At 51.9% G+C, this 57,671-nt stretch carries 47 protein-coding genes (1 of these 47 running past the window's edge); 10 read left to right on the top strand and 37 right to left on the bottom strand.

What is annotated here, in order from left to right; genetic code table 11:
• From PKO01S_RS00240 to PKO01S_RS00210, 7 genes are all read right to left on the bottom strand, one after another.
• A protein-coding gene (locus PKO01S_RS00240; protein WP_127529275.1) for a xylulokinase crosses the window boundary here: on the bottom strand, window positions 1-1,002 show its 5' portion. It extends 612 nt beyond the left edge of the window; the window shows 1,002 of its 1,614 coding nt (coding positions 1-1,002); it begins with the start codon at window positions 1,000-1,002; the stop codon falls past the left edge of the window.
• 288 nt (window positions 1,003-1,290) lie between these two features.
• Window positions 1,291-1,614 (bottom strand): hypothetical protein, encoded by a 324-nt coding sequence (locus PKO01S_RS00235; RefSeq protein WP_127529274.1) that lies wholly within the window; start codon window positions 1,612-1,614, stop codon window positions 1,291-1,293.
• Between the two features lie 50 nt (window positions 1,615-1,664).
• Window positions 1,665-2,012 (bottom strand): hypothetical protein, encoded by a 348-nt coding sequence (locus PKO01S_RS00230; RefSeq protein ID WP_127529273.1) that lies wholly within the window; start codon window positions 2,010-2,012, stop codon window positions 1,665-1,667.
• Between the two features lie 104 nt (window positions 2,013-2,116).
• Window positions 2,117-2,662 (bottom strand): hypothetical protein, encoded by a 546-nt coding sequence (locus PKO01S_RS00225; protein ID WP_127529272.1) that lies wholly within the window; start codon window positions 2,660-2,662, stop codon window positions 2,117-2,119.
• Between the two features lie 265 nt (window positions 2,663-2,927).
• Entirely contained in the window at window positions 2,928-5,429 is a 2,502-nt protein-coding gene (locus PKO01S_RS00220) for a glycoside hydrolase family 9 protein (protein WP_218031438.1), read from the bottom strand.
• Between the two features lie 216 nt (window positions 5,430-5,645).
• Complete coding sequence (locus PKO01S_RS00215) at window positions 5,646-6,197, bottom strand: VanZ family protein (protein WP_127529271.1); 552 nt, start codon at window positions 6,195-6,197, stop codon at window positions 5,646-5,648.
• 157 nt (window positions 6,198-6,354) lie between these two features.
• Complete coding sequence (locus PKO01S_RS00210; protein WP_127529270.1) at window positions 6,355-7,620, bottom strand: erythromycin esterase family protein; 1,266 nt, start codon at window positions 7,618-7,620, stop codon at window positions 6,355-6,357.
• A 160-nt stretch (window positions 7,621-7,780) separates the two neighbouring features.
• On the opposite strand from PKO01S_RS00210, the gene PKO01S_RS00205 reads away from it, so the two are divergent.
• On the top strand, window positions 7,781-8,218 hold the full coding sequence (locus PKO01S_RS00205) for a hypothetical protein (protein WP_127529269.1): 438 nt from the start codon (window positions 7,781-7,783) through the stop codon (window positions 8,216-8,218).
• Window positions 8,219-8,431: 213 nt separating this feature from the next.
• A complete protein-coding gene (locus tag PKO01S_RS00200) occupies window positions 8,432-8,833 on the top strand; it encodes a VOC family protein (protein ID WP_127529268.1) in 402 nt (133 codons plus the stop codon).
• 75 nt (window positions 8,834-8,908) lie between these two features.
• Here PKO01S_RS00200 and PKO01S_RS00195 read toward each other — a convergent pair whose 3' ends face one another.
• On the bottom strand, window positions 8,909-9,328 hold the full coding sequence (locus tag PKO01S_RS00195) for a hypothetical protein (protein WP_127529267.1): 420 nt from the start codon (window positions 9,326-9,328) through the stop codon (window positions 8,909-8,911).
• A gap of 291 nt (window positions 9,329-9,619) precedes the next feature.
• On the opposite strand from PKO01S_RS00195, the gene PKO01S_RS00190 reads away from it, so the two are divergent.
• Window positions 9,620-9,892, top strand: coding sequence for a transporter (locus tag PKO01S_RS00190; protein ID WP_218031437.1), 273 nt, complete (start codon window positions 9,620-9,622; stop codon window positions 9,890-9,892).
• An 87-nt stretch (window positions 9,893-9,979) separates the two neighbouring features.
• Here the strand turns inward: PKO01S_RS00190 and PKO01S_RS00185 are convergent, their stop codons facing one another.
• From PKO01S_RS00185 to PKO01S_RS00170, 4 genes are all read right to left on the bottom strand, one after another.
• Window positions 9,980-10,426: a cell wall hydrolase gene (locus PKO01S_RS00185; RefSeq protein ID WP_127529266.1), complete on the bottom strand. Its 447-nt coding sequence runs from the start codon at window positions 10,424-10,426 to the stop codon at window positions 9,980-9,982.
• A gap of 86 nt (window positions 10,427-10,512) precedes the next feature.
• Window positions 10,513-11,481 carry a hypothetical protein gene (locus PKO01S_RS00180; protein WP_127529265.1) on the bottom strand — a complete coding sequence of 323 codons (969 nt, stop codon included), beginning with the start codon at window positions 11,479-11,481 and terminating at the stop codon, window positions 10,513-10,515.
• A 132-nt stretch (window positions 11,482-11,613) separates the two neighbouring features.
• Entirely contained in the window at window positions 11,614-12,540 is a 927-nt protein-coding gene (locus PKO01S_RS00175; RefSeq protein WP_127529264.1) for an aminoglycoside phosphotransferase family protein, read from the bottom strand.
• A gap of 511 nt (window positions 12,541-13,051) precedes the next feature.
• Window positions 13,052-13,600, bottom strand: a complete 549-nt coding sequence (locus tag PKO01S_RS00170) for a manganese efflux pump MntP (RefSeq protein ID WP_127529263.1) — start codon at window positions 13,598-13,600, stop codon at window positions 13,052-13,054.
• 140 nt (window positions 13,601-13,740) lie between these two features.
• Here PKO01S_RS00170 and PKO01S_RS00165 point away from each other — a divergent pair, with 140 nt between their 5' ends.
• From PKO01S_RS00165 to pqqE, 6 genes are all read left to right on the top strand, one after another.
• Window positions 13,741-14,235 carry a WGxxGxxG family protein gene (locus tag PKO01S_RS00165; RefSeq protein ID WP_127529262.1) on the top strand — a complete coding sequence of 165 codons (495 nt, stop codon included), beginning with the start codon at window positions 13,741-13,743 and terminating at the stop codon, window positions 14,233-14,235.
• A gap of 142 nt (window positions 14,236-14,377) precedes the next feature.
• Window positions 14,378-14,449 carry a pyrroloquinoline quinone precursor peptide PqqA gene (gene pqqA / locus PKO01S_RS29695; RefSeq protein ID WP_127529530.1) on the top strand — a complete coding sequence of 24 codons (72 nt, stop codon included), beginning with the start codon at window positions 14,378-14,380 and terminating at the stop codon, window positions 14,447-14,449.
• A 47-nt stretch (window positions 14,450-14,496) separates the two neighbouring features.
• Window positions 14,497-15,417 (top strand): pyrroloquinoline quinone biosynthesis protein PqqB, encoded by a 921-nt coding sequence (pqqB, locus tag PKO01S_RS00155; protein ID WP_127529261.1) that lies wholly within the window; start codon window positions 14,497-14,499, stop codon window positions 15,415-15,417.
• Entirely contained in the window at window positions 15,418-16,131 is a 714-nt protein-coding gene (pqqC, locus tag PKO01S_RS00150; protein ID WP_127529260.1) for a pyrroloquinoline-quinone synthase PqqC, read from the top strand. It begins immediately after the preceding gene.
• Entirely contained in the window at window positions 16,128-16,406 is a 279-nt protein-coding gene (pqqD, locus tag PKO01S_RS00145; RefSeq protein WP_127529259.1) for a pyrroloquinoline quinone biosynthesis peptide chaperone PqqD, read from the top strand. Before pqqC ends, pqqD begins: the two co-directional genes overlap by 4 nt.
• Window positions 16,397-17,479, top strand: a complete 1,083-nt coding sequence (pqqE, locus tag PKO01S_RS00140) for a pyrroloquinoline quinone biosynthesis protein PqqE (RefSeq protein ID WP_127529258.1) — start codon at window positions 16,397-16,399, stop codon at window positions 17,477-17,479. The genes pqqD and pqqE overlap by 10 nt, the downstream gene beginning before the upstream one ends.
• A 16-nt stretch (window positions 17,480-17,495) precedes the next feature.
• Here the strand turns inward: pqqE and PKO01S_RS00135 are convergent, their stop codons facing one another.
• The 3 genes from PKO01S_RS00135 to PKO01S_RS00125 form a co-directional block, all read right to left on the bottom strand.
• Window positions 17,496-18,608 (bottom strand): carboxypeptidase-like regulatory domain-containing protein, encoded by a 1,113-nt coding sequence (locus PKO01S_RS00135; RefSeq protein ID WP_164779395.1) that lies wholly within the window; start codon window positions 18,606-18,608, stop codon window positions 17,496-17,498.
• Window positions 18,609-18,686: 78 nt separating this feature from the next.
• Window positions 18,687-20,405 carry a pyrroloquinoline quinone-dependent dehydrogenase gene (locus PKO01S_RS00130; protein WP_246070404.1) on the bottom strand — a complete coding sequence of 573 codons (1,719 nt, stop codon included), beginning with the start codon at window positions 20,403-20,405 and terminating at the stop codon, window positions 18,687-18,689.
• A 224-nt stretch (window positions 20,406-20,629) separates the two neighbouring features.
• Window positions 20,630-20,878 (bottom strand): hypothetical protein, encoded by a 249-nt coding sequence (locus PKO01S_RS00125; RefSeq protein WP_127529255.1) that lies wholly within the window; start codon window positions 20,876-20,878, stop codon window positions 20,630-20,632.
• 175 nt (window positions 20,879-21,053) lie between these two features.
• On the opposite strand from PKO01S_RS00125, the gene PKO01S_RS00120 reads away from it, so the two are divergent.
• Window positions 21,054-21,449, top strand: coding sequence for a cupredoxin domain-containing protein (locus PKO01S_RS00120; RefSeq protein ID WP_246070381.1), 396 nt, complete (start codon window positions 21,054-21,056; stop codon window positions 21,447-21,449).
• 274 nt (window positions 21,450-21,723) lie between these two features.
• Here the strand turns inward: PKO01S_RS00120 and PKO01S_RS00115 are convergent, their stop codons facing one another.
• The 22 genes from PKO01S_RS00115 to PKO01S_RS00005 all read right to left on the bottom strand — a co-directional run.
• Entirely contained in the window at window positions 21,724-24,111 is a 2,388-nt protein-coding gene (locus PKO01S_RS00115; RefSeq protein WP_127529254.1) for a GH36-type glycosyl hydrolase domain-containing protein, read from the bottom strand.
• Window positions 24,112-24,200: 89 nt separating this feature from the next.
• Window positions 24,201-25,175, bottom strand: a complete 975-nt coding sequence (locus PKO01S_RS00110; protein WP_127529253.1) for a LacI family DNA-binding transcriptional regulator — start codon at window positions 25,173-25,175, stop codon at window positions 24,201-24,203.
• 2 nt (window positions 25,176-25,177) lie between these two features.
• Window positions 25,178-25,744, bottom strand: a complete 567-nt coding sequence (locus tag PKO01S_RS00105; protein WP_246070380.1) for a YczE/YyaS/YitT family protein — start codon at window positions 25,742-25,744, stop codon at window positions 25,178-25,180.
• 163 nt (window positions 25,745-25,907) lie between these two features.
• Window positions 25,908-26,363 (bottom strand): VOC family protein, encoded by a 456-nt coding sequence (locus PKO01S_RS00100; protein ID WP_164779394.1) that lies wholly within the window; start codon window positions 26,361-26,363, stop codon window positions 25,908-25,910.
• Between the two features lie 194 nt (window positions 26,364-26,557).
• The gene (locus PKO01S_RS00095) at window positions 26,558-26,869 is read right to left on the bottom strand and encodes a hypothetical protein (protein ID WP_127529250.1); all 312 of its coding nucleotides are present in this window, start codon (window positions 26,867-26,869) and stop codon (window positions 26,558-26,560) included.
• The gene (locus PKO01S_RS00090) at window positions 26,859-27,308 is read right to left on the bottom strand and encodes an Ig-like domain-containing protein (RefSeq protein ID WP_127529249.1); all 450 of its coding nucleotides are present in this window, start codon (window positions 27,306-27,308) and stop codon (window positions 26,859-26,861) included. The genes PKO01S_RS00095 and PKO01S_RS00090 overlap by 11 nt, the downstream gene beginning before the upstream one ends.
• On the bottom strand, window positions 27,301-28,797 hold the full coding sequence (locus PKO01S_RS00085; protein WP_127529248.1) for a hypothetical protein: 1,497 nt from the start codon (window positions 28,795-28,797) through the stop codon (window positions 27,301-27,303). Before PKO01S_RS00085 ends, PKO01S_RS00090 begins: the two co-directional genes overlap by 8 nt.
• 17 nt (window positions 28,798-28,814) lie before the next feature.
• Window positions 28,815-29,405 carry a putative phage tail protein gene (locus PKO01S_RS00080; RefSeq protein WP_127529247.1) on the bottom strand — a complete coding sequence of 197 codons (591 nt, stop codon included), beginning with the start codon at window positions 29,403-29,405 and terminating at the stop codon, window positions 28,815-28,817.
• Entirely contained in the window at window positions 29,395-30,456 is a 1,062-nt protein-coding gene (locus PKO01S_RS00075; protein ID WP_127529246.1) for a baseplate J/gp47 family protein, read from the bottom strand. The genes PKO01S_RS00080 and PKO01S_RS00075 overlap by 11 nt, the downstream gene beginning before the upstream one ends.
• Window positions 30,449-30,874, bottom strand: coding sequence for a DUF2634 domain-containing protein (locus PKO01S_RS00070; protein ID WP_127529245.1), 426 nt, complete (start codon window positions 30,872-30,874; stop codon window positions 30,449-30,451). Before PKO01S_RS00070 ends, PKO01S_RS00075 begins: the two co-directional genes overlap by 8 nt.
• Window positions 30,874-31,344 (bottom strand): DUF2577 family protein, encoded by a 471-nt coding sequence (locus PKO01S_RS00065; protein ID WP_127529244.1) that lies wholly within the window; start codon window positions 31,342-31,344, stop codon window positions 30,874-30,876. The genes PKO01S_RS00070 and PKO01S_RS00065 overlap by 1 nt, the downstream gene beginning before the upstream one ends.
• Entirely contained in the window at window positions 31,341-32,360 is a 1,020-nt protein-coding gene (locus PKO01S_RS00060) for an XkdQ/YqbQ family protein (RefSeq protein ID WP_127529243.1), read from the bottom strand. Before PKO01S_RS00060 ends, PKO01S_RS00065 begins: the two co-directional genes overlap by 4 nt.
• Window positions 32,357-33,007 carry a LysM peptidoglycan-binding domain-containing protein gene (locus PKO01S_RS00055; RefSeq protein WP_127529242.1) on the bottom strand — a complete coding sequence of 217 codons (651 nt, stop codon included), beginning with the start codon at window positions 33,005-33,007 and terminating at the stop codon, window positions 32,357-32,359. Before PKO01S_RS00055 ends, PKO01S_RS00060 begins: the two co-directional genes overlap by 4 nt.
• Window positions 33,007-35,031: a phage tail tape measure protein gene (locus tag PKO01S_RS00050; protein ID WP_127529241.1), complete on the bottom strand. Its 2,025-nt coding sequence runs from the start codon at window positions 35,029-35,031 to the stop codon at window positions 33,007-33,009. The genes PKO01S_RS00055 and PKO01S_RS00050 overlap by 1 nt, the downstream gene beginning before the upstream one ends.
• Window positions 35,032-35,255: 224 nt before the next feature.
• Window positions 35,256-35,648: a phage tail assembly chaperone gene (locus PKO01S_RS00040; protein WP_127529239.1), complete on the bottom strand. Its 393-nt coding sequence runs from the start codon at window positions 35,646-35,648 to the stop codon at window positions 35,256-35,258.
• Window positions 35,649-35,699: 51 nt separating this feature from the next.
• Window positions 35,700-36,134, bottom strand: coding sequence for a phage tail tube protein (locus PKO01S_RS00035; protein ID WP_127529238.1), 435 nt, complete (start codon window positions 36,132-36,134; stop codon window positions 35,700-35,702).
• 26 nt (window positions 36,135-36,160) lie between these two features.
• Entirely contained in the window at window positions 36,161-37,219 is a 1,059-nt protein-coding gene (locus tag PKO01S_RS00030) for a phage tail sheath subtilisin-like domain-containing protein (RefSeq protein ID WP_127529237.1), read from the bottom strand.
• Entirely contained in the window at window positions 37,219-37,695 is a 477-nt protein-coding gene (locus PKO01S_RS00025) for a hypothetical protein (RefSeq protein WP_127529236.1), read from the bottom strand. The genes PKO01S_RS00030 and PKO01S_RS00025 overlap by 1 nt, the downstream gene beginning before the upstream one ends.
• Window positions 37,696-38,211: 516 nt before the next feature.
• On the bottom strand, window positions 38,212-40,218 hold the full coding sequence (locus PKO01S_RS00020) for a LuxR family transcriptional regulator (protein WP_127529235.1): 2,007 nt from the start codon (window positions 40,216-40,218) through the stop codon (window positions 38,212-38,214).
• A 435-nt stretch (window positions 40,219-40,653) separates the two neighbouring features.
• Window positions 40,654-51,048 carry a non-ribosomal peptide synthetase gene (locus PKO01S_RS00015; protein WP_164779393.1) on the bottom strand — a complete coding sequence of 3,465 codons (10,395 nt, stop codon included), beginning with the start codon at window positions 51,046-51,048 and terminating at the stop codon, window positions 40,654-40,656.
• Window positions 51,049-51,080: 32 nt separating this feature from the next.
• A complete protein-coding gene (locus PKO01S_RS00010) occupies window positions 51,081-53,606 on the bottom strand; it encodes a non-ribosomal peptide synthetase (protein WP_281278822.1) in 2,526 nt (841 codons plus the stop codon).
• A 126-nt stretch (window positions 53,607-53,732) separates the two neighbouring features.
• Window positions 53,733-57,671: non-ribosomal peptide synthetase (locus PKO01S_RS00005; protein ID WP_127529232.1), on the bottom strand; the 3,939-nt coding region annotated here is incomplete at its 5' end.

Genomic DNA, 57,671 nt, shown 5'->3' with positions numbered 1-57,671 from the left:
ATAGAACTCACGGAACAAGCCGAGCCATGCATTAATATCGCTGGAGCAGTTGTTAGCTAGAACCATGCCGACAGGGCTGCCATCAGGTGTAGTCACGATATCAATCTCAGGGTACACCGTCGACAAATCTTTCTCTAGTACAAACATGGCAAAAATCGATGTACCTACGGAAATGTTGCCAGTACGCTTCTTGACACTATTGGTAGCGACCATGCCAGTTCCCGCATCGCCTTCTGGAGGACATAACGGAATACCTGCTTGCAGGCTGCCTGATGGATCTAATAACCGTGCCCCAGCTTCACTGAGATATCCAGCATGTTCACCGGCAGAATAAACGTTGGGCAAAATATCCGTAATACTCCACGGGTAGTTTTTATCGGCAATTAACTCGGCAAACTGCTTCATCATAATTTCATTAAATTGCTGTGCAGATTCATCGATTGGGAACATGCCAGAGGCATCCCCCACCCCAAGAGCCTTGCTCCCAGTCAACAGCCAATGAATGTAACCCGACAACGTCGTCATATAATTTATGTTCCGGACATGCTCTTCTTCGTTCAAAATCGCTTGATACAAATGTGCGATACTCCAACGTTGAGGAATTTTAAATTGGAATTTCTCGGTTAGTTCAGATGCAGCTGCACCTGTAGTGGCATTGCGCCATGTACGGAACGGGACCAGCAGCTCCCCTGCTTGATCTAGTGCAATATATCCCTGCATCATAGCCGAACATCCAATTGAACCGATCTTTTGCAGGGTTACTCCATATTTATTCTCAACCTTTTGCTTTAATTGGCGATAGGTTTCTTGCAGTCCGTTAATCATTTCATGGAGAGAATAAGTCCAATAACCGTCAATCAATTGATTTTCCCACTCATAACTGCTGGAACCGATCGTTTCATAATTGGAATCAATCAGTACGGCCTTGATTCGTGTGGATCCCAGTTCGATGCCAAGCGTGGTTTCTCCCCGGAGTATCGCATGTTTAATATTTTGATCCATGATGGCGGAGCTCCTCTCTGAAATGGAAGACTGAACCGAATAGATCTTAAGTACTCTCATGTTGTGGTAATGATCACGATTACCATAAGAATAGCACTCGCAAACTTAGTTTGTCTATTAAACAAACTAAGTTTTTTTCTGTACACAGTAGGCTGATTGAGCATTTCTTCTTGTTAGTTGTAACTGCTGTTGTCATTACAAGGAATACCTTATGTCCCTCGATGCAATCATAAAAAAAATCCGCTAAATCGCGGATTCGAATGATATATGTTTTTTTTGCTTTTACTACTATCCAATATATATAATGACTCCTTCATCTTTAAATGCCACATTCATCTCTTCTACAAGTCTATCGACTCTACCAATTAGATGGCTGCAATCATTTTCAGTTAGCATTATCTTTGCCCATTCCTTTAATAAAGATAATTCATTAATTAGTTTTGGGAAATGTTTCTTATTCAAATCAATACCTGGAGAATAAAAATAGGATGTTAGCTCTAATTTCAACTCTTTAACTCCAGGTAACCAACATCGTTCAAAAAATACTTCTGTTGAAACAGGTACATAAAATCGTGAATCTTTCGGTTCTATTATTATTGCTGCAATTGACAATATAATCACACCTTGTGATATCGGTCCTTAATACCCGGCATCAAATTCTTTTAATATTCCCCATTGTATTCTACATAGCTCGCTTTCTTGAAGAGAACCACGTGATAAGGCATATATGTATTCTTTGCTTGTGGTATTAAATCTTCAATGTGATTAATGGCTGCGTCGACCATTTCCTTAGATGTAAAAATACCTTCATCTAAAAATCCGCTCAATAACGCTCCTTCTCCCTTCAGTTTTAAACAAAGATATCCATAACCAGGATCGACCATTACAAGATTTATAATGTCGTCTTCATTTTGTTCCTTCGTTCTATCATAAAATCTAATAACAATATCTTCTTTAACTTTATTAAATATCTCAACATCACAAGAGAAATGATTAAATATGAACTTCATTGGCTAGCTCCCTTACCCATTGAAATTTCACACAATCTCTGCCATAAACTTATTTAAGTTTACGGCAAATCCCGCGACAAAAACAACCGCGGGCTTTGCAAATATTATGCAGAACAAACCTTATTAGCACTACCATATCTTTTGAGGTCGCCTTGATAGACTCGATTAGCGGGCAGTTTCAGCAGCATCTGTGGTCGTATCAGATTTAAAGGCCGGTCGAACTTAACAATGCCTGCCTCCTGTAAAATATATGCTACAAATTCAGAGCAAATAAAACCACGGCTGTCCTTAATCTCTACATCGATAATATTACTCAGTAATTTCGTGATGCTGTAATAATACTGGTCGCTGTTCATTATAAAATCGTTAAGGATTTGACTGACGAGAGCATATTGATTGGACGTGATATTCAATTGCAGTACAACACCTGGTAATGTTTTAAAATGTCCGTAATAGCCTTCCGAATAGGATTCTCTGCGGAAACACCCTTTGAATGGATACCAGTTCCATTTACGGCCGAAACCATACAGCTCGTCGAGATTCTCATCCAAGGCGATTGAGGCGTGGGTGACCTCATCTTTCTTCAGATAACTAACAAATTTGCCGATCATCGAATCTGTTTTAATAAGGGAAATATAGATATACGGCATAACCTTTCCTCCAACTTTATAAGGATGGCTTTTTTTCACAATTAGGTTTATATGTATATAGCCTACACTGTGAAGCGGGCAGACCGCGCCATGCCTTAGAGGGAGATTGGGACTCGACCAAAGTTGAGTGTGATCCTCGACTCAAGCAAGAAGCCGATATACCGACCACTATGTGATGCACACAAAGTGATTCTCCTCCGCCAACAATAAGCAAAGCCCGCGGTTATCAACCGCGGGCTTTGCTTGCAATCCTTGTATTCGAATATTATTTACCGCTCGTAAGCTGCTGCGCCGCTAATGCGATAAACATGAAATGCGTGGAGCCGCCTCCCATTACATACTCCACTTGCTGCCATAAATAAGGGAATACGAGCAATTCAGGGAAGTCGGGACGGATCAGCGCAGTACCCGAAATGACGCCGCCGGGAATGTACGACCAGTCGGCGCGATTGAGTCCATACCCTACCGTTGCCGATTTGGCGCCGACTCCCGATGCGAACGACATCGTATTCGAGCCCGGATGACAGCCCAGAACAAAATTCAGCGCATTGAAAATCATCTCGGAGTCGAACAGACCGGGATAAGCCTTATGCAGGAAATAGTACTCGTATCCCAGTCTCTGTATCCCCCATCCCGCTCCCCAGATATGCGGGCGATACGGAATTCCGTACGGTGTCTCTGCACTCTGCTCCGCAAACTGTTCTTTCAAAGCCGGCAAAGCATCGCGGAACTTCTTAGTAAATACGGCGTCATTCATCGCGCACTCGGCTCGAGCGATAAACCAGCCTACCTTGTCGATTGACTCGACGATGTAATCCGCTTCCGACAACAAGAAGTCTTTATATTCTTGTTCGCCGGTGGTTAGGAATAATTCTGCGGCGGCATGAATTTTGGCTCTTCTAGCAGGGCCTGTCCCGTCCGTAACCTTATAAATCTCACTGGCTGCCTGTAAGGCTTGGTTACTTAATGTTGGGTTGAAATCCTTCAACGTACGGGAAGCAGCTGCCAGATGGGCGGCGGTGGTCAATTCGCGCGGCGGATTATCTTCGGTAAACACCCAGCGATCGTCTTCATTTCCTTGAATGCCGTCTGACATGCTCGCGCTGTCGCCAAGATGTACGTATTGCCGCAGGTCGTTCTCGATGATCCCCCGATAAAGCCGCCCTAATGCGCGATAGCCGCCAACGACGGACAAGACGCCGTGCTCGATCTGCTGCAGGATGTCGTTTTTGCCGTCGGGCTGGTGGATTTCGACAATCCGTTTATCTTGATCAATGGTCGTCGCATCGTAATAGACATGAAAGGCTTCGTACGCCAGTGCCAAGGTGTAGAATTCACCAGACTGTGACTCCACACGAAGGTCGAAATCGCCGGCATCGTGCCAACCGCCAACATTCAGCCCTGGAACAACGTCACCCGGTTCGTAATGGGTCAGTGTGGAAGGTCCTTGTACATATCCGTCAAAGTGATTGAGATTGACCGGAGCCATCCGAGCGTCGTCATGATGACAATGGCCGTGCCATACCCGGTATTTCTCGCTTACCCGCATATGACACATCTGTACGGGAAGGAAATACTCCAGAACCGGCTGCCAGATCCCTCGATCGTAAACATCGTTGGCAATGCGGAAAATGGAAGACTCCGAAGAACCGTAACGAACTTTATATAAACCCTCTTCCCTAACGTCCGTAAAATCAAATTTCAAATAGTTATGGCGGAGGAATTGTCCCCATTCCTGTCCTTCCGCCGAGAGAACTTGTTTTTCACCTGTCTCCGTTATTTTGAACAGAACCGGTTGTTCGCGCTTGCTCTCACGATGATCAAGTTCAATGATTGCTGTTTTGGATTGGCTGGGATGGTATCCGACCTGCGATGTCTGAACGACGGACGGATGAAGCCAGTCTTCTACGACATGAGGTGTAATAACCCATTGAATCGCCTGATTGGTGGTTCCGGCAGGTACTTCGCTGCTGACCACAAACCAGCCATTGTTGTGATTCATTCGACCGTCGTACAACTTAAGCTCCGTCCCCTTGCTCTCAATAGTAAAGCGGTTGTAAGGGTCTTCGGGCCGCACTGTAAAACGTCTGCCTACCGCATACGGCTGGGCAATGATGTCATCGGCAATCATCGGATTGTATCCCTTGTTGTCGCCGGTCAGCAGTTTAAGATCTGCGGTTGCATCGGGTTGACTAAAATTCCCGGGATGCGAATAATTGGACGGAAGCGACAATACGGGGCCGTTAGGCTGTTCAGGGAATATCCCTTGCTTGTTGTCCATTATCCAAGGCTTCCCGAACAGAGCGCCGGGAAACAGCTCCAGGTTGAAGCATATTTTGCCGACATACTTGTCCGGTATCGGCCGATCCAAATCCACGGTAACGTTGACTGACGTGCCGTCGCCTTTGACGACAACCTTGTAATTGAACTCGAAATCCGGATAGATCATCGGATTAAAGCCTTTTAGATGCCGTGACGAATCCGGGAAACTCAGCGACGTGGTGATGGTATTCGCCGCTTCATCCAGTTCGCGCTTACCCTGCTGCGGCACTGGCTGCCATTGTCCCGGCGTCTGTTCAAAACGAATATCGCCGTTGGTAGCAACTCGATTGCCGTGCATGATGATACTTACACCGGATTGATGCCCTTCCGGATAGATATCGTCGAAGGCCATGACATCGACACCTAGGCTTTGAAAATAGCCGGATGCGTGGTTTAACTTGAATCCTTGTTCCTCAGAGGATTTGAAAGCGGTTTCCTTTTCCAAAATGCAGCCTCCTTGTGTGAATTACTTATATGGTTGATCATAATATAGCCGAGTCCTAATGCATAGGTAATTACCGGGAAAAACGAGTGAATGGCCTTAATAAATACGCTCCTTAAATACCGTGTGATATAAAAACGATATGGGAGTGCGTTCGTAGCTACGAGAAATCAAAAAAGACCGACAGGGATAATCCTGTCGATCAAATCAATAAAGATTTCAGTATCTCATTTTTATCATGAACAAAAAATAATATAAAACTGGCAATCCTACGATAGCAGATAATACTGTGATTGCAGTTTGCGCTTTCTTCTCACCGCGTAATATAAACTGAAAACCCTTATACGCTAAAATACCAATCCATCCGCCTAATCCATTTAGAATGATATCGTCAATATCTGCTGCTCCAATGCCTAATAGCCCTTGTAAGACTTCAACAAAGAAACTAACAACAAAAATAAACAACAGATTGCTTATTGCTCTTTTGTTGTTCTTAAATATTGACAGATATACACCAAGAGGGATAAAAATAAATATATTGCCAACCACATTACCAAAAGCAAATCTTCTTAAATTAGCTGTGCTGCCGGATATGTATTCACTTATGCTATGAAAAGGAATGAGATTGATTGACCTAACGAAAGTTCTGTGGCTATTGAATAGGTCCACAATCGGAACTCTCGATAAGAACAATATTTTCATTAACAAATAGAGGTAACAGATGAAAACACCATATAAAAAGGCTCTTTCTATTCGTTCTCGTATACTCATGAATTCTACTTTTTTCCGCCCTTCGATTACATATTGGTCAGCTGCAGGCTCACTCTACACTATAACCATTCGCTGACTGTTTGCCTCTGACAAGCTCAACCCTATTATACTTAGGTTATTCCGTTGGTTCAATTAGAAAGCCGCCTATTTTGGCGGCTTATGGGACAAGCGCTGATTCCAATGGAGACAGCGCCTTGGTCTCATCAAGGAAAATAAAGGCATCGTAACGTTTGGAGACGGCTGTCGGCACGTAATTGCCCCGCTCGCGCTCTGGATGGTACACGACTCCTATCGCTCTGTTTCCTAGAATGGCATCGTCAAGCACCGGTTGTCCATCTTCGAATAGGAGCAATTTGTTTTCCGCCCCGCTGCGGTGGAGCAGTTCTTCCCAACTGCCCTCGATCGCCTTCGGAACCTTCATCTCTTGAGAAGGCGCCCCCCAGGATCGTCCGGCGATAACGGTTCCTTGGTATGTGCCGTAGCCGATGGCATATACATCTTTGCCGTATTTTTCACGCAATAACTGTCCCACGTTGATCATGCCGTCCGCCGCCATATCCGTATAACGTGCATCTCCGATATGGGTGTTGTGTTCCCAGATGATCGCACGCGCTTGCGGTCCATGGAAATCGGCCAATTTCTCAATCGCTTGGACCATGTGACGGTCCCGAACGTTCCAAGATTCGGCGTCATGACGAATCATGGTGCGGTAATAAGCTTCCCCGCCTTGGACCGCCATGGCGTTCATCTCTGCGCTTAACGTATTCTCTCGATCGTCCGGTTGCGCTTCTTTCCACTTGTCCTGCAGCTTTCGCAGCAGGGTTACGACTTCTTCCTCGCAGCTGTCTTCCCCATATAGTGCTGCCGATACCCCGTAGCGTTGCTCGTCTCCGCCATACGGTTGGAAACACTCGAAAGCCCGTTTTGCCGCCTCTATATCCGCGCCTTCTTTGGTCCCTAGGTATTTCAGAATTTCGTCCATCGACTCCCATAAGCTGTAAATATCAATCCCATAGAAGCCTACCTTCTCCGCATCCGGTTTATCGGCATTATATCGGCGAAGCCATTCTGCCAGCTCTACGATTTCTCGATTCAACCACATCCAAGAAGGCCATCGGGCAAAATCCATTAGTGCCTCTCGTGCGTCCTTTGCTGCGGCCGAGCAACCTTTTACATATCGATTGAGGGTGTAGCAAGACGGCCAATCGCCCTCTACGGCAATAAATCGATATCCATATTCAGTTATAAGCCGTTTGGACAGAGCCGCTCGGTCGGTATAAAACTCTGAAGTCCCGTGAGACGCTTCTCCAAGAAGCACGAATTTGGCACTGCTGGCTCGATCGATTAACTCGTTTGCGTCTTCTGCTCCTGTATACTTGCGGGCCAGCTTACGTATGGATTGCAGGATAAGTTCCTCGTTCATCAGAATGTACACCTCACTGAGTTAGCGTTCCATACTAGTTTGTTCCAACTGTCTTTCGTATATGAGGTCAAACAAAAAATACTGATCTGATGCCTAAACAGGATCAATCTCTAGGGGCTGGCCAGTCCAAAGATAGGAATATTTAGGAGGATTGCTATAAATGGTTATTAAAAGCTTAGTGAAGAAAAGTTCTATCGCATTATTAAGTGCCTCTCTTATTTTGGGTTCACTGTTGGTTTCTTCAAATGCAAATGCATCAGCATCCGTGAGCAATGTATCAGCTCTCGCTTCATCCTATACTTCGATTGATTCCGGCTATGGCGCTTACCGTACATTGGGTCCGTATGCAACAGAATCATTCAAAATTTATAATGGCACTCCGTACGCTAGGGCATATCAAGTAACGGTTTCTAGCTCGGCTTCAGCCAACGTATATCCATCCAGCATAAACTTTACTGGCCAGGGAAGAATATACTATTTGTCACAGCAACCCGGGCTCTATGTCTACGACATAATCGTGCAGCCGTATGCAACTGCTAACATCGATGTAACCAATTCAATATCTACTACCAATGGCTATGTAATTAATGTTTATTAAAATAAGCTGATCGTAGATCTACGCGTTTAATCCATAATGAATTGGCGATTATTTCTTGGTTTATAATCAAGGAGTGATCGCCATATTCTCTTGAAACCGCAGGATAATGACAGGAATGTCATACCTTGCGGTTTCTTTTATGAGATTCGCTTCTGATGCCAGAAGTAGAGTATAGTAGGAGTAGTTGAAAATATATTCCAGGAGGCTATAGCCATGTCACAGGAGATTTGGATTAACCTGCCGGTCAAGGATGTTGAGCGGTCCACTGCATTTTTTAATGCCATTGGATTCGAAGCGGCGAGCGTTGGCAGCGAGAGAGCTAAGCTTGTCATAGGCCAAACCACGATTTTACTGTTCCCGGATGCGACGTTCGAGAAATTTACAGGTTCAAGAATCGCAGATACTTCCCATAGCGCAGAAGTTATATTTTCCATCGGTGCTAAAAGCAGAGATGAAGTCGATACCTATATTCAGAAGGCAGAGTTTGCCGGCGGAAGCATCTTTGGCAAGCCGAGTGAAATTGACGGCTGGATGTACGGCGCAGCTTTTGCCGACCTGGATGGTCACCGGTGGAACCTTCTATACATGGACGAGAGCAAAATGCCGAAAAGCTAATGTAAAAACGCCGGTCACCTTCTTAAGGTTACCGGCGTTTTTAACTCGATATTATCTCGATCTGTCCTATATCGTTTAACTAATAAAGAATGTTAAATCCGTTTCTCCCTCATTTTTATGTGCAATAACGGGGAAGTTTGTTTTCACTACTCCAATACGTTCAATGATAATGTTATAAGGCTTTAGTTTTTGATGCCAGTCACTTTCCTTAATCGTCGAGACGGAATCAGACAGGTAACCTTCGATAATTTGCTCTAGGCGCAAATTGGTCATAGTTGAGTCGTAACCTACTCCAATTTTAAACACATTCTCTTTTGGGTCAGCGGCAAAACCTACTAGTGTCACGCCATCCTCATCATCCAATTGATTCATATGCTGGGCGAGATGTTTGCTAATTTCCGTAAAATCACCATTAGGATTAGAACTCTTACATCCAATTAATGAGAAAACAATAACAATGACTAGCACGAATACAGCCGGCTTTTTGAAATCCATTTGATCTAAGATCCCCCACGCTTTCACTAGGACATATAATTTGCAACATCGTTTCATGATCTGTTCCATATTGATCTATTCAAAATGGACTAGATACCCAAACAATAATACCATAAAAAAACATTTCTAGTCCTAGATATAAATGCCCCTTTCGAATCGACCTATTCATTAATCATAGCTAATTCAACCAACTGGCGTAGGCATGAGTACAGTCAAGCCGTTAGGCGCTTGCATAGTCTACAATACACTTGCTTGTTAATTCATGAATATCTTCCGCGAGGAGTGACTTAAATGGTCAATAAAGGATCAATGAGACAGGCGCCGCAGTCTCCTCCTCCCGCATTCATCCCGCCGAAACCCGCCGTTTCTTATATCATCGACTGCATGTACCAGTACACCTATGTATGGCTTAGAACAGGCGAAAGCTTCTGGTTTTTTCCGACGCATGTCGATATGGACGGTGTTGCAGGCTTTAGATGGAGCGGCTCATACTGGTACTTCTACGGTATCGATCCGAGGTTCATCGATGCCTCATCGTGTCCGCCGATTCCGACTCTTTTCTGATCCATTCCATGCTGCTCAGTGCATCCATCTTGTATTCGTAAATTAAAAAAGCCGCGAAATACGCGGCTTTAATATCATATATTTTTGTTAACCGAACGTATTATATACACTTTCACACTCTTCCGCAGTTGGTTCATAAAAACAATGTTTCTTCCATCGGCCGACCAACGGCTGATTATACCAAGTTGGCGGACATGGTCCAGGATTATCGAATGATCCCGGACGGAAATACCATAGGGAAAATTTGGCTGGCCAATTCCGCTCCCCGTTCACAACCCGTTGCGCCAGACGGCGTTCCCTGTCCCTTGCGCTTTGATAGTACATCCCGTGTTGCAACGCTTCGAACGCATGCGGCTGGTTGATCATCTCGGGTATTGTCCGGAGATTTTTAAAGTCGGAGCAGTTCGCTCTTATTCGGTTGATGCCGACATTCCCAACAAGGAGCATGCCCATTTCGCCTTCGGTCTCCGCTTCGGCTCGAAGCAACCTTGCCAGCATATCAATATCTTGTTGTCTGGCTTTTACGACTGCCATTGGCTCACCTCTTTAGCTTTCTAGACTCATCATATTGTAGGCGTAGCGGATGTGTGACTCTGGCACAAGCGTTTATGGTTGCTCCACTAGTCGATATTCGCGACTTTCCATTCACCGCTTTTGTTTTTTCTGACCGTGAATGCATAGGTGGAATTAAATAAGAAGCCCTCTTCGCTTAGCGCCTTATAGGCCACGTTGACGTTATATCTTTTCTCATCCAATGACGTGATGGATTCCAGTTGTTCGAACCGGTACTGCCTTCCATCATCGATCAAAAAGCTGAGCGCATCCGCTAGAGCTTGTGATTCCAGCGATTTTGCGAATTTCTGGGCGTCTTTGGAAATGATAGCGTCCATGCTCGCCAACGCGCTTTGCAGCACCGCTTTATGGGTCTCATCCAGCGTCGATTCGTTGTAGGTTAAGAAAACGCCTGCTTTGTAGTCCTCGCTCGCATGAGTCTCCCTAATCGAGGCTATCATGGCTAGAAACAACTTCCGCGCCTTCACCTTCTCCTCGTTTGTATATGCAAAGCGGATGATCAACTCATTCGATTCGACATGGAACGAGAAGTAGTCGTATTCCATGGTCGAGTCGCTCCGATCCGTGCCCAAGTATTCTTTATACTCTGCCAAATCGGGATCGGTCATCTGAAAGTTCGGCTGGATCAAGCTTCCATCCATAATGGCGAATGAGTTTCTCGGCTCTCCGTAGCCCCACTCGACCCCTTCGGCAAATTCTCGTTGAACCATGAATTCCGGAACGTAAGCCCCGTACGGCAGCGAAGTGTGTTTGCGGAAAACGGCGTTCTCCATCTTGTCATTGAACGTATAGGCTTGAATGATAGATCCGCCCGACTGCACTTCGACCATCAAAGACATTTGCGGGCTTCGCGTGGCTTCGGGGCTCCGTATGTCGGAATTTATCTTATTCTCGGCCGTCTCGGCCATATCGTCTTGACTTATTGAGGGCGACGAAATGTCATTCGACTTGGAAGATAAACATGCCGACAACACTAGCGCAGCAATTATGATGACGGAGATTCGAATCCATTTCATTGCACCTTACATCTCCTTCCATCATACTTGTAATAACAGCAGCATTTAGACGTCAACGATATGGAAAAAGTTTCTACTAACAGATCACATTCCTTCCCGCACGCAGTGTCGGTTGCCGAAAGTTTCTGCTTGTTAATCTTTCAGATTTAGAAGAAAATCCAGTGTGCCCTGATAAGCATCTTTCCACCCCATCTTCGCATAAAATCGGAGCCCATCGAGTCCCTTGCAGTAATAGGCGCCCATTAACCGCTCTTTAAAATTAGGAGTCGCGATTCCAGCTTTCTCTTGCATGTTCTGATAGGCGTTAATGACACCAAGCTCGGGCAAATGCCGGTCGAGAACGACAAGGTCTACTAGTGAATCGCCGTACATGCTATTTCCATCAATGATACCGGTAATCCGTGTTCCGTCGGACATCATATTCCACTGGTGAAAATCTCCGTGTATAAAGCTTCTATCCGATTCATTATAGTGGACGTAGGCCATCAGACGATTATAGATTTCTTCGTAGACGTCTTTCTCCAAGCAAGACGTGCGGAAAAGATCGTGCCAGTTCTCCCAGAACGTCCCCGTCTGATCTTCCGCATTAGAGGCAACGATGAAGTCCCTCCATGTTGCATGGGATCCATTGCCATCGGATCCGATCCACCCGTATCCGTTCGTTGCCCTAACATCCGCATTGGCTAGTTTTGATAGGATGCCCATAATCTCAGGTAACTGTTGAGCTTGTTCCACTGCTGTAAATTCGGACAAGGTGCGCCCTTCCATCCGTTCCATAAGCAAATAGGTCAACCCCTGGCTAGTTTTCCCCAACGCCAAATTTTGGGGGTATGGGATGCCCTGAACCGACAGCAAATTGGATATATAATGTTCCGTCTCATACGCATGTGGCAGATCGCTAAATTTCACAATGTAACCTTTCTCTTCGAAGCTGCAAGAAAACACGTTGCTCATATTCCCACCCGACAGCGGCGTGATTTCAGCAACATCCGACCCTAGATGATTCTGCAATATGTGTTCAATTTCACTCATAGCCACATTCGGTTTCTCATAAGCCATTATCGTTCAACTCCCATTTCATCATAAACTAAATAGTGATTGCGAAATAAAAAAAACCGCAGATGAACAATCGTTCACCAACGGCTTCTTCGTCGTCATGCCTTAACAAGGTAATCCCTTATCCCTTATAACAAGCATTCCAAACAGAAGCAGTGATGAAGGTTTCGGTTCATGACGGAGTACATAAGCTACGACAATGCCAAACAATCCCTACTTCATTAAGCAGAGTGCGTCCGTCACGCTCATGTACGATTAGGTTAATTTAACCTTGGATTTCCGTCAGGAATACCGCCATCATCATCACTGTATATATCCCACCAATCAACTATTTGTTACAGTATAAACCAAGCAATCGATTAGTCAATATTGATTTCGATAATTAAAGCAATTCATTCATTTCTCGCCAATTATAAATCTTCACTTTCTCTGATTGTTTTTTTGCTGAATGGATCATCGCCTAAGTAATGTTCTCCCCTTCAATTCCTTTGTAACTAGTACAGCAGCCATACGGTTAGGCAATGTTCTCGATAAGCATCCATACGCCTATAAGTCCAAGCACGATACCCGCTGCTTTTTCTGCCCATTCTCCTAGGAATGGCTTCAACTTGGCACCAAAAATGACGCCGATCATGGAGAAGGCAAAAGATTGGACAGCGATCAGTAAGATCGTGAGCACGATCGGCGCTTGCATCAATCCGGCGGTAAAACCTACTGCGAGCTCGTCCAGGCTGATGCCGACCGCCACCGCTAGCAGCGGCCACCCGGCGAGCGGATGCTGTAGTGCCGCATTTTCATCCTCATCCTGGTCGAAGAAAAGAAAATAAATCGCCACTCCGATCAATAACAGAGCGCCGATCACAGAAATCGCACCTTTGAAATAATGACCAAGTGCTCCCCCGATGATCATGCCGGCAATCGGCATCAGGGATTCGGCCGAAGCGAACACAAGTGCGATGGTTATTTTGTGATTCGGCTCTTTTCTTAGTCCCAACGAAGCGGAGACAATTAATGCATCGAAACCAAGCGACAAGGTTAAGAACCAGGCGAACAACGCATCCATGGCTATACTCCTTCCTACCGTCCATAATTCCAATATATACGGCAGGAACTAACCATAGTACGAGCTTGGTATAGGATTGCCGCAATCGTGAAACCCTAACCGAGGATATAAAACATCCTCCAAAGGCAGGTAGGTTCTTCATGAGAAGCAAAATTTTGCTTGGATTATGGGTCGCAGCAGTTTCTCTCCTGTTTTCGGTTCCGGCTTATGCCTATACAGGAACGACAAACGGAGGCAACGGCGGGCTCGGCAACGGAATGGGGACAAGTTCGCACGGCATTCACGACGGGATCTCTGCAAATCAAGTCGGTACGAAAACGTACATCCACTCGACCAACGGATCAGCAGCAAGCACAACAGGAACGTCCAATCACGAAGTCAGCGTATACGGAACAGGAACGGGCAGTCAGTTCCTTAACGTGAACCCGAACGCGAATCTGAACGCAAACCTAAACGCAAACACACCTATTACGACGGATCACAATTCAGGGTATCGTACGCAATCGTACGCGAATGACGGATATCGCGCACTGGATACGACTTCCTCCAGAAACAAAGGTTGGGGCTGGCTTGGATTGCTCGGATTGCTCGGGCTCTTCGGGATGCGCAGCCGGAATCCGCAACACGATCGCTAAATAAGAAGATCTCAGGAATAACGATGCAGGTCACTATCCGTAGAACGGATGGGACTTTGCATCGTTTTTTTTGCTTCTTGGACATTCTTATGCCGACATACAATGAAGCAAGTTACACATCGCGATTCTAGGAGGTGTGGTCATGTGGGTTAAGCCTGCTTTCAAGATCGTCGAGGTCTGCGCAGAAGTGACAGCCTATGCATATCGCAAGTGACCGCGCATGTCCGAGATACGGAATCTCTTCGATAAAGGAGAGCAACGATGATTATTAAGCTCCTAGGATCCGCCGCAGGAGGAGGATTTCCGCAATGGAATTGCGCTTGTCCCAATTGCAGACGCGCGCGATCCGGCGACCCGTTGGCGCGCGCCCGAAGGAATGATTCGCTTGCCGTAAGCCCGGACGGCCTGCGGTGGATTCTGCTTAATGCAAGCCCGGATGTTTCTCTTCAGACCGAAGAGAACGCTTGTCTTCATCCGGGCCCTTCCTTTCGTGCCTCCCCCATTCAAGCCGTCCTTCTTACCGACGCGGAATTGGATCACACGATCGGACTTCTTGGACTCCGGCAAGGCTCGACCATCGACGTCTACGCGACGAACTCTGTTCTCGGCGCTCTTGCGGACAGCTTTCCAGTTAGACGGATCGTTGAGCCGTTCGCAAGTTTTCGGTGGCATGAGACAAGGTTGGAGCATTCTTTCCCACTATTTGGGGGACAATTGTTGGTATGTCCGTTTCATTTGGGAGATAAGCCCCCACGGTACGTCAGCGCTAAGCCGCTTCAAGAAGCGGCTGGGCAGCAGGAACCTTGGAGTATCGGCTATCGCATAACGGACTTGAGGACAGGCGGAGTCGCTGTCTATGCACCAGGGATCGAGGCTTGGTCGCAGACGCTAGAGCATCATCTGGATAGCGCGAACTGCATTTTCCTGGACGGAACATTCTGGATGGGCAGCGAGCTGCGTGACCTTGGCATATCGGAGCTGCACGCTGCTGATATGGGCCACCTTCCAGTTGCCGGCCCCGGCGGAAGTGCCGAGCGGTTCGCCCTTTTGCCTGCTCGCCGCAAAGTATACGTTCACATCAATAACACGAATCCGATGCTGATTGAAGATTCCCCGGAAAGGCGAATATTGACCGACCTGGGGATTGAAATCGGTTTCGACGGGATGGAGATGGAGATTTAGATGTTGGAATCGTATTTGCTCTCGGACGAACAATTCACTTTCCGCTTGCGCCAGGTGGGAGAGGAACGTTATCACGACAAGCACCCCTATCATATTGCTATGCACGAAGGCAAGCTTTCCCCCGTTCAACTGCGGGCTTGGATCGCTAACCGGTTCTATTATCAGAAGAATATCCCGGTCAAAGACGCTCTAATCTTGTCCAAGCTGCCGTCGCGCGAAGATCGCCGAGAATGGATTCAGCGGATCATTGACCATGACGGCCGGGATGGCAACGACGGCGGCATCGAAGCGTGGATTCGGCTGGGCGAAGCGGCGGGCATACCGAGAGACGAAATGCTCGATGAACGCCATGTGCTTCCGGCCGTCCGGTTCGCCGTCGACGCCTATGTGAACTTTTGCCGGCTGGAGCCCTGGCCCATCGCGGTCGCCTCCTCCCTAACCGAACTGTTCGCGCCTACGCTGGTCTCCAAGCGGATCGGTGTGTTTGAACAGTTGTATCCATGGATTCGCCCGGAAGGACTCGCCTACTTTCAAGCCCGGCTGACCCAGGCACCGCGCGATGCGGATCACGGACTGAGTCTCGTCATGCGTGAATGCAGGGACCGCCGAGAGCAGGAACAGGCAATCGCCGCTTTACAGTTCAAGTGTAACGTCCTCTGGGCACTGCTGGACGCGTTAAGCTTGGCATTCCCTAGCGGAGACAACGGCCGATGAGCATCTTGGAGATGTCGGATCGGCCGAAGCTGCGCAGTCCGGGTCGGATGAAGTACGACAAAGCCCGGCAGTTGGAGTTATTGCTGCTGCCGGAGCGGGTCGTCGAGTTAAACGAGGCGGCAGGAGTCATCCTGCGGCTGTGCGACGGTCAGCGAACGATCGCGCAAATGATCGCGGAACTCGAGGCGAAATACGTTCAGACCGGCCTTGGGGACGATATCGTCGAATTCATCGCTTCGGCGGCGGAGAGGGGTTGGCTGGAGCTATGCAGCTAGTTTTGCCGTATGCCTTAACTGCGGAAGTTACGCATCGTTGTCCGCTTCACTGCCCCTACTGTTCGAATCCGCTCGAACTTCACCGCAGAGAGAATGAGTTGTCGACGAATGAATGGCTGCGCGTGCTGGAACAAGCTGCCGATCTCGGGGTCGCACAGGTTCATTTCACGGGCGGAGAACCGTTGCTGCGCCTGGATCTGGAACTGCTCGTCCGCCGCGCCAGGGAAGCGGAACTCTACGTGAATCTCATCACTAGCGGCGTAGGCTTGACGGAAGAACGCATCCAGAAGCTCGCGGATGCCGGTCTCGACAGCATTCAGTTGAGCCTACAAGCCGCGTCCGAGAAGCTTGCCGATTCGATCGCTGGTTTCCAAGCGCATGAACTGAAACGTCAAGCGGCACAGCGTATCCGCTCGAGTGGACTCCCCTTACATATGAACGTCGTACTCCACCGGGCCAATCTTCATCAGATCGAAGAAATGATCGAGCTCTGTTCGGAATGGGGAGCCCAGCGGCTGGAGTTGGCCAATGCTCAATATTACGGCTGGGCATTGCGCAATGTTCAGCAATTGCTTCCGCGAAGAGAGCAGCTTCAAGAAGCCGAAGCCGCCTATTCTCGGGCGCAAGAGCGTTTCGGAGATCAAATCGAACTTATATGGATCCTACCAGATTATTATGAAGAGTTTCCTAAGCCCTGTATGGGCGGCTGGGGTAGGCTATCGCTTACGGTAGCGCCTGACGGTCGAGTATTGCCCTGCACGTCTGCATCCGAGATTCGAAGCTTGTCATTCGAGAATGTGAAAGAACGCGATTTGTCCTGGATATGGCATTATTCCCCCTCTTTTAACGCGTTTCGAGGCTACGATTGGATGCCGGAGCCCTGCCAAAGCTGTGATCGCCGCGAGTTGGATTATGGCGGATGCCGTTGTCAGGCATATCTGTTGACCGGTGACGCGCGATCGGCAGATCCTGTATGTAAGTGGTCTCCCCATCGAATCGCCATCACGGATCGGATCGGTTCCAACGAAAATAATGATCATCAAGCGCTGATCTATTCCTACCGTGGTAGGTGATCAGCGCTTCTTCGTCTCAGCGAACTGCAGCGGGAAGTGTCGGATCCTGATTTCCTGGTTGCACGAAGCCGTCAGGCAGTTCGTCCCCGGCCTTCAGTATCTTGTCTTGTGCGACGAATTTCGTTGACATTGTTTCGAAAAAAAGCGGACGTTTCTCCCAGACGTCCTTGGGCACCGTCAGAACGAAGCGGCCTTGACGGTCGGGAATCGTCACGGTGTATGGTGTTCCGGGCGGGACATCGAGTCCGGCCAGCAGGCCGCTATATTTCGCTCCTGGCGCGGTCGTGCAGACTAAATTCGAAGGCTCGTCATCGATCACGAAGCCTTCTCTTGGCAGGCGGATCTGAATGTCTACGCTCGTATCTCGGGGAAAATGAAACACTTTGCCGCCTGGCAGCGTGTATCGGTGCTTTCCGACGATCACCGTAAGGTTCGTCTCGTCTTCCTCCGGCCAGTAATACATCTCGTATCTCCCGTTCCGATCCGCCTTAGTTGACTTGGCGAAGCCCTCCCCGCTATCCCGGTCAATCCATACGATAGCGTCCTTCACCGGTCTGCCATCGGCATCCTCCACTGTTCCAGAGATCCGATACTTATATACTTGGAAGAAAGATATCTTGTCGTCCTTCCCGATTATGAATCGAGCGTGTACCTTGACTCGGCTCGCGTCCGTTTCGGAAGCGGCTACCTTGGTCACCTCGATCGGATGGTAGACGGTGATCTTGGCGGAAGCCGCAAGGATGGAATCGGCCGCCTTGTTCTCTATCGGCTTGCCGGCGATCTTGGCGTTCTGGACCGACACTACGAGAACGGGCTTGTAAGCAATTAAACTTCGGTCGACGAGCAACTCGAATGAGCCATCCTCCTGCGTCACGATGTTTCTTCCTTGCGGTTTAACTTGCAAAAGCGCATTCGCGACCGGCTGATCGCCGAAAGTCAGTTTACCCTTAATAGCCGTAATGTGAGTACCGTCACTCCGCCACGCTGTGGCTGCAAATGATGTTTGATCAAGTTCTATACTGCCTTGCGGGTCTTCCGCCTGTGCGTTCGATTTCGTATGAGGAGCTATCCATAATACCATTGCAGCGGCAAAGAATACGAATAGTCTCGCTTTGGTTGTCCTTATCAAGTAGTCGGTCTCCTTTAAATAAGACAACCAAGACATGACGAAATGCGTCCTGTCTTGGCTGTCGGGGTCAAATCACAGTTATTTCGCGGAATGTCCTCCGCCTGTCTCGGCAGCGCCTGCCGGACCTTGCGTCTTGTCGCCTCCGAGGCCGAACACATGCACTTTGGGCTTCGATCCGCCCGTTGTAAATACGATGTACTCCTTGTCGTCGACCGTAAAGATCGATGGAGCAGCCTGCACGTTATCCCCTGATGTCTGGAAAGTCCAGATCACCTTGCCTGCCTTAATATCAAGCGCATTAATCTTGCCGTCCAATTCTCCGAAGAACGCAAGGCCTGAATCGGTGCTCGTCAAGCCGCCGCGCTGCGCATCCGTCGTCTTGATCTGATAAGCTTGCTTGCCGGTGTCTACGTTAATCGCGGTGACCGTACCGAAAGCTTTGACATTAGGCACCTCTTCCATCCCCGTGCCGAAAGCTGCCGCTCCGGGAAAATCCGGAGTAGCCGCTTCCGCCTCGGTTTTCGCCGATTTGTAAAGGGTAGGTGACTCGATGCCCGGAATCAAGACGTAATTCGTTGCCGGATCATAGGATTCCGGCGCGTAGTTTTCCCCGCCTAGCACGCCCGGATAGCTGACCGTGCCTTCTGGCGTAGGATCCTTTTTATCGATCTTAGCGAAAGGAATACCATCCCAGACGACATCCCCGGAAGCGGCATCCCAAGCAAACCACAGACCGGACTTGCCGCCTTGGACGACAAGCTTTTTCTTCTGTCCTTTGACAGAGGCGTTTATAATCATCGGTGAGGCTGCCGCGTCATAGTCCCACAAGTCGTGGCTGACTTCCTGCTTCGCCCATACCAACTTGCCTGTCATCGCGTTAACGGCTACGACCGAGTCGGTGTTCGGGTTCGCTCCGGGGCGATTGGCACCGTAGAAATCAGGAGCCGGATTGCCCGTCGCAAAGTACATGAGGTCGGTCTGCTCGTCGATCGCAACGGGATTCCACACCGTTCCTCCTCCTTGGAACTTACTGTTCGCCAGCCAATCCTGGCCTTTAGGCGGCACGGTCCAGAACGGTGCATCCCAGGCCGGCGTCAAATCGCTCGCCTTATACGCTGCTACGAAGCCTCGGACGCCGTTATCGCTGCCGCTGCTTCCGATATAGACGTTGCCTTTGTAGTATTGTGGAGCGGTCGTCTCATAATAGCCATTCTCGAGTGTAACACCGTCTATGGAGTCGCCAAGCTTGACCATTTTCACCAGCGCACCGGTCTTCTGATCCAAGGAAATCAACGAGTTATCGACTGCCAGCATAAACACTTTGCCCTCGCCTACCGCTACGCCTCGGTTCGCGATAATGCCCGCTTTCGAGAAACTGGCAGCTTGCTCGGCCTCCGGTTTCCAATGCCAAATTGTCTTCCCCGTCACGGCATCTAACGCGAACACTTGGTTACCCGATGTCGTTAAGTAGATGACCCCATCGATCACGACGGGATAGGACTGATTTCCGTTTTTGACATCAGCGTCAAGCTTCTTCAGCTCCGCGGACCAGATGACGCCAAGATCTTTGACATTATCAGCGGAAATCTCCGTGAAAGGGACATGGCGGTTATTGTCCAGCGTATAGCCATAGGAGCCCCAATTCTTAAAGGATGTGCCAGTTACGCCGGTTTCGGACGGCGTTTTGGTGGTCTCTTCTGGCGTTGGCGAAGGTGTTCCATTGTTTTCGTTCTTGTTTCCGGCACAAGCACTAAGCAGCAATAATACAGCAAGCGCCGCTCCTAATCTCGAATGCATTTTAGTCAAGGTCTATAACCTCCAGATGGATATGTGTGCGGCTTCGTGATTCATTAGAAAACCTGCTTCACGAAATCTTCGTTAATTAAGGTATTTCCTAATTAGCTTTAATTATGTAAAGGAAGCCGATTCACCCTCCATCCTTTCGTCAACGTCAAAAAGAGCCCTCCCGACTTCCTATTAGGAAGAGAAGGGCTCTCGAACATGTATTCTGTTGCGCAATATTAAGATCGAATATCGGAATGCGTTGCGTTCTTGGTATCGAAGGAATCGACCGGTTCCTTGTCATTCTGTATTTCGAAGAGTTTCCCGAGTTTCCAGCCGATTCCGATATTCACCACCGCCATCGCCCCGAATAGGACAAAGTCTCCCCAAGGCTCTGGAAGCAGCAGATCGGCCAGGAGCCAACCGCCGGTCGCCGAGACGCCCATCAACACACCTTTCGCAGGCGAAGTCAACGTTACTTTAGCCATTCGCACACCTCCGTTTGCAAGCTTCGCACAGACTAGATCGTTCTTACTTCCCTACACCGATTGTATGTTGGGGACAAGAGCGATTATGCTCGGAAAAAGAATGCTTCCTCTAGGATTAGTTCAGCAAGCAACGGGTATAATAGCAACGATTAACTCTAGGAGGAATCTACGCGACATGAGACTAAATTACAGCAAGTTATGTATGATTCTCGCGCTACTCGCCCTCTTCGCACTAAGCGCATGCGGCAAATCGAACGACAACAACTCGAACACGCCTTCGACACCGTCTCAGAGCGAGGGCGGCGGAGCTACACAAGAAATTACAGAAAATGCCGTCAACTGGTCGTTCAGCCAGCCCGAGATCAAAGCCAAGGTTGGCGACACCATTAAGCTCACCTTGAATAACGAAAAGGGCGTTCACGGATTGCAGATTGAGGATCTGGGCGTGAATCTTAAGAACGGCGAAACCGCAACGATCAAATTGGACAAAGCCGGAACATATGAGTTTCATTGCAGCATTCAATGCGGACAAGGCCATGACAATATGGTGGGACAGATTATAGTCGAATAATAGGAAAGAGAAATATCTCAAAATACAACAAAAAGAAGTGAAGCCGTCATCGGTTTCACTTCTTTTTACATCATTCAAATCAGATCGTTGAAATCGTCTATTTTTCTTGTATCGGGTTATTAGCTTATACCGATTAGACCAACATACATACGATGTTCCCAAGTACATTAAAGGGGAAGATGATATGAGGCTGCACCTGAAACAGCCAAATGCATTCTTGTCTTCCGCGAGACCGAACAGTGTCAGCGAGGAACCGCCTCGCACTGCCCTCGCTCTATTGCTGCGGCAACTTGACCAGTACCTCATATTCGGAGCCTGACTGCAAACGTTCAAGAACGCCTGATTCAACTAACTCGCCGTTCAAGTACACTTCCGTCATCTGCACGCCTGCATACCGCTTCATCTCGATATTTAACCGCGCCCCTCTAAACTCGCGCTTCACGGAAGCTTCTTGCCATTCCGTTGGCAGCTGAGGCTTGATTTGCAATCCGGACGGGCTTCCCTGCAATCCGAACAGACCGTCGATCAAGCAGCGGTATACCCAAGCCGTCGTCCCTGTATTGAACAAATGACTGGAACGCCCCGCGGTGCGTGGAAATTGCCGATAAGCTCCACGATAATAATTGGGGATAAATACAGGAAGTTGGCCCCGCCGAACGATATCTTCGTGATTCGGGCCAGGTAACATTTTGCGAAGCAGCCGATAAGCATTATCTTGTTGTTCCCCCGCCGCATAAAGACCGAAGATATAAAACGCGGCTGCATGATTATAGACCGCTCCGTTCTCAGCTGTCCCCGGATGCTTCTGCGTCACCCGTCCAACATCCTCCCGCATGGCCGTGTAGGAAGGAGCTAGCTTCTCCACACCGTATGGGGTTTCCAATTGCTCCTCTACGGACCGAATGAGCTTCTCTTTCCTCTCGTCATCCGCAGCTCCGCTTAACAGCGCCCAACCTTGCGGGTTAATAAAGATGCGGCCTTCCTTGTCTTCCTTAACCCCGAAAGCTACGTTGTCGTCCGTAATGCCTCGCACATACCACTCGCCATCCCACAGATAGCGGTTAACAACAGCATTCGTCTCCTCTGCAGCCAATCGGAACGTTTGTCCAGCCTCCATCCGGCCGCCTGCCTCGCAAATATCCGCCCAAATATTAAACGCATATGCAGTCGCAATCGTCAGCCAACCGGATACGCCTTTGCCTCGGACGCCGACCATATTCATAGGATCGCACCAGTCGCCTTGATGAATATAGTTAAGCCCGCGCTCATCACGGTCTCTCATCAGATAATGCATAGCCCGGTCGATATGCTCTGCGACGGTCGCCAATTCCTCGCTGTCCGCATACGGAACCTTCTCGTCCAACAACGAATAGTCGTTCGTCTCATCCAAATATGCGCTTATGCAAATGGGCAGCCAGACGTTATGATCCGAATGCGGCACTTGGTTGATATACTTTAATTCGGCTTCCTCGTGCAACAGAATGCCGTCCGGCATGCCTCCGTCCGCGTTTTGCTGGCTTAATGCCGTCAGGAAAGACTCTCTTGCGATTCGAGAATTGATATAGCTCATGCCCATATGATCTTGCAGATAGTTCCGCGTCTGAGGGTCCGTCGTGAGCCGGTTCGTTTTGCCGTGATAATACATTTGGCGCGGCAGCCAGTGATTGATGAAGTTATCGAAGTCTGCGTCTGGCGTGCGGATCTCGAGGCATCCTTGGCCTTCGCTCACATATTCGGCGTATTCCCACTCTGCTTTCTCGAAACCGTTTTCGACGTCGACAGCATTAGATTCCATGAAATATTTCCGGCGGATCTGTGCAATCTCATCTTCGTCCTTAGCCGGACCAAATAGAAAACGATATTCGCTCTCCTCGCCCGGCTCCAATTCCATACGGTATTGCAGTACCGCAGCCGGCATTTCATACCGGGCGTCTCCGTTGCCCAGCGTCTCGCTCTCTATGGAGCTCGGACGTACAAGCCCGCCTTCTCCTTCGAACGCTTCCTGGCTCGCTTCCCAAGCATAGGGCTTCCGATCGGCAAGGAGATAGGTTTTGTCCTTCAGCAGTTTGATCTTGTCGTACTCTTTATACTTCTGATATGGCGTAATCGAAGAGCATACGATCGCCTGCAAGGCCTCGTTGTACTCGCCGGATTGATTCATCCACGACATGTAGCCGACGGTAAAATACGGGTAGATGCTGATGTTCCGCTTGCTCATCGAAACGTTCTTGACCTTGATCCGCCACAGCTCAATCGCATCCTCTTTGGGCAGGCTCAAGCTCATTTCGACAGCTACTCCGTCCTGTTCGATGTTCCAGACGATCCGATGTTTGCCTACCTCAAACGTATAACGATCGTAAAGCGAACGCACTGGCTCGTAAGGCGCAGAGAAAAGCCGGCCGTTTGTTTCGTCTTTGACATAAACGAACCGGCCCGGATGATGAGCGTAGTATGGTTGTTCCGGCTGCATGAACGATTTCGCTTCCAAATTCGGCGCATGGGAATATTTCGCCGGTTCCGGTTGCATGAATTGCGACGTCGCGTAGCCGCGGCAATTCAACTGAATCATCATTTTCTCGTTCCACAGAAATCCCGAAGCTTTGGGCAGAACCGTAGGACTTGTAAGGATGTAATATTCGTTGTCTTCAGATGCTCCAATCATTGGCGAGCCTCCACTCTTCTAATCTATACGATCATCTTATTATGCCTAGTTCTTTCTTCCAATGCAATGACAGACTAGTCCATTGACTGTCAAGTGGATTTTCTTTGGATCAGTTTCAGATTCAGCTGATTTGTACTCGAAACTTGCTGATCGTGCAGCTGAAGAAACAGTAATTCTGCCGCCATTATCCCTAGTTCTACGATCGGCTGATCAATCGTCGACAGCTCTACAACTTCGGAGATAGGCTGATTATCGAACCCAATGACGGCAAAGCCGTCTGGCACTGGTATCCCTTGTATGCGGGCCTCATATAGAATCCCCGCTGCCACATAATCGCTTCCGACTACAATGGCGGTTGGCCGATGGGACTGACGGAACAATTGCCTTGCTACCTGGATACCGTCTTCGATCGTATAATTTCCATCAAAGTACCAACTCGCATTCCAACCTAACTGATAGTTCTGTTGATATTGAAAGAAGGCTTGGGCTCTCTTGATCCCAACGCCACTCTTCGCATTTCCTATGCATAGGCCGATATTCTGATGTCCCTGTTCCCTCAGATGATCCAGAGCCAATTGGATGCCAGCTTCGTGGTTAACCGATACGCTTGCCATTTTGTCGCACCCGGAAGCTTCACAACAGACAATCTTGCCGTAATTCGACAGTTCATCAAGTACATGCGGCGGGCTTATGGCAGAACCTAATAGGAGTCCGTCGACGAGTTTATATTTAAGCTGGTTAAAAAAATGGAGTTCTTGATTGAGGTCATTATTAGACTGATGCAGCAGCAGGCTGTATCGATAACGGTTGCATACTTCGCCTATGCCGGCAATCAACTGACTGAAGAACGGATGATCGATCTTAGGAACTATGACGCCTAATACGTTTGTTCTTCCCTTGGAAAGATGGACAGCATTAAAGTTGGGCACATACTGCAGCTCTTGGATCGCTTGCAGTACAGCATCTCGTTTATCTGCTTTGACATACGGGTGATGATTGAGAACTCTAGATACGGTTGTTCGAGAAACCTTCGCTTTCTGAGCGATTTCGGATATCGTCGTCATCATCATTTCTCCTCATTAACCGCTGTCTGGGCTACTGGACTTGAGAAACCAATCTTGTGAAGAAGTTTATCGAAGACATGAATTAACACGCCTATACCTAACATGACGATGATCGTTCCAACGCCAACCGGTCCTTTAAGGATAATTGCTAAGATAAGAGCGGCGGCTTCGCCGATTGTTTTGGTCATGTAGATTTGCCAACCCGTACGCTCTGTAACCGCAAGCATTAGTTCGTCATTCGGAACGGAAGGCAATTGGGCTCGCAAATAGAACGAGATGCCCGCCGCCAATATACTTAAGCCTGCCAGAAACAAAATCCATTGATGCAGTGCTCCGTTCACCTTCAGAAAGGTGAGCACTTTCAAATTTAAGAGATCAACGAAGAAGCCAATAATCACAATAGGTATGGCACCCGTTACATTCGGCAGCCTCATTCTTATGATACCATTAATGAGAATGATGACTCCTCCAACAATAAAAACCCATGATCCTACGGTAAGGCCTACTTTATCGGTCAACGCCACATTCAGTGCATCCCATGGAGCAACCCCTATATTGGCTTTAATCATACATACAACACCGAACGATAGGATAAACAACCCTACGATATAGATCAGACTACGCTTCATCATAATTCCATTCCCTCATTTCCCGCTATATCGAACTCATGAGGATTGTAGGGTATGAAACGCGTTTCAGAGCAAGCTATTTTTGTGCTGGACAGTCACCGGTCTATGCGTTAGCGTACCCATGCATTTTCATCTTGTTTCCATCCGGATCGTAGAAGTGAAATTCCCAATAAGGTCCCCCTGGGTTGGTTAATGGATCTACTTTAACGGATTTACTCTGTAAGTGTTGATAGAGCTTCTGTATATCATCGGTCTGAAAGTCTATGACGGCGTAAGGCGGAAGGGATTTCTCATTCGATTGGATCAAGGCAAGCTCCGTTTCATCCCCGTTGATAGATAAAAATATCATACCGTCAATCTGATCCAAACGTGTTATGCCTAAATTTTCCTCGTACCATACTGCAGCTTTATTTACATCCGTAACATGCTGCCACAATATTGTCTTGCCATTAAGGTATTGATTCACAACCTTCTCGTCTGTACCCGAGCCTGCAGCGGTTGTGCAAGCCGTTATGGTCATGATGAGAACAACAAGTATGATGAGTGCGATCTTCCTCATAAACTTCTCCTGTCTATTGGTAGTTTGCAAATCCATGCATTTATATAGGTCAAATATAATCGATTCCAGTTGCATTGCGTTAACTATTCTTGCTATTAATTGAATTAAACTTGCTAGTTATCAACTCTATTCTGTCGATGTCATCCACAACAAAAAGGACCCTCGCAACGGCGAGGGTCCTTCGATTCATTGCTTCAGTTGGATGACACTGACGTTCGTGCTGACGGTTTCGATTGGGCGAGTTCCAACAGCCTGTTCTCCAGAAGCCATTGATTCTCGAGAATGTCCGTCAGCATCTCGTAGAGCACGTCATTCGTCACGGTGTCAGGTTTGCCTGATTGGCGCAGCTGATGAAGGCGTTCCGCCAGCTTCTGCGATTGCAGGCGCATTGGATTAGCAGGAATGTGAATATGATTGCGATGCAGGTTTCCTCTGCCTGGTTTGCCGATCCCCGGCGTCTCGCCGTCTCCCGTCGGGAGCGAATCGTCCTTCTTTTTAGCGGTCATCCGTAACCACCACCTTCAGCGTTTCTTCGCTTTCCAGATTGACCGTACGAACGAAGTATTCGCCCGGCTCCTCGCTCGTCAGCGTCAGTACGGCGATACCGTCCGTTCCTTTAACCACTTGCCGCAAGCCGTTTACTTCCACGATCACATCCTCGTCTCCGTCCGCGAAGCGAGGGAACTCCTCCGCGTCGGACAGATCCAACTTGATCGTGACGGTATCTTGGCCGTCCGCAGCGATGACAGTCTTGTCAGCGCTCATGATCGACATCGGGGGAATGAAGTTGCCGTTCACGTATCGATATGAGAACAAACTGTCATTCGCATACTGCGCCTCCGTAATGGGGACCATCGAGCCATTGCTTACGGGTCCTGACAGCTGGCTCAAGCCGATCACCTTGTTAGAACCGTTCATGCTGATTTGCGCGTAGTAATTAGGCATATTCGACTACCTCCCAGGAAACCCAAAAATATTGTGAGTCATACGCGGCCCTCATTTGAAGCTCCGTAGAGGAGTTCAAATGTGCGTCGATGCTGGCCGAATCGTATATATTTCCGATGCTTGTTGACCCGGTGTGACGGACATTAACGAACGATTTGCTCAGATTGACCGGAGAGATCGGTACAGTCATGATTTGCCACGTCTCGGTAGTCCAAAAAACCTTCCCCCGCTGCACGCTTTTGATTCCCACGCCGTTCCACCCCGTTCCGCTGTTGTATTCCAGATATCCGTTCGACGTCCGAAAGTCGATGCCGTCCACCTTGTCGGCGTTCGGCGCCTTGCCGGCGATTCGGGCCTGCAGGGCTGCGTTCATATAGATCGGCCCCGTCGAACAGCGCTGCGCTAGAATGAGCCGGTTCTTGGCATCGTAGTTCCGGCTGCCATCCGTCCAGACGGCTACCGAAGGATTAAGGAGAACCCCGTGGGCATGTGGGAAGTCCACATACAGATAGCCCCATTCCGGTAAGGCATAAATGCCTTTATTTACACGGAAATACGTGCCTGAAGCCGGGTTCATGACGGTGAGCGGCTCCGTCAGCGTCAGCTGTCCACTGCCGTTGTCAGAGATATCTGCTTCGGGAACAATCATGAGTCCTTGCAATCTGGCGTTCAGCCCCCAAGGACGAACGTCCTCCAGCGCATCCAGATCCACATTGCCGTGGAATCGGCTATAGACCGCCAGACAGGAGACGACCGCATCTCTGCCTTCGCTCCGCTCCATCACCGTGAAACGGATAAATTTGCAAGAAGCCGGTACCGGGTTGAATGGCAGAAACTGAAAAGGTTCGTAGATTTGTCCCGCATGCGTGTATACGCGCGTCCAAACCGTATTGTCCGGGCTGGCTTCAATGTAAAATTGGGTCGGGACCGTGCTCTGGTCCGAACCAACCCACGAACCGAAGGAGAGTCCCTCGAGCCGCATATACTCCTGGCCTAGATGAATCGTTAGCGATTGGGGCAGCGCCGTGGATACTGGTAGTGTCCACAGATGGCTGTCTCCCGCGAAGCCAGTCTGGAACGTGAAAGGCGTCGTCGGATTGCCGGTGACGTTTCCGCCGGTCACCGTCACTTTCTTGTATTTGGCGATGTTCGAGCTAAGGCCCGCAGACCGCAGGTGAACGCGTTCCACGCTGCCTTTAGCAAGTTTGTCACCTGTCACGGCTCCGGTTCCAAGCTTGTCGGATGTCACGGCACTGGATGCGAGCTTGTCGCTCGTTACAGCGCCGGAGGCGAGCTTGTCGGATGTCACGGCTCCGGATGCGAGACCTGACGCTCCGATTTGAGGCGCATCGCCGGGCTTCCCTGTATGGCGATGCCCTTCGTTATCGTGAAACAGCCGGTCTGTCGCTTCGATGTTCTCGTTCTGCGCGAGACGGCGCACCGTCTCGCTCGCTTCGAACGTTCTCAGGCCGCTAGGTAAATTAGGCATTGTTGTCGTACTCCTTTCTAAGGCTTCCATACTTCCAGATCGTCCCATGTCATGTTCATGGCATCGAGACGATCCCACGTCAGCGCCGCTGCATCCAGCTCTTCCCAGCGCAAGTAGGTATATTCGAACCGTACGTTCAGGTGAGCAGGCAGAATCTCTCGGACGGCGTCCTTCACGTCGTCCACGTTAGGCGGCCTGCCCCGCTTGCCGATGAACGTAACGACGACTTCGTAATTCTCGAAGTCTTCGCGGACGCTCACTTCGCCGTTCTCGAACGCGTCGACGACCTCGTGAATGACGGGAACCGTCACCGTTCCCGCGCCGCGCATCTTGGATAGGATGACCGAGCGCCGTTGATCATCCGGCTTGCCCTCCTGGATGGGCAGGCCGCAGATCTCCTCCCAGATGTCCAAGCCCCAGGTGGCCGACAGGACGAAGAACTGGTCCAGCACGTCGCGAAGCCGCTCCTGATAGTCGAACAGCTCCGCCGCTTCGCGGCTGGTAAGATTGGCGACGATATGCGAATCCGCGTAATACTTTGGCAGAGCATCCAGCATACCGAGAGCAATAGCTTGAGATTTAGGCGACTCAGGTGACTCAGATAACACTAAAGTTCACCGTCCCGACGACCGCCACATGATCTTCAAGGATGGTCAAGTTCTCCTCGCCGCCGTTCAGCGTCATATCCTTGAAGTCGACGACCGATTCGATGCCAAGCAGCAAGCCTAGTACGCGAATATATCGAACAACTGGATCCCGGAACGCTAGATCCGCCAAGTGCGCCTCAAGGTTAGCGGCGAACTGGGCCTTCACTTCTTCGAGATCTGCGCCCGGTTCCAGCTTAAGCTTCGCGGATACGGCGACCGCGTCCTCCTTGGCCGGAACGACTGTGACGCAGGCGCCTACCGGCCGCCGTTCCTCGACCGCCTTCCGCACATTGTTAACAGTCTCGTCGGAAGGCTCGCGCTTGTCGCTCGAGAGGAGCGCCAGCTTCACGGTACCATTGCCGTCCCAGACGGGGAATACCTTCACGTCACCGACCCCCTTCACCTCCATCGCCCATTGGCGGTAATGCCAGGCGTTGCCGCTCGTCGCCGGCCGCCGGACCCGGTCGTAGTAGCGCTGGAGGAGCGCTTCGTCCGATTCAGCGTCGGACCCGTTCTTGAACGCATTCTCGTTCCCGACCGACACGATGCCAGTCAGATCGCCCTGGATCAGCCGGATTCGGCCGACAGCCACGTTGCCGGCTGCCCCTCCTTCCCGCGCCTCTGCGTCGACCGTGGCCGTACCGTTCTCTAGGAAAGCCTGCTCAGTCGTGACGTAGAAGATTGGGGCCATGTCATCGGTCGAGACGACGGTGCCCGCAGGCACGATCGTGCCTTTCGGCGCGGTGAACGTCACACGCCCTACCGCTTTAACGCTGGCAAGACGCGAGAGTCCCATTTCTGCAACGCGCAGATCCAGGTAGCGCGAGGGCTGCTCGGGGGAGGCAAATCCGGATCGCAGCACGTTATCCAGCTCGATGTAGGCCTGAGCCAGCTCGATTGCTGCCGGCGAGAGCAGATCGAACGTTACGGAGCCTGGGCGCTGGTCGATATCGGGAGGCGAAGCGTCCAGCATGCGCTGCAGGATCGCCTTCTTCGTTTGTTGCTCATACATTACCGATCGCTACCTCCTCTTTCAATGTGAGATGACCGCTCTTCACGGTGAAGGCAATGAACAACATGTCGCCTTCCCGGCGAATGTCGAATCCGCCGACATCTTGGATGCGTTCATCCGCGAGCAGCGCTTCCCGGACGGCGCGCTTGATTTCGAGATTCAGAAGCTCGGGTGACAACACTTCGCCGAGCAGTCGCTCGAGCTCGCATCCGTACTGGCCGTCATAGATCAAGTATCGGTAGCGTGCGGTTGCGATCGTCTTGCGGATCGCTTGGCGCAGCGCCTCATCGCCGTCGATCATGACGGGACGCAGCAGCTCGTCGCCGTCAAAGTCAAGGGCGTACGTCCGGGATGGCGAAGGTGGCGCAGCGATCTGGACGACGCGCTCCTCCCTTGGTTGCAGCGGCGAGAGCGCCATCAGTACGTCACCACCCGTTCTAGTACGACGTACGTTTGGTCCTGCTTGATCCCCATGACGAGGACACGATCGCCTTTCTTCAGTTCGTCCAGGAATTCCAGTTCCGCTTTTTCGGCAGTAAAGTCCGCGTTGGAGAGGCTGATGGCACTAAAAACAAGGGCAGCATTGCCTGTATAATTCACTGCAACATTTAATCCGGACGGCGGCGTATCGGACGGCAATTTTAAATTGGATGCCGAGATCTTCGCCTTCCCCTCGCTCTTCAGGTTCACCTGCCGCTTGTGCCGCGTGAGCGACTGCGCTACGATCAGGTCGTCCTTCTCGAGATCCACGCTCATGTGGTCGATCCGGATCTTCAGATCGGGCGGAGCAGACGTGACGGTGGCGAGCTCAACGTTCACGTCCGAATTGTGGCCGAGCGTGCGGATTAAGCTGACGAGCTGGCTCGCGCCCGAGCCTTCGATTCTCATGATGGTTTTGCCCCCTTCTTGTCTTCGTATTCCATCTTCGGCAGATCGTCCGTCGCGGACAGCGTGAGCGACATCCGGTGGGACCCGCCCTCGAATGCATGCTCATCTGCCGAGACGTAATACCCGCCGCGGATCCCGGTCATCGATTCGCTGACGTAGATTGCTGAACCGGACGTCACGTCAGCGATCCCGAGGCACTCAAGCCTCGCTTCGTCGCCGATTGTCGCGAGATCCTTCAGCCGCTGCTTCGCGAGCTGCTCCATTCGGGAAGGCGTCATATCCTGCTCCGGTTTCTCCAGATGCTGCATGGTACCGTACAGCCGGGTCAGCTCGGGATCTTTGGCACTCGCGGACACTGCCTTCTTCTCCGGGTCGCCTCCTATCACCTTGACCTGCGTACGCATATCCTCGATCGATTGCGAATAGCTTGCGCTGAGGATGTTGGATCCGTTCTCGAGCACCCAGCGGACCTCTTGGTCCTTACGGGCCAAGAGATGGAGCTTACCCTCGCGGGAGACGATATAGAACCGCTTGCCGTTCTGCTTCTCGGAGACGGTGAGCGAGGTGATCATCATCTCGTACAGCGTCTTGTCGCGATAGATCAGCTTCGGAATGATGAAGCCCGTATCGTCGATCTGCCCCATCGGTATCGCATATTGGTTGCACAGACGTTTGACGATGGATGAGGCCGATTGATTGCGGAAAATTTGCGTATCTTTATTTTTGGTTAAGTAAATGTTCTCGTCGTAAGCCGTCAAGGACATCTGGCCGCCGGCATCGATCTCATCCGCGAAGATGATCCCGCGGAATAGCTCCTTGCCGTCTGATAAGAGGCTCAGCTCGGCACCTTTGTCGAACTGAAGGAAACGTTCTTTGCCATTGCGTGTATTGGCGAGTTCAACGACCAGCTTACGCGCCGCCTGTTGGATATCCCCTGACCACTTTACCGTCTTCACGACGGGATTCAGCTCATAGGGCCCCCGATCCTTGTCGCCATAGATTACCGTCCAAGTCATCGCGGCACCGCCAGCACTTGGCCGGGGTAAATCCGGTTCGGATCTTTACCGATCTGCGTCCGGTTCGCCTCGTAGATTTCCCGCCACCGGTCGCCATCGCCAAGCGTCCGCTGCGCGATCTTCCAGAGCGTGTCGCGCGGGACGACGACATAGCTGAGCGGCGGTTGCCTGTTGTCGGCGCGTCCAGATCCGTCCAGGACGGTTCGTTTGCCTTTCGCAGAATCGACCTGACGGAATGAGACATAGACGTATTGTTTCAGTTCGAGCTCGAAATAAATATCGCCCGGGCTGCCCGCACGTTCTCGATAGCTGAAGGATCGAATCGTGACGGGGGTCTCGACCTCCGTTCCGGTCACGGCGAATTGCACCGGCCGGCCCCCGCGCATCCAGCGTTCGATCATTAAGGCGGATTGCCAAGGATCGGGGAGATCGGAATATTCGCAGTATCCGGGGTGATAATCACGAGGAAAAAAAGAAGAGATCGCGTATTCGCTCAAGACCGGATCGCCGAAAATCGTATACTCGCCGAGCTGCGACACTTTCACGTCGTCGTAGCCGTACGCTGTCTTGATCGTCAGTTGGTCGGGATTGACGGGGAATCGGAATCGTTCTTCGTCGGCCGTCAGCCAGAATTGCATCGTCGCCATTATGCCATCAGCCCTCCCGCGATCCTGATCTCTCGCGCCAGCGCTCTCGCGATGGCATCGATATCGGAGGGCTGGTTGACGTTGAACGTATTGCCGGTGATCGTGATACTTGCCGAGCCGCTTCCCTCGGACGGTATCTTGTTCTCACCCGTTGGCATCACGTTCTCCCCTTTGCGCGTCCGGACGGCCATGCCGTCGAACGGCATGTAATCGAGGCCTTTATAAAGTTCTGTCGAAGTCTTCGGAGCGGCTGTTAATGCCTTCGGTGAAGCTGTTATTGCCTTCGGAGCAGCTGTTAATGCCTCCGGAGCGGCTGCGACCTTCTTCGGATCGAATTCAAAGTTCTTCGGATCGACTGCGACAGTCTTCGAAGCGACTGTGACCGTCTTCAGCTCGTCTGAACCGCCGAACAATGCCTTGATTTTTTTCGGAATCGCTTGGATGAACTCCCAGAATTCCATAAAACTTTCCTTCAAGTAGCTGACTATATCGTCCCAGTGCGAGCTCAGATAGCCGAAGGCAGCACCAATCAAGCCTACGACCGCGATGATCGCGAGCAGCGGCCACATGGCAGCAATCGTTGCCGCCGCGGTTGCGAGCAGACTCGGGACGAACAGCAAGAGCAGCACGCCGGCGATGGCTTTGATTGCCGGACCGAACACGTTCGCGTTGTCCATCATGTAGGACAGCCCGTTGCTGAACATCTGCGCAACCGGGAATATCGCTTCGCCAAGCTTCAGCAGCACCTCGCCGACTGGTGCCAGCGCCAGCGTAATCCGATTCTTCATCTCACCCCAACGCTCGCCGAAGCCCATTGCGGCTTGGGATTGCTTATCCAGAATCCCGCTAGAGCCTTGAAGTGCAGCCATTGCACCCTTAAACTCGACTTGACCGCCTTGAAGCGCAACGGCAAGGTCACGACCGACGGATGCGCCGAACCGGTCGGAAGCCATCCGCGTGGCGTCGAATAGATAGCTCGCGTTTTTCAGCTGCTCCCCGAAGCCCTCCACGCCGTTGCCATCGAGGAACGCTTTCTTCAGCCCGTCGCCAAGTCCTTGGAGATCAGCGTCTTGCCACTTCGCGAGAAGCGCGATAGACTGATCCAACCCAAGACCCATTTGCTTCAGCGGCCCGCCGGACTCCTGGAACCGCTTCATGAGGACGTCCATCCCGACGCCAGAAGCCTTGCTCGCGGCATAGAAGCGATCCAACAGCAGCGCACCGTCTTCTGCACTTAAGCCCCACGCTTTCATCGCCCCGGCTGCCGCGGACGCGATGTCCGCACTTTTGCCGCCCGTCAACTGAGCCGCGTTCAAGGTCGCCTTGGTGAGATTCTCAAGCGTTCCGTAGGTCGCGCCTGTGCTCTTGTGCAAGTCCGACAGCGACTCCGCGATCTCCTCCATGCTTTGCGGTGCGGTCGCGGCGACACGCTTGAACGAGCCCATCAGTTCGTTAAGCTGATCTCCGGTTGCCCCAGTCTTCTGGCTGATCGTGCTGAACGCGCCGCCCACCTCACTGGCTGCATCCATTCCGGCCCCGCTGAGCTGGCCTAAGATGCCGACGACGCCCAGTCCAACTTCCTCCATCTGCGCCATGGCGCCGCTCATTTTTTCGGCCGCAGGACCTGCCTTGAAGAACGGAGAAGCCTTTTGTATAAAGTTTCCCGCATGCTTCAGGACGAATGCTCCTTTACCCGAGGGTGCTTGATTCGGACTGCTCTGTGAAGCCGCTTGATTCGGAGTGGCCTGCGAAACCGGGCTGAAGAACGCTTTCAAGCCTTCGCTTGCCTTGGGGTATTTTTGCTCGAATTTGGCTTTCATTTTCGTCCACACCGACGTCTTGACCGGAGCAAGTGTATTCGAGGGCGACGCGGCGAGCACTTGGTTCGTCTGCGTACCCGCTGTTTGGATCAGCTGCATCGCTTGCGTCGTTTTCTGGATTACTTTCTCCAGAGCCTCGAATTGACTCGTCATGTTGCTCAGTTGCTTGGCCAGCTTGTCGACTTCGTTGCTTGCCTTGGCCATATGCCTCTTCCCTCCCCTCCTTGGCACGGTCCGTTAACCGCGCTTCGATTTACGGGCGGCTTGTTCCTGCACCTTGCGGGCACGCTCCTCTTCCTCTAGCTGCAGCATCATCGAAGCATACATGAATCGCTTCGTCCCGTCGTCCTTGTTGAACACTTCGTCCGGAGGGAGATGGTGCCTCTGGAAGATCAGATGCAGCAGGAACGCTTCGCCGCCCGCTTTGATCAGTTTTTTACGTCTTCCTCGTCGTCGCCGAAGCCGCTGATCTCAAGGATCTCAGACGAGAGCTTTGCGATCTCGCCCGCCAGCAGCAGCTCCAGGATTGCTTCCGTCGCCGTGCCGTATTTGTCGATGAGCTCCTTGGCGGTCCAATCGGGCACGAGGCAGGCGCGCTGAATGACGAGGGCTCCGAATTGCTCTTCGTCAAGCACCTTCTCGCGCTTGCCGCCTTTGCCCGTATAATGCGTGCACTGCTCCTGTATACGGTGGATCGTCTTGCCGTCCAGCGCCTGGATGCGGAAGTCGACGCCGAGACGCCGGATTGGGATATCCCGCTGCGGCTTGCTGTCGACGCTGAGGAGCGCTTGAAGAACGCTTGATTGCCGACTGTCTGTCATATTGCATTTCTCCTTTTTTTATCTAATCGTAAGACTGCCTTGCCTATCTGTTCATTCCGGTTGAAGCCGGTCCATCAGGTCGTACCCGGTGAACGTGAACGGAAGTTCTTCCTCAACGATCGACCCCACTTCGAAGTTCATTAGTGGAATCTTGTCAAATGTCACGCCCTTGAGCCGGATTCGATAAGCGCCGAAGGACTCCGGGTCCTCCAGCTTGAGGATGAGCTCGGTCGTGAAGGTTCCGGCGTCATCCTTGGCGATCTGTCCGATCCGCTCAACGAATTCCGACGTCACCTTGTAGCCGGTGATCGTACCCGAACCGCTGAGTCCCGTCACCTTGTGCGCGGTCCAGCGGGAGCCCGCCCGTTTGATCTCTTCCTTGGCGATCTCGACCGTCGCCTCCGCCGACTTGATATTCGTCAGCCACTTGCTGTCGTGATAGACATAACCATAAGTCCCGTTAATGACGCGTGTTGCGTCCAGCATCGCTATTCCCTCCCGGAATGTTCGAATTAAATTTTGATCGTCAGGAAAATACGTTCCATGCTGTCAATCTCCGTATACGAGATGAGCAGGAACACGCTGTCGCCGACCGAAGGACGGTCAGGGTCCAGCACGACCGTGATACCGGTCAGCACGTTGTTCAGCTCCAGGCGTTCCAAGTACGCTTTCACCGCCGAGATCAGCGCCGCCTGGCCGTCGGCGTTGTTATCGAGCCGCCCGATATAGCTGTCCGCAGCCGTCTTCGCGATATCGGTCGAGATTGCTTGCCGTGCGCGGATGGCGCGGATTTTCTCCTTGCCCGTCACAAGTCCTTGTTCGACCTTGACCTTCTCGCCGTCGTGAACCAAGACGAGAGAACCCGCTTCGAGCGCCTTCTGAATCTCGCTTTTGCGAAGCCGCTTCGTCACATCGGTCGCCCGTACTGGCGTGTACGTGATCGATCGGTTGATAGCCGTACCCGCGATCAAGCCGGCGACGTACGTCGCGTACTGCGAGGAGGTAAACGTCGTGCCGTTGATTTCCACGCCATTGATCAGATTGACCGCATATAGATCGGTGAGCCGCGTCGTCCGCTCATTGCCTTTGTCCACGTCCTGATCCTCAATGGACGTGCCGCCGAACACGACGAGAAAATGCTTGCCTTCCTCGCGATTGCTCAGGCACCACGAGAGCGTCGCGTTCTGTTCGGTCGCCGACACTTCACCTGGATAGACGAACACATTAAAGTTCCGGGCTTCGAAGGCCTCCCGCATCGCTGTATACGCAGCCTGTTCTGCCCCCTCCTCCTTACTGACAATTACCGGCATCGTATAGACGAGCGCTTCCTTTGCACCGCCATCCAGAATAAAGCGGATCGGCTGCACGTTGTCTGCTCCGAACAGCGTAATAGCTTCGGACTCCTTCTCGATCGTGTAGAATTTGCCTTCCTCCGCGGAGCCATAAACGAACAGCGGCACAGCTACCGTCCCCCGGGCGCCTCCTTTGATTTGGGCAGCCGCAGCCTCCACAAAATTCAAGTACAGTCCCGGCCGCACCGGCAGCGAGATCGTATCCCATTTGCCTCCCATTACATATCCCTTCCCTTCAAATAATCTTGCATTCCTTGCGTACGGATGTTCACCTTGCCGATCTTTTCAACGACAGGCTCGATCCGCGGTTCTCTCGACAACGTTTGAATGAAGCCGCTGCACACGTCCGTTCCGTTCTCCGCCTTGACAGGCGATGCATAAGAGAACGATTCGATCCGCATGACACGCGCGGAATCTCCGATCGGGATCGCGAGCCGTTCGTTGAGGAGATGACGGCTGAGTGCTTCCATGTCCAAAAGCGTCTGGCGCGCATTCGCCCCATATCGAATGACCGCGTACTTCCGTTCGACTAGCGTATGGTCCCTTGCTTCGCTCATTCGCCTTTCCTCCATCAATCCGATCACGAACGCGCCGGGTGCAGGTCCTTCGGGCTCTTCCAGCCGATAGACGTTCGCCTCCGGATACAACGTTTCGATCTCCCGGGCGATACTGTCGACCTCCATCATTAACGACATGGTGCTGATGACCCCCTCCATTCCCTGACCTGAACATCTGCCAAGCGTCGATTCTCGCCGTACGTGTCGAATAACCGCGTCGTTTGGCGTCTGTGAATTTCACTCAACCAGCATAACTGGGGTGGATCGGAGTACGAAATAACACCAAAGTATACAAAATGGTATACGGTATACATTAAAGCCCGAAATGTATCCCCCTTTTACGCATAGCTATTTGCATCCGACATTACTCCTCTCCGACTTCGCTTCGAACTTGCTTCGATGTTCGAAAACCAATCCATATTACCTTGCTTTCGATGAAATTTAGTTTTCTTGTGCTCATCATAGCAAGCGGGATTCAATGCTCATATCGGTGAAAATACGTATTTTCCAGCCTCATTCAGAATCTTCCGTGAGTAGTCCTGGCATAAAAAAATGCACCTCAAAGAATTCCATCGGATAACCCGGAGGTTCATCCAACGTCAATTCTAAGGGTGCATCTCACTTCAACCTGGACTTTCTGCGTCACGAGGAGGATTAGCTCATTAGCTTTTTAACCAGCTCCGTCTTCCCCTTCACTTCCAGCTTCTCGTAAATTCGGCTCAAATTTTTCTTCACCGTAATCTCCGACAAATAAAGCTTCTGGGCAATTTCCTCATTCGAAGAGCAGGTTATTGCCAGAAGAGCAATTTCTCGTTCTCGCGGCGTCAGGCCCGATAGAACGGCATCAAGAGCCTCGTCCTTGCTGTCGATCTTCGTTGACCGGTATAGATTATCGACAAATTTCTTCATGTCTTTATCTTCCCTGAAATCAAGCGCCATTACCGGAGCAGGAAAATCAGGACCAAACGCTTTATGCGTGGCTCTTGGTATCTCTAGATAGCCGATCCCTTTGACCGCTTCCTGCAAATATTTCATTGGCGTCGTGTATATCATCACACCGCCTTTCAAGTAATAGGAGAGATAAGATTGGAAGAACATGAATCGGGCGGCTGCGCTGCCGTCCTTGGAAAAATCGATTTTATATTGAAACCATCCTGCAGGCGATTCGGGAGATACATTCAGTTTATCCCGCTCTTGTCTGGATAAGGCTCGGAAGTAGGATTGCGTAATCGGGTTCTGTTCCAATAACGGCAGGGATTGACGATGAACCGGAATATAGATAAACATGCCCACCGCTTCGTTTTTCTCGTTCTTAAGCAGCCTTACAGCATCTTTGCCTAATGAAATAACTTCGGAAAGCTGAATGGAAGTAAACCATTTCTCGTTAACGGACTTGGGTATCTTATAAGTGTACTTCTCGTTCGTCACGGGATCGAACATCTCTTGTACGAAATCTTTCAGGTTGACAAGGACATCTTGAACATATTGCTCCGCTTCATGCAAGTTGTCTTCGTGTATGGATTCGAAATAGTAGGATTGATCAATCGCATCATCGTAGAACATAGCCCGAAAACCGGGGTCCCCCACAACATAGATGTAATCGAGCAGAAGAAGATTTCGCTCCTCCGTTGCAACATGGCCTGATGTAAGAAGGCCGTAGTGGTATTTGACGCTCCGCTGCCACAGACGGTGGTAGATTTGAGGCTTTCTTAATCTAAAATCCTGGTATAGCGCTTTGCGAAGAACCTGGTGCAAATACCAGCCCCGCTCTGTTTTGCGAACGAAGGAAAGATGAATCAGCTTGTCAAACTCTTCGTTGCTGATTTCCCGCTCAAGCATCGTTTCAACTATTTCGTGATTGAATACTCGCATCATCGTTACGGCTTCCAGCAGCTCGCACAAAGCCGGATCCGGAAGCTCGCGCAGCCACCGGCCTGCAATTTCTTTGAAGGTTTCCTGCCACTGAAGCGTTTCGGGCTCCTGCTCCCGGTTATGTACGCCTATATACAGAGATAGCGCTAAGGGATGTCCCTTGGTAATAAGATAGGATTGCCGCACGAAGCTCTCATCGCACTCTCCATGAATGGAGCTATACGCTTTACAGGTTTCGAGGTCAAAAGGAGACAGCGGCATAAACTTCACTAATCTTCTCCATGCCGGTGATGAGACCCAGCCTCCTTTTAATGGAAACCGGCCCGCTAATAAGATAATGATACGGCTCGATAATCGAACTAAGAAGGTATTCCGGAGCCAATCATCAAGCTCGTCCATTTCTTCGTACGTGTCGATTGCTAAGACTAGGCGCCCCTTGTCAGCCAGATGATTCAGCTGTTGCTCGGCTTGCTGCAATAGCTCGTCTTCGCGTCCCTCATTAACGGCTTCTACCTTGAGGATAGCGAGTAACCGCGAAGTAAACCCAGTCGTTGTCTTTGTGAAGTCCACGCAGTCCAACTGGATGAACGGAACCCCTTCACGGGCACATATTCGTTGGAATTGGTCCAACAATGAGCTTTTGCCAATTCCCCCTGTACCGCTAATATTAAGGATAGTTGACGTACTATCCGAGTTGACGACGATATTTCGAAAAGCCTCCAGCTCCATGCTGCGGCCTACAAAATAACTCTCTTCTAATTGCCGAATCTCATCACCAAAGCTGCTCATGGAATCCTCCAACGACGCAATTTCCTTATATGTATACTTAAATGTATACTCAAGGGTCTATTCATATTAATATACGACCCTTGTAGTATTCGATACAATATAGAATGATCCTGCTCGTTGCAGGCTGAGCTTACAGGTTCCCATTATCAACAACAATCCGCGGTAGCCGCGAATTGTTGAGTGATATTCGTTAAAGCAAGCTCTATTCCAAACCTACTGGGATGAATAGCGAAGTCCTGTCAATTGTTCAGGAATTTCTCATAACCGCTCTGTGACTGCTGATTCGTAGAAAGCAAACGAATGTATCTAATTGACAACCTTGGCCTATTAGTAAGAGCCGCAGCACCGCTGCGGCTCTTACATTTGTTATGCGTATTAAGGTACGTTCTTGTCACAGACAATAACTCAATGACTTTTTCATTCCCACAACTTGAATCAGAAATGAAACTCTATAGCATTCACCAAATCGCCAGCAATTTGCAAGGACTCTTCAAGCTCGATATCTCCTATGATGCCATTCGGATTGCTGGCTATAGCCTCCACAATCTTGACATAGTCAGACACCAAGGTTTGTGCCGCCTCATGACCGAATATCGCTGTAGCATATTCCAGCCGGATCTTCAGCCGGTCTGCCTCCATGGAAGTGAACAAGGTCAAGTCCATCTTGGCTGTGCGCTGTTCGAATGGATATGGAGTGACGTTCAGCGAAGACAAGAGCTCAGGTTCCTGCATGCCGTAATGGTCAAATAGGAACATCGTATCGAAGAGCGGGTTTCGGTTCGCCTCTACTTTCACACCAAGCTGCTCGACGATTTCTTCCAGCGGATATTCCTGGTTCTCAAAGGCCGCTAGCGTACGCTCCTTTACTTCGGACAAGTAAGTAAGAAAATCAGTGCGCTTCGAAGGGAAATACCGCATTGGAAGCGTACCGACAAACATGCCGATCAGTCCTTCCACATCTTCGGACAACCTTCCCGATACCGGCGTTCCCACAATAAGATCTTCCCTGCCGCTGTGCTTCGACAAGAGAATCGTATACGCAGCCATCAGAATCATAAAGAGAGTCGCACCGCTTCGCACGGCAAGCTCCTTCACTTGCAAGCTGACAGCAGGCTCAATGACGCACTCTATGATGGCCCCATCGAAGCTGCGATGCATCGGCCTTGGCAAAGCGACAGACAGATCCAGCGGCATAAGCTCTCCGGAGAGTGCCTCCAGCCAGAACCGTTCTTGCTTCAGATACGATTCACTTAGGCGGCGCTGCTGCTGCCACACCGCATAATCTTTGTACTGGATTTTGAGCGGAGGAAGAGCTCTGCCCTCATACAGTTGAACAAATTCTTGCGCCAGAATCGTCATGGATCGTCCATCAGTCACGATATGATGCATATCGAACATCAGCAAATGCCGGTCGTGCCCGATAGAGGCAAGCGCCACCCGGAATAACGGCGGATGCCCTAGATCGAACGGACGTACGAAGGCTTGCACATACTGCTCGACTGCTTGCTCCGTCAGGTCTGCGAACTCCAGGTCGACAATTGGGCTTTCTTCAATGATCTGTACAACCTCACCATCTTCAACCTTGAAGCCGGTACGCAGCGATTCATGGCGGAGTGAAAGCTGATGAAGCGCATGCTGCACCCTTTCCAGCTGCAGATTTCCCTCCAACAAATGAACAACAGGGGTATTGTAGCTAAGCCCCGCAGCATTGCGGAAGCTGATGGTATACATTCGCTTCTGTGCTGAAGTGACCGGGTATACCTCCATCTCCGGTGCACGTACAATTTCAAGATATGCGCTGCCTCCCGCTGTAACGGGCTCTAGTTCGAGGTCACTTTGCTTCGATTGGATCAGATCCGCTAGCCCTCGGATGGTTGGATTGCGGAACACTTCCTGCAAGGTGACTTCTATATGCAGGCTTTTGCGAATCCGGTTTACAAGCAGCGTCACGTTGAGGGAGTCTCCGCCCCATTCAAAAAAGGTATCGTGAACGCTCATCGTTCCCGTTCCGAGGATATCTTGCCAAAGCTGATACAGCCGTTCCTCCCATTCATTCGACGGTGCCCCCTGTCCGCCATGTACGGCAAGCGCCCCCTCCGCGTCTGCCGGTGCAGGCAACTGCCCGCGGTCCACCTTGCCGTTCGCGTTAAGCGGCAGCCGGTCCATCCAGATGTAAGATGCAGGTACCATGTAGGAAGGCAGATCGGATGCAAGATACTCGCGGATTGCAGCTTGCGTGAGCGTATCGTCCGAAGGAACGATATAGGCACACAAGTACCGGTGCTCCTGACCGTCCTGCCGGTCGATCGTCACCGCCTCGCGGATACCAGGGTGCCTGAACAACCGGCCGTCGATCTCACCTAACTCCACCCGGTAACCGCGGATCTTCACCTGATGGTCCTTGCGTCCAAGAAACTCCATGTTCCCGTCCGGCATCAGACGGCCTAGGTCGCCTGTCTTGTACATCATGCTTCCAGCTAAGAACGGGTCCGGCACGAAGGCCGCGGCCGTCTTCGATTCGTCTTTCCGATAACCGCGGGCTACACCAACGCCGCCAATGTACAGCTCCCCGGCCACGCCCCAAGGCACCGGCTCCTTGTCTTCGTCCAGAATGTAGAACGCGTTGCCGCCAATCGGAACGCCGTATGGGATGCTGCTCTTGAGAGGAGATACATTACCGATCGGGTAATAGTTGGACCATACGGTCCCTTCCGTCGCGCCTCCCAGCGAGATCACTTCCGCACGCGGGAAAGAGCGCCGTATGCGGTCCGGCAGCGTGACGGGAATCCAGTCACCGCTCATGAAGACGAGCCGCAGTCCAAATGGTACTTCCATATCTGGCTTCTCGGCCAGCATTTCCTCCAGATGGTGCATGAAGTGATTCATCGTCGTCGGCACGGAATCCCAGAACGTGACGCCCTCATCCTCCATCAGCTTCAGCAGGGACGACGGCTCCAGCACATCCTCCCGCTCGGCTACGACGACCGTTCCTCCGGCCGCTAGCATACCGAAGATATCGTACACCGACAGGTCGAAGCACATGGAGGTGAGGAAGAGCAGACGGTCATGCGTTCCGACCTCGAACCTGGTGTTGACCCAGCTAACCAGGTTGACCGCACTGCGATGCTCGATCATGACGCCCTTCGGCGTGCCGGTGGATCCCGACGTATAGATGATATAAGCGAGGTCTCTGCTGTCCTTATCCAGCTTTAGCGGCTGCGTGCTTACCTCTGCGAGTTCCGGATCACTCATGAGAATGAGGCGCTCATGCCCAAAGTCCTCGAGGTCCGGGTAAGCTTGGTCGGCCAACACTGCAGTTGCTTCCGCATTTTGCAAAATAGAAGTCTTACGCCCTGCCGGGTAGTCGGGATCAATCGGCACATAGGCTGCTCCCGCTTTAAGGATCGCTAGCATGCCTGTGATCATGGCGCTGCCGCGCCCGGTGATAAGGGCGACATGGTCGCCGCTTCGCACGCCGCGTGCGGCAAGATGCCGGGCGAGCCGGTTGGCTTCCGACTCCAGCTGAACATAGGTCAGCGTGCGTCCCCGGTGACGAACCGCCGGCGCATCCGGTGTGCGGGCGGCCTGCTCCTCGAACAGAGCGTGCAAAGTGAGCCCTTCCGTATAGGCTTCTGGCAGCTCATGTACCGGAGCGTTCCATTCATGAAGCTGCTTCGCCTTCTCCTCTTCAAGCATAAGCTCAGCGCTGTCGAGAAAGCCGAACTCCGATTCGCTTAGTTTCTCGAGAATCCGCACATAGAACGTGAATACCGTATCCATATCCCGTTGATAGAAGTATTGGGGTGAATATTTGATCTGTACATTCATTCGTCCACCGCTCCGGTGCACTTCCACATCAAGCAGCGTGTTGGTCATCTCCGAGCTTCGGAGCTCCAAGCCGTCATTCTCCTCCACTTGGATGTTCTTCTGAACCTCTGTGAAGTCCAAGACATGGAATTCCGTATAGTTGAACAAAGTGTCGAAGATCGGATTAAGAGCCGGATCGGTCCTCTCCCCTATCATCCGTGCGATGTCGCTCAGAAACGCCTCATGGGCATTCATTCGGTATACCGTCTCCGCTACCTTGCGGACAAGCTCCTGTTTCTCCTCCCGTTTATCTAGTTGCATCCGTATGGGAAGCGAATTCAAGAAACAGCCCAGAATGCGGTCGCCATCCTCCACTGCAAGGCGGTCATGTGAGACAAGGCCAGTGATGATATCGGCTTCGCCGGTAATGACACGCAGCAGATACAGATGGGCAGCGAGACACAGGTCACGTACCGTGCAGCCGTACTTGCCGGATTGCTGCTCCAGCCTTCCGCTCAGTTCTGGAGCCAATGTTCTTCTAATTATGGTGCTGGAACCATCCTTGTCCAGCGGCTTGCGGGCTAAATTAAACGGCAGCTTGCCGCGTGTATATCCGCTCAGGAACGTTGTCCAGAATTGTTCCGTTCTAGCATCCGCCTGTTTATAAGCGTTCAGTGCCACATAATCCTTATACGAGAAGCGCAATGGAGCGGGCTCTAGCCCATCCGGTGCATTTTCCAGTCCGCCAGCGGCTATATGGTTGTACAGTTCTATGAACTCCTGCTGGAATACGGCCACACTCCATCCGTCCAGCACGGCATGGTGGAAAGACAGGAATACGACTGCACTTTCTTCTCCAAGTCTGAATACACTTAGTCTCCACAGCAGCGCTCCGTCCACCAGGTATTTGACCTTAAGGTCGGCATTTTTTCGCAATTCGATATAATCCCGCTGTTCATCTGCAGCCATGTGCCGGAGATCTTCAACTGCAACATCCGGCTTGGCCTGAGTAAGCACGATCTGTACGGGTTCATCAAGGGAATCAATGTCGAAGACGGTCCTTAGAATAGCATGACGTTGTGCCAGATTTCGGGCGATCCGTTCGAAGAGACTGCTGTCCCAGGGGCGGAAGGCCACCGGGAAGAAGAACTGGTCATGGTAGATCGGCTGGTCCGGCTTCAGCATGGAATAGTAAACCATACTCTGCTGAATTTTGCTTAAGGGGAAGAAATCATCGATCTCATTGGAAGCATAGGAGCTGAAGAAACGGCCTGTTCTCGCACTCTCTTGGAATGCCTCAATAAGCTGCAATCCCTCCTTAATGGCTTGTGTCTGCCCTCTACCGCTGCTCTGGCTCAAGTAAGCAGCAAGCTCGGAAATCGTACGATGCGTATACAACTCCTTCAGTTCCGTTTCCATGCCTAATTGGTTATGAATACGGCTCGCCAGCCGGAGGAGCACAATGGAATCACCGCCTAAGTGGAAGAAATCATCGTGGATTCCGACCTGCTCTCTGCCAAGGACCTCCCCCCAGATGCCTGCGAGCGCCTGCTCCAATTCTGTCCCCGGCTCCGTATAGGATCGCTCGTCATCGAGACCGGCGCGCAAGACCGGTTCAGGGAGCGCCCCCCGGTTCAGCTTTCCATTCGGAGTAAGAGGCAAAGCATCCAATCTAACGAAATGGGACGGTACCATGTAACTAGGCAGGGTTACGTGAAGATGTTCTCTGCATTCGCCGTCTGTCACATCGCCAACTGCAACGAGATAAGCACATAAGTACTTGCTTCCGTCAGAGCCTGTCCGGTCGATCACTGCCGCATCCGATACGAACGGATGCTTCTTCATCGTTTCGGCGATTTCACCCAGCTCGATCCGATAACCCCGAATTTTCACTTGGTGGTCGATTCTGCCGAGATACTCCACATTGCCGTCTGGAAGCCAACGTGCGATATCCCCGGTGCGGTACATCCGTTCTCCCGGATTGAAGGGGTCAAGAACGAACTTCTCATCCGTTAGCTCAGGACGTCCCAGATAACCTCTGGCCAGTCCCGCGCCTGATATGCAGAGCTCTCCGGGAATCCCGATAGGTAGCGGACGCAGCTGACGGTCCATAACATGCATCCGGATATTGTCTATCGGCTTCCCGATCGGAATCCGTACAAGGCCTGGCTTGCATTCGAACGAGGTAACATCCACCGTCGCTTCTGTCGGCCCATATAAATTCACCAGCTTTACCCGGCCCTGTCCGAGTATGGCGAAAAATCGGTCTACCGTGTGCTTCGGCAGCGCTTCGCCGGAGGCAAAAACCTGTTTTACAGCATTCATCGCGTTCAACGATTCACATTGTTCTTCCAGATGATCCAGGAACGCATTCAGCATCGGAGGCACGAAATGCAGGGTCGTCACCCTATGTTCGGCGATCGTACGGGCAATACCCGCTGGATCTTTCTCTCCCCCGGGTTCCAGGAAGCATAGGCTGGCACCGTACCAGGACCACCAGAACAGCTCCCACACCGACACATCGAACGTATACGGCGTCTTCTGAAGGATGACATCTCGTTCGCTTAGCGGGTACTCCTTCTGCATCCAATGGAGCCGATTGATGACCGAATGATGCTCGATCATGACACCCTTTGGCTGTCCAGTTGAACCAGAGGTGTAGATCACGTAGGCTAGATTGGAAGAAGCAGCAGCCTGCGGCAGATTCGAGGAAAGGTGCGCCAACAAAGACGAGTCCTCTATATCTAACACTGTGCCCGAAAAACCTGCGCAGACCGAATGATCTTGATCCTGACATAGAAGAATCACAGCCCCGCTGTCCTTGAGCATATAGCGTATACGCTCGGCAGGTAGGTTCGGATCGATCGGCAGGTAGGCGCCGCCTGCCTTCAGGATTCCGAAAATGCCGGCGATCATTCCGAGCGAACGCTCCGTCATGATAGCGACAACTGTATCCGGCTGTACACCCAACCCGCACAGACGATGCGCTATTTGATTGGCCTTGGCATTCAGTTCGGCATAAGTGATACGGCTATCCCCGAACAAGACAGCCACACGTTCCGGCGAACGCGCAGCCTGTTCCTCGAATAAACCGTGAATCGTCTGGCTCCGGGGGTACTCGCTGTCCGTAGCATTGAACACCTCCTGAATCTGACGAGTCTCATCGGGCTGCAGCATATTCAGCTCGCCGAGCCGGCTGTCCGGCTCCCGTACGGCTTCCCCGAGCAACTGTACGAAGTGAGCTGCCATGCGTTCTGCCGTCTCTCGCTCGAACAGCGAGGCGGCATACTCGAGCACGCCGTTTAAGCCTTCCTCTTCTTCCCGCAGCGTCAGCGTCAGATCGAACTTCGACACTCGCCATGCCATCGGGTAAGTGCTGAAGACCAGCTCATTGGATACCAGATCAATGTTCTCCATATTCTGAAGAACTAGCATGACGTCGAACAGCGGATTGCGGCTGAGCTCCCGCTGCGCCTGAACCTGCTCCACCAACTGCTCGAACGGATACACGCTGTGATCAAACGCCTCGAGCGAGGATTGTATCACTTCACGAAGGAAGTCTCGGAATGTCAGCTCTTCCTTCGGGGTATTGCGGAGTGACAGCGTGTTGACGAACATCCCCATGACGGAGTCCACATCCGGATGGTCTCTGCCTGATACCGGAGTACCCACCACGATATCCTGTTGTCTCGAATATTTGGACAGCAGCACGTTAAAGACGGCGAGCAGTACCATAAACAGTGTGGCTCCGCTGTCTTGGGCTAAGGTCTGAAGCCCCTGAAGCAGAGAGGGATCGATCTTCACGGACACGGTATCCCCTTCGAAGCTCCTTACAGCTGACCGTGGATGGTCCGTCGGCAGCTCCAGCACGGGAATACCGTCCGAGAAGATGCCGGTCCAATACGCCAGGTGCCGCTCCATCTCGTCTCCCTTCGCTTGCTCGAGCTGCCATACCGCATAATCCTTGTACTGAACCAATAGAGGCTGCAGTTCCTCTCCTTGGTAGCACTGAATAAACTCGCGGGACAGCAAGCTCATCGATACTCCATCGGCAATAATATGGTGGGTATCGAACAGCAGCAAGTGGCGGTCGTCCCCCAGCTTCATCAGTCCGGCCCGCAGAAGCGGTGCGCGGGACAGATCAAAGGGCCGGACAAACTGGCGGATCATCGTCTCTGCCTCCTCCTCGTCCCCTGCATATTGCTCGAGGACGAACGGCACTCGTTCGTGAATCCGTTGAACGACTTCGCCTTCCTTCATCATGAAGCTTGTTCGAAGCGATTCATGGCGGAGGATGAGCCGGCGGAACGCTGCTTCCGCCTTATCCATGTCAAGCGGACCGCGGATCTCCAGCACGCCCGGCATATTGTAGCCCAGTTCCCCGCCGGTGAGATGTCGCAGAAGGTAGATCCGCTTCTGTGCGGAAGAAACGGGATAATACTCTTGCGCTTCCGCTATAGGGATCGGCACATAGTTCCGGCGTTTCGCCTCCCTAACTTTCGCAGCCATCAGTTCAATCGTGGGCGCTTGGAAAACATCCCGAATCGGCAACTCGACATTCATTTCCTTGTAGATGGCGCCCGTTAGTCTAGCTGCCCATAAGGAATGGCCGCCAAGCTCGAAGAAATTGTCTCTTACGCCGATCTCCCGCAGTCCGAGCACTTGTCTCCAAATTTCCGCGAGCTTCGCTTCCGTCTCGTCGCGGGGGGCAAGATAAGCCGCTCTGCCGGTACGCAGAGCGGTCTCCGGTTTCGGCAGCGCCCTGCGGTCCAATTTGCCGCTTAGGGTAAGCGGCAGCTTCTCAAGCACAGTCAAGCTGGCGGGGATCATATAAGCGGGTAGCTGTCGCGAGAGTTCCTCCTTCCAGCTGCCTGGATGGAACGATGCACCGGATACCGCATAGGCGAAGAGCTGCTTCTCGCCGGAGCCGTCTTCTTCGGCAATGACGGCAGCTTCCACAATGCCTTCGATTTCGAGCAGCCTCGCTTCGATTTCCCCCAGCTCAATCCGGTAACCCCGAATCTTCACCTGATGATCCATTCGGCCGAGATACTCCACATTGCCATCCGGCAGCCACCGTGCCAAATCTCCGGTGCGGTACATCCGTTCACCCGGGACGAAGGGATCCGCAATGAATTTTTCACAGGTCAATTCAGGTCGACCGAGATAGCCTCTGGCCAGTCCTACACCTGCGATACAGAGCTCTCCGGGAATGCCGACCGGAAGCAGACGCAGAGATCGGTCCACCACATACAGCCGGATATTGTCGATCGGCTTCCCGATCGGAATTCGCGCAAGGCCTGGCTTGCATTCGAACGACGAAACATCCACGGTCGCTTCCGTCGGTCCATATAAATTGACTAACTGCATCCGGTCCGGTCCGAGGATGGTGAAAAATCTGTCCACGGTGTGCTTGGGCAGTGCTTCGCCGGAGGCGAAAACTTGCTTTACGCTCTCGAGCGCCTTGGCCGATTCCGCATCCCCTTCCAGATAATTGAGGAATGCCGTAAGCATCGGCGGAACAAAATGCAGGGTCGTCACTTTCTGCTCGATGATCGTTCGTACAATCTGCGCCGGTTCCCGCTCTCCGCCTGGCTCCAGGAAGGTTAAGCTTGCGCCATACCAGGACCACCAGAACAGCTCCCACACCGATACGTCAAAAGCATACGGCGTTTTCTGGAGGATGACATCCCCCTCTCCAAGCGGATACGCTTTCTGCATCCACTGGATCCGATTGATCACCGAATGATGCTCGATCATGACACCCTTAGGCTGCCCGGTGGAGCCGGAGGTGTAGATCACGTAGGCCAAATTCGAAGGCGCGGCAGCCGATAGCGGATTTGAGGAGGGGTACGCCGACTCGGACGCGTCCGCTGGGTCCAGATCCAGCACCGTGACCGCTAAGTTAGCACAGACCGGATGGCCTTCATCCTGACAAAGGAGAACCGTTGCCCCGCTGTCCTGAAGCATGTAGCGGATCCGCTCTTCCGGCAGCTTCGGATCAATCGGCAGGTAAGCGCCGCCGGCCTTCAGAATCCCGTATATACCGGTGATCATGCCGAGAGAACGTTCCGTCATGATGGCGACAATCGTATCCGGCTCCACGCCATGACCGCGCAGACGGTGCGCCATCCGATTGGCCCGTGCATTCAGTTCGGCATAGGTGAGACGGCTGTCTCCGAACTGCACAGCCGTACGATCTGGCGTTCGCGCCGTCTGCTCCTCGAATAGAGCGTGAAGGGTCTTGTCATGCGAATAATCGTGCGCCGTCGATTGAAAAGCTGTCAGAAGCGATTCGTTTTCTTCCTCGGTAATTAAACTCATATCCTCTATAGCCAGATCCGGTGAACCAAGCAAGGAGGACATTAACTGCTGCAGATGACGATGAAGACGTTCCATCGCATCCAGGCTGTACCGACGCTTGTTGTAGCGAACATCCAGGGTAAGCTGGTTGGGCACTTCGAGATCAAACCACAAGACCAGATCCGAAGAGCACTCCTTCATGAATTCCTGTGTATGGACTGGTCCGTACCCGATTACGGTGTGAATATGGGGTTTCCCCCCCTCCGTGCCTACTGTGCCGGGGATTCGCTCCGCATAATTCCAGAACGGCAGCTCCTGATGCTCGGACGCTTCACTGACTGATGCTTTGATGGCGGCGAATAAGGATTTCAAACTACTTGTGCCGGTCACCTGGTTGGCGACGAACACCAGGCTGTTCAGCCCTCCATCCGCGCTCTTCGGCTCCCTGAGGACCGGTACGCCAAGCAGGATGTCGGTTTCACCCGTATAGCGATGCAGAAGGCCCTCGACGCCGGCCAGCAGAATCAAGAAAACGGCAAGCTGTGATCCGCCTGCAACTTGTTGAACTCGCTCCGAAATCGCCGTTTCCAGCGGTTTCCGGAACCTAGCATCAGAAGCTGCTCCTGATTCAGCGTTTATATTGTAAGGAAAGCATGCAACCGGAATCCCGGCGTCCAGCTTGTGCTGCCAGAATGCACGCTCGCGCTCATATCGTTTCATCATCATTTCTTCCTTCCATATCGGAAATGGGTCTACACGTCCACGGTGATCCAGCGTTCCACATATTGCGCCACATCGGAGATCGTCACAAAACGGTTAGCGGCCATGTCCTCAACTGGAAACTCGAAATCAAATTCCTCTTCGATTGCCAGAATGGCCCGCATTAAACTTAAGGAATTGACACCAAGCTCCGACAGGCGGTCTAACATGCCAACCTGCTCCATACCAAGTGATTTCGCCCAAATATCGGACACCTTCCGCTCCACCGGTGTTTGCGGTTCTTTGCACTTCTCGGAGTCGTTGGAAGGATTCGGTGTCGGCAACGCGTGTCTGTCCACCTTACCGTTGCTGTTCAGCGGCAGCTTCTCCATATGTACGAAGACAGAAGGCAGCATGTAGTCGGGCAGTGTGCGGGTAAGTTCCGTACGCAACTCTCCCTGCGAATACACGCGGTCTCCCGTATAGTACACACACAAGGCCTTCTGGCAGGTCGCGTCTTCCCAGGCTGCTGCTACCGCTTCATGAATGCCGTCCACTCGCAATAGCTGTGCCTCAATATCGCCGAGCTCGATCCGGTAGCCCCTGATCTTCACCTGATGATCGATTCTGCCCAGAAAATCAATCGTACCGTCGGGACGCCATTTCGCCAGATCACCTGTGCGGTACATCCTCTCACCCGGTGCGAACGGGTTGTCCACGAATTTCTCAGCTGTAAGCTCAGGCCGTCCCCAATACCCTCGCGCCAGACCGTCACCTGCGATGCACAGCTCGCCAGCCAGTCCGATCGGCTGCAGTTGACCGTTCTCCAGCCCGACAATATAGACCTGCGTGTTGGCGATCGGCCTTCCGATATGGATTTCTGCATGCTCCTCCGTCACATCCGCCATCGTGGACCAGACGGTCGTCTCTGTTGGACCGTACATGTTATAAAGTTTCGCATCCGTCACTTTCCTCAACCGGCTTACCAGTTGCTCGGGCAGCGCCTCTCCGCCGAGCAGCACCCATTTCACGCTGCTCCAAGCCTCAGGACGCGATGCCCCGAGGAGCAGACTCATCCGAGAAGGAGTCGTCTGAATAAGTTGAGCCCGTTCGCGTGACATAAGATCCAGCAGACGCTTAGGGTCGCTTAGCTCCTCATTGTCCGCAAGAATGATGCTCCCGCCGGCCGTGAGCGGCAGCAGGCTCTCCAGTACGAAAATGTCAAAGCTATAGGTGGTTACCGACAAAACCCGTTGCGCTTCGGGAAGCGGAATGTTCTTCCGCATGCCCTCCAGAAAATTATGAACGCTGCGGTGTTCGATCATGACCCCCTTCGGCCGGCCAGTCGAACCTGATGTATAGAGCACATAAGCCAGGCTGCCGCTGTCATGTGCAACAGCTGGGTTCGAGTCATCTTCCTGCAAGAGCATCTCGTCATCAACGTCGATTAGCTCAATCTCTGCGGGCAGGAGCGATGCCATTCGAGGATCGCCTACTACCCGTTTAATGCCGCTGTCCTCAAGAATCGCCAAGATGCGTTCTTCCGGGAATAACGGATCGATGGGACAGTAGGCTCCACCTGCTTTCAGCACAGCCAGCATCGCTGCCGGCATTGCGACCGAACGCTGGAGCAGGAGCCCTACGACCTGATCGGACATGACTTCCTTCTGACGCAGCTTACGTGCCAGGCGGTTCGCCCTTGCATTCAGTTCGTAATAGGTCAGCTGCTGATTCCCGCAGATGACCGCGATATTTTGCGGCGTCCGAGATACTTGTTCCTCAAACAACCCATGGATCGACTTCTCTCTGGGATAATCGGCAGCCGTTTGGTTAAAGGACTGCAGAATCATCAATTGCTCCCGGTCGGTGAGTAAACGAATGTCTCCCAGCGGAAGATCCGGGCACTCCAGCATGGCAGAAAGCACTTGTTCAAATTGTGCGGCAAGCCTCTGTATAGAATCAGACGTATATTTGCTGTCGTCATAGATGAATTCAAGCTCAAGGCTCTCCTGCCGCTGATGAAATAAAAAGCCCAGATCGTAGACCGAATCTGTTATCCACTCCTGGCGGTGCACCTGCTCAAAGCCCACTATGGCAGGGATGAGCGGCTTGCCTCCAGCCGCCGGTTCGGACTGAATCTGATTGACATAGCTCCAGTAAGGCGTGTGCTGATGCTCGATCACCTCACTCACCACCGCTTTGATGTCGGATAGCATCGTTTTCAGGGTACTGCGGGAAGAGATCCTCGTTTTGAGCGGCACTAGATGATTGAGAACGACGTCTTGATCACTCTCCCTTTCCTTGCGGAAGACCGGGACGCCCATCAGCATGCTGCTCTCACTCGTGTAATGATAGAAAAGTCCTTCCACCCCAGCTAGGAGGATCATGTAGACGGCCATCGGCGAACCGCCGGCAATGTGCAGGAGCCGCTTTGAGAGGCTTGGTACCAACACTGTGTGTGTAGTCAGAATCGTGCGGCTATGTTCTGCTTGCCTCTTGCTCTTGGTATACGGAAGACAGACGAACCGGTCCTCCTGGGCCAGCTTGCGCTGCCAGTATGCTCTTTCTTTGTCATAAATGCTTATGATGTTCCACTCCTTATTCCGCTTCTGCGGTTTTGTCTTATCTACATAAGCGCCCGTTAGGCTGTAAAATCAGGTGTGCCACTCAGACTCGCGATGGCGGTGGCACACCTCTTGGATTGGCTAGAACATTAATTCCAGGTTATCGAGCGAAGAAGCCGGTTTGTCGGAGCTGGCCGGCTGTAGCGATGCCAGCAGCCGCTCGGGATCTTCCGCAATACGGCGGACGAGCTCTGTAAAGTTTCCAGTCAGCCCCTCTATCGCTTTCGTGCTGAATAAGGCTGTACTATATTCGATCGCTCCTGTTAGCCGGCTCTGCTCAAGTTCCATGGTCAAGGTCATATCGAATTTGGCAACATGGTGATCCATAGGATAAGGGCGGACGGAAATTTCCCCGATGTCCGCATGGCCGTGTTCCGTCTCGGCGAAGGCGAATACGTAGTCAAAGACAGGGTTGCGGCCTGACTCATGCTTCATGCCAAGCTTCTCGACTATCGCCGCAAACGGATAATCTTGATTCTCTAATGCATGCAGTGTGTTCGTTCTAACTTCCGAGAGAAATGCTCGGAAGGTCAGCTCCTTACGGGGATAATTTCGCAAAGGAAGCGTGTTGACGAACATTCCGATCATAGGCGCGAGCTCCGGCGATGTTCGTCCGGCCACTTGCGTACCGAGCACGATATCTTCTTCGGAATCGCTGTATTGGGAGAGCAGGACCGAGTAGGCTGCCAAGAGCACCATATACATGGTGCTGCCGGTTGAAACAGCCAGTCTCCGCAGTTCTTCCACAACAGGGGCTTCGATCTCGAAGGCATGCAGCGCTCCTTCGAAGCTGCGTACCGCCGGCCTCGGATAAGCAATCGGCAGTTCGTTCCTCGGAAGCTCGCCGGATAATGCTTGGTTCCAGTAAGCCTCGCGCTCCTTATTCAACTCGCTTTCCATCCGCTTCCGCTGCCAAGCGGCATAATCTTTGTATTGAACAGCTAGTGGCGCAAGCTCCTCTCCCGCGTATAACCGCAGGAAATCGTTCATGATAATCTGAAGCGATACGCCGTCCGATATGATATGGTGCATATCCACGATCATAAGATGCTCCTCGCGCGACTTCGCCGCCAATCCTACACGAAGCAGCGGCGGCTTCGAGAGCCCGAACGGCCTAATGAAGTCGTGAAACGCCTCCAGCATCTCATTCTTGTACGGCCTCCACGGAATCCATTCGAATTCAAAAGAAACCTCGGAATAGACCCGCTGCACCACTTCTTGATCCCGGATCTCGAAGCCTGTTCGAAGCGTCTCATGCCGGTCGATCAGCTTCAGAAAGACCGCACGGATTCGGTCCGGATCGATCTCGCCCGTAATCTCCAGAACGGATGGCATGTTGTAAACGTCGCCGTCGCCGTCCTTTTGACTAAGAATGTATATCCACTCCTGTGCAGGTGACACCTGGTACCATTCCTGCTCCGGAATAACCGGTATCGCGGTGTAGGTCTGCGGTGCAAGACTATCAATAAACGAAGCAAGCTTCTCTAGTTTCGGCAACCGGAAAATGTCTTGGAGCGGGACTGCCGCGCCGAGTTCCTTCTGGATTCTTCCTGCCATAGAGGCGGCATTCAATGAATCGCCTCCGATCTCGAAGAAATGTTCTTGCGCGCCAACTCGGTCGATCTTCAGAATATCCCTCCATATCGCGGCAAGCTTCCGTTCTGTTGGAGTTTGCGGAGCAGTAAAGCTGTCTGCGGTTTCCTGAAGTCCATCAGGCTCCGGCAGTTGCCCGCGGTCCACCTTGCCGTTCGCGTTAAGCGGCAGCCGGTCCATCCAGACATAAGCTGCAGGCACCATGTAGGAAGGCAGCTCGGCTGCAAGATACTCGCGGATTTCCGCTTGCGTAAGCGTATCGTCCGACGGGACGATATAAGCGCACAAGTACCGGTGCTCCCGTCCGTCCTGCCGGTCGATTGTCACCGCCTCGCGGATACCAGGGTGCCTGGACAATCTGCCATCGATCTCGCCCAGCTCCACCCGGTAGCCGCGGATCTTCACTTGGTGATCCTTGCGCCCCAGAAACTCCATGTTCCCGTCCGGCAGCAAACGGCCCAGATCACCTGTCTTATACATCATACTTCCGGCTAGGAACGGGTCCGACACGAAAGCTGCGTTCGTCTTCGCTTCGTCGTTTCGATAACCGCGGGCTACACCCACGCCGCCAATGTATAGCTCCCCGGCTACGCCCCAAGGCACCGGCTCCTTATCTTCGTCCAGAATGTAGAACGCATTGCCGCCAATCGGCACCCCATACGGGATGCTGCTCTGGAAGGAGGATACATCCCCGATCGGGTAATAGTTGGACCATACGGTCCCTTCCGTCGCGCCTCCCAGCGAGATGACTTCCGCCTGCGGGAAGCGGAGCCGGATGCGGTCTGGCAGCGTGACGGGAATCCAGTCTCCGCTCATGAATACGAGACGCAGTCCGGCTGGCAGCCTCATGTCCGGCTTATCGGAGAGCATTTCCTCCACTTGGTGCATGAAGTGATTCATCGTCGTCGGTACAGAATCCCAGAACGTGACGCCTTCGTCATTCATTAGCTTCAGCAGGGACGCCGGTTCCAGCACTTCCTCCCGCTCGGCTACGACGACCGTTCCTCCGGCCGCCAGCATACCGAAGATGTCGTACACCGACAGGTCGAAGCACATCGAGGTGATGAAGAGCAGACGGTCGTGCGTTCCGACCTCGAACCTGGTGTTGACCCAGCTAACCAGGTTGACCGCGCTGCGGTGCTCGATCATGACGCCCTTCGGCGTGCCAGTAGAGCCTGACGTATAGATGATATAAGCGAGGTCACGGCTGTCCTTCTCCAGCTTCAGAGGCTCTGAACTTACCCCTGTCAGCTCCGCTTCACTCATGTGAATGAGCCGTTCCCGCCCGAAGTCCTCGAGATCCGGGTACGCTTGATCAGACAACACCGCAGTTGCTTCCGCATTTTGCAAAATATATGCCTTACGCCCTGCCGGGTAGTCGGGATCGATCGGCACATAGGCCGCTCCGGCCTTAAGGATGGCGAGCATACCGGTAATCATCGCACAGCCGCGGTCTGCAACGAGAGCGACATGATCGCCGTTATGCACGCCGCGGTCGGCAAGATGCCGGGCAAGCCGGTTCGCGTCCGCCTCCAGCTGCGCATAAGTCAGCGTCCGGCCTCGATGGCGGACCGCCGGCGCATCCGGCGTGCGGACTGCCTGCTCCTCGAACAGAGCGTGCAGAGTGAGCCCCTCTGTATAAGCTTCTGGCAGCTCATGCACCGGGGCGTTCCATTCATGTAGCAGCTTCGCCTTCTCCTCTTCAAGCATAAGATCGGCGCTGTCGAGATAGCCGATGTCCGGATCGCTCAGTCTCTCCAGAATCCGCATATAGAGCGAGAAGACCGTTTCCATATCCTGATCATAGAAGTACTGAGGTGCATATTTGATCTGTATGTTCATCCGATGTCCGCTCCGGTGCACTTCCACATCGAGCAGTGTGTTGGTCATCTCCGCGCTCTCCATCTCCAGCCCTGCCGCTTCCTCGGGACGGATGACGTCTCCAGCTGAAGCGAAATCCAACACATGAAAATCCGTATAATTGAACAGGATGTCAAAGATCGGATTAAGAGCCGGGTCGCTCCTCTCCCCGATCATCCGGGCGATGTCGCTTAGAAACACCTCATGGGATTTCATCCGGTATAAAGTATCCGAGACCCGGTGCAGAAGCGCTTGCTTCTCCTCCCTTTTGTCCATCTGCACTCGCATAGGCAGTGAATTTAAGAAACAGCCCAGAATGCGTTCTCCATCCTGCACGGCAGGACGGTCGTGGGAGACAACGCCTGTCACGATATCCCTCTCAGCGGTCACGACTCGCAGCAGGTAGAGATGAGCGGCAAGGCACAAGTCCCGGACGTGACAGCCGTAACGTGCGGCGCTTTCCTCAAGCTCGCGCACTAGCTTCTCATTCACCGTTCGATTAATAATCGCGCTTGGCACCGAGCTCGCGAGCGGCTTGCGCGCGATATTGAACGGCAGCTTGCCCCG

This window comes from Paenibacillus kobensis NBRC 15729 (assembly GCF_004000825.1).
Taxonomy (GTDB): domain Bacteria; phylum Bacillota; class Bacilli; order Paenibacillales; family Paenibacillaceae; genus Paenibacillus_T; species Paenibacillus_T kobensis.
Note: the sequence above shows the minus strand (reverse complement) of the source record. Positions and strands in the feature narration are given on the sequence as shown.

What these genes read in the sequence shown, in the direction of transcription:
- PKO01S_RS00060 (WP_127529243.1), bottom strand. Translation starts at nt 32,360, where the DNA reads ATGACTTGGACGGTAATCTATGGCGACAAGGATCGGGGGCCCTATGAG.
- pqqB (WP_127529261.1), top strand. Translation starts at nt 14,497, where the DNA reads ATGATTATTAAGCTCCTAGGATCCGCCGCAGGAGGAGGATTTCCGCAA.
- PKO01S_RS00210 (WP_127529270.1), bottom strand. Translation starts at nt 7,620, where the DNA reads ATGAACGAGGAACTTATCCTGCAATCCATACGTAAGCTGGCCCGCAAG.
- PKO01S_RS00065 (WP_127529244.1), bottom strand. Translation starts at nt 31,344, where the DNA reads ATGAGAATCGAAGGCTCGGGCGCGAGCCAGCTCGTCAGCTTAATCCGC.
- PKO01S_RS00110 (WP_127529253.1), bottom strand. Translation starts at nt 25,175, where the DNA reads ATGACGACGATATCCGAAATCGCTCAGAAAGCGAAGGTTTCTCGAACA.
- PKO01S_RS00185 (WP_127529266.1), bottom strand. Translation starts at nt 10,426, where the DNA reads ATGGCAGTCGTAAAAGCCAGACAACAAGATATTGATATGCTGGCAAGG.
- PKO01S_RS00040 (WP_127529239.1), bottom strand. Translation starts at nt 35,648, where the DNA reads ATGACAGACAGTCGGCAATCAAGCGTTCTTCAAGCGCTCCTCAGCGTC.
- PKO01S_RS00175 (WP_127529264.1), bottom strand. Translation starts at nt 12,540, where the DNA reads ATGGCTTATGAGAAACCGAATGTGGCTATGAGTGAAATTGAACACATA.
- PKO01S_RS00035 (WP_127529238.1), bottom strand. Translation starts at nt 36,134, where the DNA reads ATGCTGGACGCAACACGCGTCATTAACGGGACTTATGGTTATGTCTAT.
- PKO01S_RS00120 (WP_246070381.1), top strand. Translation starts at nt 21,054, where the DNA reads ATGAGACTAAATTACAGCAAGTTATGTATGATTCTCGCGCTACTCGCC.
- pqqD (WP_127529259.1), top strand. Translation starts at nt 16,128, where the DNA reads ATGAGCATCTTGGAGATGTCGGATCGGCCGAAGCTGCGCAGTCCGGGT.
- PKO01S_RS00230 (WP_127529273.1), bottom strand. Translation starts at nt 2,012, where the DNA reads ATGAAGTTCATATTTAATCATTTCTCTTGTGATGTTGAGATATTTAAT.
- PKO01S_RS00100 (WP_164779394.1), bottom strand. Translation starts at nt 26,363, where the DNA reads ATGAGGAAGATCGCACTCATCATACTTGTTGTTCTCATCATGACCATA.
- pqqC (WP_127529260.1), top strand. Translation starts at nt 15,418, where the DNA reads ATGTTGGAATCGTATTTGCTCTCGGACGAACAATTCACTTTCCGCTTG.
- PKO01S_RS00090 (WP_127529249.1), bottom strand. Translation starts at nt 27,308, where the DNA reads ATGCCTAATTACTACGCGCAAATCAGCATGAACGGTTCTAACAAGGTG.
- PKO01S_RS00190 (WP_218031437.1), top strand. Translation starts at nt 9,620, where the DNA reads ATGGTCAATAAAGGATCAATGAGACAGGCGCCGCAGTCTCCTCCTCCC.
- PKO01S_RS00015 (WP_164779393.1), bottom strand. Translation starts at nt 51,048, where the DNA reads ATGAAACGATATGAGCGCGAGCGTGCATTCTGGCAGCACAAGCTGGAC.
- PKO01S_RS00200 (WP_127529268.1), top strand. Translation starts at nt 8,432, where the DNA reads ATGTCACAGGAGATTTGGATTAACCTGCCGGTCAAGGATGTTGAGCGG.
- PKO01S_RS00105 (WP_246070380.1), bottom strand. Translation starts at nt 25,744, where the DNA reads ATGATTAAAGCCAATATAGGGGTTGCTCCATGGGATGCACTGAATGTG.
- PKO01S_RS00130 (WP_246070404.1), bottom strand. Translation starts at nt 20,405, where the DNA reads ATGCATTCGAGATTAGGAGCGGCGCTTGCTGTATTATTGCTGCTTAGT.
- PKO01S_RS00075 (WP_127529246.1), bottom strand. Translation starts at nt 30,456, where the DNA reads ATGTATGAGCAACAAACGAAGAAGGCGATCCTGCAGCGCATGCTGGAC.
- PKO01S_RS00070 (WP_127529245.1), bottom strand. Translation starts at nt 30,874, where the DNA reads ATGGCGCTCTCGCCGCTGCAACCAAGGGAGGAGCGCGTCGTCCAGATC.
- PKO01S_RS00225 (WP_127529272.1), bottom strand. Translation starts at nt 2,662, where the DNA reads ATGCCGTATATCTATATTTCCCTTATTAAAACAGATTCGATGATCGGC.
- PKO01S_RS00055 (WP_127529242.1), bottom strand. Translation starts at nt 33,007, where the DNA reads ATGGCGACGATGCAATTCTGGCTGACGGCCGACGAAGAACGATTCCGA.
- PKO01S_RS00095 (WP_127529250.1), bottom strand. Translation starts at nt 26,869, where the DNA reads ATGACCGCTAAAAAGAAGGACGATTCGCTCCCGACGGGAGACGGCGAG.
- PKO01S_RS00025 (WP_127529236.1), bottom strand. Translation starts at nt 37,695, where the DNA reads ATGTCGTTAATGATGGAGGTCGACAGTATCGCCCGGGAGATCGAAACG.
- PKO01S_RS00115 (WP_127529254.1), bottom strand. Translation starts at nt 24,111, where the DNA reads ATGATTGGAGCATCTGAAGACAACGAATATTACATCCTTACAAGTCCT.
- PKO01S_RS00205 (WP_127529269.1), top strand. Translation starts at nt 7,781, where the DNA reads ATGGTTATTAAAAGCTTAGTGAAGAAAAGTTCTATCGCATTATTAAGT.
- PKO01S_RS00215 (WP_127529271.1), bottom strand. Translation starts at nt 6,197, where the DNA reads ATGAGTATACGAGAACGAATAGAAAGAGCCTTTTTATATGGTGTTTTC.
- PKO01S_RS00125 (WP_127529255.1), bottom strand. Translation starts at nt 20,878, where the DNA reads ATGGCTAAAGTAACGTTGACTTCGCCTGCGAAAGGTGTGTTGATGGGC.
- PKO01S_RS00030 (WP_127529237.1), bottom strand. Translation starts at nt 37,219, where the DNA reads ATGGGAGGCAAATGGGATACGATCTCGCTGCCGGTGCGGCCGGGACTG.
- pqqE (WP_127529258.1), top strand. Translation starts at nt 16,397, where the DNA reads ATGCAGCTAGTTTTGCCGTATGCCTTAACTGCGGAAGTTACGCATCGT.
- PKO01S_RS00085 (WP_127529248.1), bottom strand. Translation starts at nt 28,797, where the DNA reads ATGCCTAATTTACCTAGCGGCCTGAGAACGTTCGAAGCGAGCGAGACG.
- PKO01S_RS00180 (WP_127529265.1), bottom strand. Translation starts at nt 11,481, where the DNA reads ATGAAATGGATTCGAATCTCCGTCATCATAATTGCTGCGCTAGTGTTG.
- PKO01S_RS00165 (WP_127529262.1), top strand. Translation starts at nt 13,741, where the DNA reads ATGAGAAGCAAAATTTTGCTTGGATTATGGGTCGCAGCAGTTTCTCTC.
- PKO01S_RS00050 (WP_127529241.1), bottom strand. Translation starts at nt 35,031, where the DNA reads ATGGCCAAGGCAAGCAACGAAGTCGACAAGCTGGCCAAGCAACTGAGC.
- PKO01S_RS00195 (WP_127529267.1), bottom strand. Translation starts at nt 9,328, where the DNA reads ATGGATTTCAAAAAGCCGGCTGTATTCGTGCTAGTCATTGTTATTGTT.
- PKO01S_RS00020 (WP_127529235.1), bottom strand. Translation starts at nt 40,218, where the DNA reads ATGAGCAGCTTTGGTGATGAGATTCGGCAATTAGAAGAGAGTTATTTT.
- PKO01S_RS00170 (WP_127529263.1), bottom strand. Translation starts at nt 13,600, where the DNA reads ATGGATGCGTTGTTCGCCTGGTTCTTAACCTTGTCGCTTGGTTTCGAT.